48 protein-coding genes and 1 rRNA gene (1 of these 49 only partly in view) are annotated in these 49,582 nt (G+C 70.6%); 27 read left to right on the plus strand and 22 right to left on the minus strand.

Going from position 1 to position 49,582, the window contains the following annotated elements:
- Positions 1 to 30: the end of a hypothetical protein gene (locus M3677_RS07535; protein ID WP_066653595.1), read on the plus strand. 303 nt of this gene lie to the left of the window's left edge; 30 of the gene's 333 nt are visible here — the last part of the coding sequence; its start codon lies beyond the left edge, outside the window; it ends in the stop codon at positions 28 to 30.
- 76 nt (positions 31 to 106) lie between these two features.
- On the opposite strand, the gene M3677_RS07540 is transcribed toward M3677_RS07535, so the two are convergent.
- A complete protein-coding gene (locus M3677_RS07540; RefSeq protein ID WP_209683183.1) occupies positions 107 to 598 on the minus strand; it encodes a DUF427 domain-containing protein in 492 nt (163 codons plus the stop codon).
- 46 nt (positions 599 to 644) lie between these two features.
- Between M3677_RS07540 and M3677_RS07545 the strand changes: the two genes are divergently transcribed.
- A complete protein-coding gene (locus M3677_RS07545) occupies positions 645 to 2,054 on the plus strand; it encodes an amino acid permease (protein ID WP_251154896.1) in 1,410 nt (469 codons plus the stop codon).
- A gap of 64 nt (positions 2,055 to 2,118) precedes the next feature.
- Here the strand turns inward: M3677_RS07545 and M3677_RS07550 are convergent, their stop codons facing one another.
- On the minus strand, positions 2,119 to 2,475 hold the full coding sequence (locus M3677_RS07550; RefSeq protein WP_251160159.1) for a hypothetical protein: 357 nt from the start codon (positions 2,473 to 2,475) through the stop codon (positions 2,119 to 2,121).
- A gap of 117 nt (positions 2,476 to 2,592) precedes the next feature.
- Between M3677_RS07550 and M3677_RS07555 the strand changes: the two genes are divergently transcribed.
- Positions 2,593 to 3,717 (plus strand): hypothetical protein, encoded by a 1,125-nt coding sequence (locus M3677_RS07555; protein WP_251160160.1) that lies wholly within the window; start codon positions 2,593 to 2,595, stop codon positions 3,715 to 3,717.
- A 223-nt stretch (positions 3,718 to 3,940) separates the two neighbouring features.
- Here M3677_RS07555 and M3677_RS07560 read toward each other — a convergent pair whose 3' ends face one another.
- Together M3677_RS07560 and M3677_RS07565 are read right to left on the minus strand one after the other, a co-directional pair.
- Positions 3,941 to 4,390 (minus strand): BLUF domain-containing protein, encoded by a 450-nt coding sequence (locus M3677_RS07560; protein WP_251160161.1) that lies wholly within the window; start codon positions 4,388 to 4,390, stop codon positions 3,941 to 3,943.
- A gap of 64 nt (positions 4,391 to 4,454) precedes the next feature.
- The gene (locus M3677_RS07565) at positions 4,455 to 5,015 is read right to left on the minus strand and encodes a hypothetical protein (protein ID WP_251160162.1); all 561 of its coding nucleotides are present in this window, start codon (positions 5,013 to 5,015) and stop codon (positions 4,455 to 4,457) included.
- Between the two features lie 95 nt (positions 5,016 to 5,110).
- Here M3677_RS07565 and M3677_RS07570 point away from each other — a divergent pair, with 95 nt between their 5' ends.
- The 3 genes from M3677_RS07570 to M3677_RS07580 are packed head-to-tail and all read left to right on the plus strand — an operon-like array spanning position 5,111 to position 9,199.
- Entirely contained in the window at positions 5,111 to 8,431 is a 3,321-nt protein-coding gene (locus tag M3677_RS07570; protein WP_251160163.1) for a DEAD/DEAH box helicase, read from the plus strand.
- A gap of 55 nt (positions 8,432 to 8,486) precedes the next feature.
- A complete protein-coding gene (locus M3677_RS07575) occupies positions 8,487 to 8,783 on the plus strand; it encodes a hypothetical protein (RefSeq protein ID WP_251160164.1) in 297 nt (98 codons plus the stop codon).
- Positions 8,783 to 9,199 carry a PIN domain-containing protein gene (locus M3677_RS07580; protein ID WP_251160201.1) on the plus strand — a complete coding sequence of 139 codons (417 nt, stop codon included), beginning with the start codon at positions 8,783 to 8,785 and terminating at the stop codon, positions 9,197 to 9,199. The genes M3677_RS07575 and M3677_RS07580 overlap by 1 nt, the downstream gene beginning before the upstream one ends.
- A gap of 19 nt (positions 9,200 to 9,218) precedes the next feature.
- On the opposite strand, the gene M3677_RS07585 is transcribed toward M3677_RS07580, so the two are convergent.
- Positions 9,219 to 9,998, minus strand: a complete 780-nt coding sequence (locus M3677_RS07585; protein WP_251160165.1) for an aldo/keto reductase — start codon at positions 9,996 to 9,998, stop codon at positions 9,219 to 9,221.
- Positions 9,999 to 10,092: 94 nt separating this feature from the next.
- On the opposite strand from M3677_RS07585, the gene M3677_RS07590 reads away from it, so the two are divergent.
- The 4 genes from M3677_RS07590 (at position 10,093) to M3677_RS07605 (ending at position 13,760) form a co-directional block, all read left to right on the plus strand.
- Complete coding sequence (locus tag M3677_RS07590; protein ID WP_251160166.1) at positions 10,093 to 10,989, plus strand: HNH endonuclease family protein; 897 nt, start codon at positions 10,093 to 10,095, stop codon at positions 10,987 to 10,989.
- Between the two features lie 126 nt (positions 10,990 to 11,115).
- The gene (locus M3677_RS07595) at positions 11,116 to 11,907 is read left to right on the plus strand and encodes an SDR family oxidoreductase (RefSeq protein ID WP_251160167.1); all 792 of its coding nucleotides are present in this window, start codon (positions 11,116 to 11,118) and stop codon (positions 11,905 to 11,907) included.
- Positions 11,908 to 12,088: 181 nt separating this feature from the next.
- Positions 12,089 to 12,529 (plus strand): SseB family protein, encoded by a 441-nt coding sequence (locus M3677_RS07600; RefSeq protein ID WP_251160168.1) that lies wholly within the window; start codon positions 12,089 to 12,091, stop codon positions 12,527 to 12,529.
- A 460-nt stretch (positions 12,530 to 12,989) separates the two neighbouring features.
- Complete coding sequence (locus tag M3677_RS07605; protein ID WP_251160169.1) at positions 12,990 to 13,760, plus strand: hypothetical protein; 771 nt, start codon at positions 12,990 to 12,992, stop codon at positions 13,758 to 13,760.
- A 20-nt stretch (positions 13,761 to 13,780) separates the two neighbouring features.
- On the opposite strand, the gene M3677_RS07610 is transcribed toward M3677_RS07605, so the two are convergent.
- Positions 13,781 to 17,266, minus strand: coding sequence for a TM0106 family RecB-like putative nuclease (locus M3677_RS07610; RefSeq protein ID WP_251160170.1), 3,486 nt, complete (start codon positions 17,264 to 17,266; stop codon positions 13,781 to 13,783).
- A 452-nt stretch (positions 17,267 to 17,718) separates the two neighbouring features.
- Here M3677_RS07610 and M3677_RS18380 point away from each other — a divergent pair, with 452 nt between their 5' ends.
- The gene (locus M3677_RS18380; protein WP_251160171.1) at positions 17,719 to 18,891 is read left to right on the plus strand and encodes an HNH endonuclease; all 1,173 of its coding nucleotides are present in this window, start codon (positions 17,719 to 17,721) and stop codon (positions 18,889 to 18,891) included.
- Positions 18,892 to 19,573: 682 nt separating this feature from the next.
- Here M3677_RS18380 and M3677_RS07620 read toward each other — a convergent pair.
- From M3677_RS07620 to M3677_RS07630, 3 genes are all read right to left on the minus strand, one after another.
- Complete coding sequence (locus M3677_RS07620; protein WP_251160172.1) at positions 19,574 to 20,608, minus strand: HIRAN domain-containing protein; 1,035 nt, start codon at positions 20,606 to 20,608, stop codon at positions 19,574 to 19,576.
- Positions 20,609 to 20,686: 78 nt separating this feature from the next.
- On the minus strand, positions 20,687 to 22,408 hold the full coding sequence (locus M3677_RS07625) for a DNA/RNA helicase domain-containing protein (RefSeq protein ID WP_251160173.1): 1,722 nt from the start codon (positions 22,406 to 22,408) through the stop codon (positions 20,687 to 20,689).
- Positions 22,395 to 22,715: a nucleotide pyrophosphohydrolase gene (locus M3677_RS07630; RefSeq protein ID WP_251160174.1), complete on the minus strand. Its 321-nt coding sequence runs from the start codon at positions 22,713 to 22,715 to the stop codon at positions 22,395 to 22,397. The genes M3677_RS07625 and M3677_RS07630 overlap by 14 nt, the downstream gene beginning before the upstream one ends.
- Before the next feature lie 180 nt (positions 22,716 to 22,895).
- On the opposite strand from M3677_RS07630, the gene M3677_RS07635 reads away from it, so the two are divergent.
- The 4 genes from M3677_RS07635 to M3677_RS07650 all read left to right on the plus strand — a co-directional run bounded on the left by M3677_RS07635 (position 22,896) and on the right by M3677_RS07650 (position 29,642).
- Positions 22,896 to 24,986, plus strand: a complete 2,091-nt coding sequence (locus tag M3677_RS07635; RefSeq protein ID WP_251160175.1) for a nuclease-related domain-containing DEAD/DEAH box helicase — start codon at positions 22,896 to 22,898, stop codon at positions 24,984 to 24,986.
- A 75-nt stretch (positions 24,987 to 25,061) separates the two neighbouring features.
- Entirely contained in the window at positions 25,062 to 27,740 is a 2,679-nt protein-coding gene (locus tag M3677_RS07640; RefSeq protein ID WP_251160176.1) for a DEAD/DEAH box helicase, read from the plus strand.
- A gap of 91 nt (positions 27,741 to 27,831) precedes the next feature.
- Positions 27,832 to 29,028, plus strand: a complete 1,197-nt coding sequence (locus M3677_RS07645; RefSeq protein ID WP_251160177.1) for a hypothetical protein — start codon at positions 27,832 to 27,834, stop codon at positions 29,026 to 29,028.
- Positions 29,025 to 29,642, plus strand: coding sequence for a GIY-YIG nuclease family protein (locus M3677_RS07650; protein ID WP_251160178.1), 618 nt, complete (start codon positions 29,025 to 29,027; stop codon positions 29,640 to 29,642). The genes M3677_RS07645 and M3677_RS07650 overlap by 4 nt, the downstream gene beginning before the upstream one ends.
- A gap of 80 nt (positions 29,643 to 29,722) precedes the next feature.
- Here the strand turns inward: M3677_RS07650 and M3677_RS07655 are convergent, their stop codons facing one another.
- The 5 genes from M3677_RS07655 to M3677_RS07675 all read right to left on the minus strand — a co-directional run bounded on the left by M3677_RS07655 (position 29,723) and on the right by M3677_RS07675 (position 33,276).
- Positions 29,723 to 30,250, minus strand: coding sequence for a hypothetical protein (locus M3677_RS07655; protein ID WP_144411271.1), 528 nt, complete (start codon positions 30,248 to 30,250; stop codon positions 29,723 to 29,725).
- A gap of 78 nt (positions 30,251 to 30,328) precedes the next feature.
- Entirely contained in the window at positions 30,329 to 30,838 is a 510-nt protein-coding gene (locus M3677_RS07660) for a hypothetical protein (RefSeq protein ID WP_144411270.1), read from the minus strand.
- Positions 30,839 to 30,894: 56 nt separating this feature from the next.
- The gene (locus M3677_RS07665; RefSeq protein ID WP_144411269.1) at positions 30,895 to 31,638 is read right to left on the minus strand and encodes a hypothetical protein; all 744 of its coding nucleotides are present in this window, start codon (positions 31,636 to 31,638) and stop codon (positions 30,895 to 30,897) included.
- A 26-nt stretch (positions 31,639 to 31,664) separates the two neighbouring features.
- Positions 31,665 to 32,156 (minus strand): hypothetical protein, encoded by a 492-nt coding sequence (locus tag M3677_RS07670; protein ID WP_066653513.1) that lies wholly within the window; start codon positions 32,154 to 32,156, stop codon positions 31,665 to 31,667.
- A 133-nt stretch (positions 32,157 to 32,289) separates the two neighbouring features.
- Positions 32,290 to 33,276 carry an AraC family transcriptional regulator gene (locus M3677_RS07675; RefSeq protein ID WP_251160179.1) on the minus strand — a complete coding sequence of 329 codons (987 nt, stop codon included), beginning with the start codon at positions 33,274 to 33,276 and terminating at the stop codon, positions 32,290 to 32,292.
- Positions 33,277 to 33,398: 122 nt separating this feature from the next.
- Here M3677_RS07675 and M3677_RS07680 point away from each other — a divergent pair, with 122 nt between their 5' ends.
- Entirely contained in the window at positions 33,399 to 34,172 is a 774-nt protein-coding gene (locus M3677_RS07680; RefSeq protein ID WP_251160180.1) for an SDR family NAD(P)-dependent oxidoreductase, read from the plus strand.
- Between the two features lie 82 nt (positions 34,173 to 34,254).
- On the opposite strand, the gene M3677_RS07685 is transcribed toward M3677_RS07680, so the two are convergent.
- Positions 34,255 to 34,878, minus strand: coding sequence for a hypothetical protein (locus M3677_RS07685; RefSeq protein ID WP_251160181.1), 624 nt, complete (start codon positions 34,876 to 34,878; stop codon positions 34,255 to 34,257).
- Between the two features lie 30 nt (positions 34,879 to 34,908).
- Between M3677_RS07685 and M3677_RS07690 the strand changes: the two genes are divergently transcribed.
- Positions 34,909 to 35,217 (plus strand): LPXTG cell wall anchor domain-containing protein, encoded by a 309-nt coding sequence (locus tag M3677_RS07690; protein WP_251160182.1) that lies wholly within the window; start codon positions 34,909 to 34,911, stop codon positions 35,215 to 35,217.
- Between the two features lie 148 nt (positions 35,218 to 35,365).
- The gene (locus M3677_RS07695; protein ID WP_144411268.1) at positions 35,366 to 35,752 is read left to right on the plus strand and encodes a hypothetical protein; all 387 of its coding nucleotides are present in this window, start codon (positions 35,366 to 35,368) and stop codon (positions 35,750 to 35,752) included.
- Between the two features lie 40 nt (positions 35,753 to 35,792).
- On the opposite strand, the gene M3677_RS07700 is transcribed toward M3677_RS07695, so the two are convergent.
- Positions 35,793 to 36,008 carry a DUF1653 domain-containing protein gene (locus M3677_RS07700; protein WP_235426534.1) on the minus strand — a complete coding sequence of 72 codons (216 nt, stop codon included), beginning with the start codon at positions 36,006 to 36,008 and terminating at the stop codon, positions 35,793 to 35,795.
- Between the two features lie 220 nt (positions 36,009 to 36,228).
- On the opposite strand from M3677_RS07700, the gene M3677_RS07705 reads away from it, so the two are divergent.
- The 3 genes from M3677_RS07705 to vsr all read left to right on the plus strand — a co-directional run bounded on the left by M3677_RS07705 (position 36,229) and on the right by vsr (position 38,106).
- A complete protein-coding gene (locus M3677_RS07705) occupies positions 36,229 to 36,981 on the plus strand; it encodes a hypothetical protein (protein ID WP_251160183.1) in 753 nt (250 codons plus the stop codon).
- A gap of 50 nt (positions 36,982 to 37,031) precedes the next feature.
- Positions 37,032 to 37,553 (plus strand): hypothetical protein, encoded by a 522-nt coding sequence (locus tag M3677_RS07710; protein WP_251160184.1) that lies wholly within the window; start codon positions 37,032 to 37,034, stop codon positions 37,551 to 37,553.
- Positions 37,554 to 37,656: 103 nt separating this feature from the next.
- Complete coding sequence (vsr, locus tag M3677_RS07715; RefSeq protein WP_251160185.1) at positions 37,657 to 38,106, plus strand: DNA mismatch endonuclease Vsr; 450 nt, start codon at positions 37,657 to 37,659, stop codon at positions 38,104 to 38,106.
- Between the two features lie 87 nt (positions 38,107 to 38,193).
- Here vsr and M3677_RS07720 read toward each other — a convergent pair whose 3' ends face one another.
- The gene (locus M3677_RS07720) at positions 38,194 to 39,126 is read right to left on the minus strand and encodes an NADP-dependent oxidoreductase (RefSeq protein ID WP_251160186.1); all 933 of its coding nucleotides are present in this window, start codon (positions 39,124 to 39,126) and stop codon (positions 38,194 to 38,196) included.
- 74 nt (positions 39,127 to 39,200) lie between these two features.
- Positions 39,201 to 39,902, minus strand: a complete 702-nt coding sequence (locus M3677_RS07725) for a hypothetical protein (RefSeq protein ID WP_251160187.1) — start codon at positions 39,900 to 39,902, stop codon at positions 39,201 to 39,203.
- 224 nt (positions 39,903 to 40,126) lie between these two features.
- Between M3677_RS07725 and M3677_RS07730 the strand changes: the two genes are divergently transcribed.
- Positions 40,127 to 40,591, plus strand: a complete 465-nt coding sequence (locus M3677_RS07730) for a hypothetical protein (RefSeq protein WP_251160188.1) — start codon at positions 40,127 to 40,129, stop codon at positions 40,589 to 40,591.
- 23 nt (positions 40,592 to 40,614) lie between these two features.
- Here the strand turns inward: M3677_RS07730 and M3677_RS07735 are convergent, their stop codons facing one another.
- Complete coding sequence (locus tag M3677_RS07735; protein WP_251160189.1) at positions 40,615 to 40,920, minus strand: hypothetical protein; 306 nt, start codon at positions 40,918 to 40,920, stop codon at positions 40,615 to 40,617.
- Positions 40,913 to 41,773 carry a hypothetical protein gene (locus M3677_RS07740; protein ID WP_251160190.1) on the minus strand — a complete coding sequence of 287 codons (861 nt, stop codon included), beginning with the start codon at positions 41,771 to 41,773 and terminating at the stop codon, positions 40,913 to 40,915. Before M3677_RS07740 ends, M3677_RS07735 begins: the two co-directional genes overlap by 8 nt.
- Before the next feature lie 199 nt (positions 41,774 to 41,972).
- Here M3677_RS07740 and M3677_RS07745 point away from each other — a divergent pair, with 199 nt between their 5' ends.
- The 5 genes from M3677_RS07745 to M3677_RS07765 all read left to right on the plus strand — a co-directional run bounded on the left by M3677_RS07745 (position 41,973) and on the right by M3677_RS07765 (position 48,106).
- On the plus strand, positions 41,973 to 44,408 hold the full coding sequence (locus M3677_RS07745) for an excinuclease ABC subunit UvrA (protein ID WP_251160191.1): 2,436 nt from the start codon (positions 41,973 to 41,975) through the stop codon (positions 44,406 to 44,408).
- Between the two features lie 158 nt (positions 44,409 to 44,566).
- Positions 44,567 to 45,412 (plus strand): ABC transporter ATP-binding protein, encoded by an 846-nt coding sequence (locus M3677_RS07750; RefSeq protein ID WP_251160192.1) that lies wholly within the window; start codon positions 44,567 to 44,569, stop codon positions 45,410 to 45,412.
- A complete protein-coding gene (locus M3677_RS07755) occupies positions 45,409 to 46,224 on the plus strand; it encodes an ABC transporter permease (protein ID WP_251160193.1) in 816 nt (271 codons plus the stop codon). Before M3677_RS07750 ends, M3677_RS07755 begins: the two co-directional genes overlap by 4 nt.
- Before the next feature lie 53 nt (positions 46,225 to 46,277).
- Positions 46,278 to 47,483 (plus strand): sensor histidine kinase, encoded by a 1,206-nt coding sequence (locus M3677_RS07760; RefSeq protein WP_251160194.1) that lies wholly within the window; start codon positions 46,278 to 46,280, stop codon positions 47,481 to 47,483.
- A complete protein-coding gene (locus M3677_RS07765; RefSeq protein WP_251160195.1) occupies positions 47,480 to 48,106 on the plus strand; it encodes a response regulator transcription factor in 627 nt (208 codons plus the stop codon). The genes M3677_RS07760 and M3677_RS07765 overlap by 4 nt, the downstream gene beginning before the upstream one ends.
- A 20-nt stretch (positions 48,107 to 48,126) precedes the next feature.
- Here the strand turns inward: M3677_RS07765 and M3677_RS07770 are convergent, their stop codons facing one another.
- Both M3677_RS07770 and rrf read right to left on the minus strand, forming a co-directional pair.
- Entirely contained in the window at positions 48,127 to 49,314 is a 1,188-nt protein-coding gene (locus tag M3677_RS07770) for a hypothetical protein (protein ID WP_251160196.1), read from the minus strand.
- A 146-nt stretch (positions 49,315 to 49,460) separates the two neighbouring features.
- Positions 49,461 to 49,577: ribosomal RNA gene (gene rrf, locus M3677_RS07775) — 5S ribosomal RNA — on the minus strand.
- Positions 49,578 to 49,582: the final 5 nt, after the last annotated feature.

Raw genomic sequence — 49,582 nt, forward strand, 5'->3', positions numbered from 1 at the left:
CCGTTCTGGTCGCCCTACGCGCGCCGCTGACCGCGGTCATCCACCACCGGTCGACGGCCTGGAGGCGCGGCGGACCTCCGCCCCGTCGCCGCCACCGGGCGGGCGGTCACCAGCCGAGCGTGCCCGGCCCGCCCTTGAAGGGTCCGACCACCCGCGAGGTGATCCACCCGCCGTAGAAGTCGCCCTCCTGCGCCTGCACGACCTCGCCGCCGACCTCGCAGGAGTCCATCGCCGACGGGTAGATCGCCACCCGGTCGCGGAGGTCCTCGTACCCGGGCTCCGGCGTCGGGTAGTTCCACGCCGCCCGGGGCGCGACGACGCCGTCCCCGCCGACCACGTCGAAGTAGCGCGCACGCCCCTTGAACTCGCACATGCTCGACCCCTGCGCCGGACGCAGCTCGAGCCCCGCCATCGGGACGTAGTACACCGGCGGGTGCGAGGTCTCGAGCACCCGGACGGCGTCGGTCGTGTCGACCACGATCGTCCCGCCGAGCCGCACGACGACGCGGTCGGGGACCGCCTCGACGGCGGGAGGACGCGGGTAGTCCCAGACGGACTCCTGGCCGGGACCGGGTTCGACACGAGCAGCACGTTGCATGCAACCGGGTCTACCACCGCCGCCGCAGAAGGAGCAGAGTGGGCGCGTGACGACGACGACACAGGGGATCTTCCGGCGGAAGCCCATCGACACGATCGACGACGACCCCGAGGGCGAGGGCGGCCTGAAACGGCACCTCGGCCTCTGGCAGCTCACGGCCATCGGCATCGGCGGCATCATCGGCGCGGGCATCTTCACCCTCGCCGGCACCGTCGCGAACGGCGTCGCCGGCCCCGCCGTCCTCATCAGCTTCCTGATCGCCGGTGTCGCCAGTGCCGCCGCCGCGCTGTCGTACGCCGAGTTCGCGGGGATGATCCCGAAGGCCGGCAGCGCCTACACGTACGGCTACGCCGTGCTCGGCGAGGTCGTCGGGTGGTTCATCGGCTGGGACCTGCTGCTCGAGTACACCGCCATCGTCGCCGTCGTCGCGATCGGCATCTCCGGCTACGTCGGGTTCCTCGTCGGCCAGTTCGGCATCGACCTGCCCGCGTGGATGCTCGGTGCGCCCGGCACCGGCGACGGCCACGTGGTCGACGTCTTCGCGATCCTGCTCTGCCTGCTCACCGCCTTCGTCCTCACCCGGGGCATCCGCAGTGCCGCGCGGTTCGAGCTCGTGGCCGTGGCGATCAAGGTCGCCCTGGTCGTGCTCATCGTCGTGCTCGGGGTGTTCCACATCAACAGCGCGAACTACTCGCCGTACTTCCCGTTCGGCTTCGGCGGCGTGATGACCGGCGCCGCCACGGTGTTCTTCGCGGTGTTCGGCTACGACGCGATGTCCACCGCCGCCGAGGAGTCCACCGACGCGCGGAAGCACATGCCGAAGGCGATCCTGCTGTCGCTCGGCATCGCGATGGTGCTCTACGTCCTGGCGACGCTCGTGCTCACCGGCATGCAGAAGTACACCGACATCGACCCCGCCTCGGGGTTCTCGTCGGCGTTCGCGTCGGTCGGGCTCGGCGGGGTCGCGAACGTCATCGCGATCGGGGCGATCGTCGGCATCGTGACCGTGCTGGTCACCTTCATGCTCGGGGCCTCGCGCGTCTGGTTCTCGATGAGCCGGGACGGGCTCATGCCGAAGTGGTTCGCGAAGACCGACCCGAAGCGGCACGTGCCCACGCGGGTGACGTGGATCCTCGGCATCGCGTCGGCGGTGCTCGCGGGGCTGCTGCCGATCGGCGTCGTCGCGGAGCTGACGAACATCGGGATCCTGCTCGCGTTCGTCGTCGTCTGCTCGGCAGTGATCGTGCTGCGCTACCGGCAGCCCGACCTCGACCGGCAGTTCCGTCTCCCGTTCATGCCCGTCGTGCCGATCATCGGGGTCGTCGCCTCGCTGTGGCTCGTGACGTTCCTGCAGTGGGAGACGTGGGTGCGCTTCGCGATCTGGTTCGCGATCGGGCTCGGGGTGTACTTCGGGTACTCGCGGAAGCACAGCAAGCTGGCCACAGAGCAGCGCTGAGGCTCCTCACCCCGAGGGCGACGGTGCGCGTCCTCCCGTCAGGAGAGCACGCGTACCGCCCGTCCTAGTCGAGCCAGCGGACGTCCCCCGGCTCCCGCACGAGTCCGTCCGCCCAGTCGACGTCCTTCCGCTCTCCGTCCCCCGACGGGGCCGTGATGTCGGACACCCACGCCTCCGTCGCCAGCCACTGCGCCGTCGCACCGCCGAAGAGGGCCGAGTACTCCCGCAGGAGGTAGCGCCGACCGAGTACCGGTCCGCCGGGCCGGTCCCGGTAGAGGATGACCGCCGCGTCCGGCGGCTGCACGCCACCGGCGACCCACTCCGTGCCGTTACGCAGGAGTCCGCTGTCGTGAAAGCGGGCACGGACAGCCGCCACGAACTCGTTCGCGAACGGCTCGTCGATCGTCTCGGATGTGCTCACGACGGTCATCCTGGGCGCTCCTCGGCCGTGTTGTCACCTCGGCAGGACGTCGCTTCTGCGAAGCACCCGTCCTGAGCATCCGTGTCGTCCTTGCTCCTCGACGTATATGGTCGACCCGTGGTGGGGGAAGCGGCACGGGCCGTCGTCGGGGCGCGCCCGGTCACGGTCCGCGGCGGCGTCATCGCGCCGGTCGCGTGGACAGCACTGTGCGCGGGCGTCCTCGCGCTCGGGGTCTGGCTGGCCTCGACCCGCCTGGTGTTCGGAAGTGCCTGGTTCACCCAGCTGTGGACGAGCGGCCTGGTGCTCGTCGCCGGCGTCCTCGGCCTGTACCTGAGCGTCGGGAGCATCCGGAACCGCATCCGTGTGTTCCCCGATCGGCTCGAGGTGGTACCGCACATGCGGCGGACCGTGACGATCTCGCCCGGCGAACTCGTCGGGTTCAGCGCCTCGGGACCGGGCAACACCACGATCCGCGGCAGGACCGCGCGTGGTCGAGGCTTCTCCACGGACCGGTTCCGCCACAACCACGACGTCCTCGTCCACTGGCTCGAACAGAACGCCACCGAACCGTGGACGGCGTTCACGAGCTTCTTCGACAAGCTCACCGTCGACCGGGAGCCCAGACGGGTGCGCAACGTGCTCTTCACGCTGTTCTCCGTGGCCTTCTTCCTCACGACGCTGTCGGCGTTCCCGGGGCTGCCCGTCATGATCGCCTACGACGACGCGCACCAGGAGCAGGTGACCTGCACGATCACGTCGGCGCGAGCCGTCACCGTGTCCAACCGCTCGTTGAAGGGTGTGGGGTCCTCGCACCCGGCCGTGTCGCTCGAGACGACGGACTGCGGGCACCTCACCCTCTCCCGGGGCATCTTCGCCGACAACCGGGACGCCGTCGCACGACGGTACGACCGGGCCCCCGGCCCCTACCGGCTCACCGTGGGCGGTGGCGGCTTCTGGCTCCGGCAGCACGCTTCCGTGCCCGTCCCGGAGCCGACGGTCTACAGGGTCGACGAACCCCGTGACGGGCGCGCCCACCGGCTGAGGAACGAGCAAGAACGAGCAGGAGGAGCAGGACGAGCAGGAACGAACGAGGGCGCCGGACGCGCTACTCCGCCACCACCCACACGTGCTGCGCCTGCCACCCCTCCGGCACCGTGTTCCGGTACGCCGCCAGCGCCGCCACGTAGTTCGGCCCCGACGCCTCGTGCTCCCGCGTCGCGGTCGACCGCGCGGTCGCCTTGATCGTGGTCTCCCCCGTCGCCTTGCTCTCGACCGCGTTCGTCTGCAGCAGCGCGAACCCGTCCAGGTCGAGTGCGGCGACGGCTGCCTCCTTGGCCGCCACGACGGAGTCCGCGTAGCCCTCGGCCTCGCGCGTCTCGGTCGAGCGGATCATGCCTCGCAGTGTCGTCACCGAACCAGTATGACCCGATCGATCCGGGTCTCCGAGCGCGACGGCGGCAGGGCGTCAGGCGTCGCGCCGGTGCTTGCCCTTCGCCGCCGTCGGGTCCGCCATCGGGTGGTTGCGGAACCACCGCAGCAGCTCGCGGGGGCGGCTCTGGTCGGCGCTGTCGTCTCCGTGGTCGAGGAAGGTGCTGAAGCCCTCGGGCACCTCGACGCCGTCGGTCTCGCGGTCGTACGCCATCGACCACTCCGGGAACCGTCGCGTGTGGATGGACTCCTCGACGAGCAGCCGGACGTCGTCGTGCCGCTCGTCCGCGACGATGCGCGCGTACGTCGCCATCACCGCGTCGTACGGCCCCTCGAGCAGCTGCATGAAGCGCCCGCCGCGGTGCACGAGCATGCCGGTCAGCCCGTCGGCGGTGTTCCGTGTCCGGGCGTGGTCGAGCACCGCCTCGAGGTCGCCCTCGTCGAAGGGCTCGGTGGCGGAACTCATGTACACCAGTGACTGCAGCACGCATCGATCCTGCACCTGAGCCGCTGTCAGCGACGCCCCCAGAACGGGACGCGGACAAGTCACGTCAGTCGAGCGGCGTCCAGTCGAGGACCTGGCCGTCCTGGGTGCAGTACGTCGTGTCCGAGTCCTCGGTGGTGGTCTTCGACCACGACGGCGACCAGTACGAAGCGTCGATGTCCCGCTGCTTCGGGAAGACACCGACCACGGTGCCGGCCGACGTGTCCGGGTCACCGGGCACCGGATCGACGTCGAGGGTGTCCGGGTCGAACCATCCGTAGGTGGTCGCCCCGGTGATGCTGTCGAACTCGATGTACATCGTGATGTGGTCGTCCTGCGACGCGGTGCCGAGCTGTACCTGGTACTCCTGCCGCGCCCCGTCGTCGTCCGTCGGCACGCCGGACCACTCGACGCGGTAGGCGTCCGCGGTCTCCTCGATCGACACGGAGCCGGTGCCGGAGGCCAGGTCACAGGACGCCGTGCCGGGCGTCGCCGCGGTCGCGGTCGGGCTCGGAGCCGGCGCCTCGGCCGTCCGTGTCCCCGCACCGAGCACACTGCATCCCGACAGGGCGACCACCGTCGCCACCGCCCCTGCCACCACGACTGCGCCGCGCGCTGCGTTCCCCATGCGATCCCCCTCGTGTCGCGCGCCCTCCGGCGCCCGCCCACGCTAGCAGCGGAGGGCCAGCAGCGGAGGTCGGTGGCGCCTGGCACGATGGACCCGTGCCCGCCGCCCCGATGATCGACGCCGTCGACGTCATCCGGTTCGTCGGGCCACAGACCTTCGGCCGCGCGCGCGACGTGGTCCGCGCCGGCCTGGTCGAGGACGCCACCTGGCACGACGACGACGGCACGGTCACCGCGACCGTCTCCGGCTCCGCCGACGACCCGTACGAGCTCCGCGTCGAGACCACCGTCGCCCGCGGCGAGTTCGTCCGCCCCGTCCGCAGCACGTGTTCCTGCCCCCTCGGCGGCGACTGCAAGCACGTCGCCGCCGCGCTCCTCACCATCAACGCGCGTGCCCTCGCCGCCGAACCCCGAGCAGCGGCTCCCCTCGCCCCACCACCCGCCCCGGACTGGAGGCTCGACCTCGCCCGCCTCGCCGGTGACGACGACCGGGCGGTCGCCCCGCAGGGCACCCCCACGGGTCTGCAGTTCGAGTTGCGCGACGCGGTCCCCGCCGCACTCGCCTCCCGTGCGCGCGCCGCCGGCCGGGCGCTGCCGTCCCGTGCCCGCAGCGTCCGGCTCGGCGTCCGTCCGGTGACCCGCAGCGCCGCCGGCAACTGGGTCCGCGGGCAGCTCACCTGGGGCACGCTCCCCTACTCGATGAACCGGCTCGGCATCGCGCCCGAGCAGCACGCCTGGTTCCTGCAGTTCTCCGCGCTGCACCGCGCCGGGCAGCTCGCGGGGCTCCCCGGCGAGAGCGACTGGGTGCACCTCGACGACTTCGGCAGCCCCCTGCTCTGGCCGCTGCTCCGGCAGGCAGCCGGACTCGGGATCGCCTTCGTGACGGGCAAGCGCGAGGGCGGCGCGGTCCTCGGCGGCGACGCGCGCGTACTCCTCGACGCAGCCCGGCACGACGGCGCGCTCGTCATCGGTGCGAGTGCGGTCGTCGACGGGCGCCCGGTACCCGACGGCTCGGCGCGCACGATCGGCGACCACGGTGTCTACGCCTTCCGCGAGAGCCCCGAGTTCCACGTCACCCTCGCGCCGACCCCGGCTCCGGTCCCCGAGGACCAGCGCCGCATGCTCGTCGAGGGCGCGCGCATCACCGTGCCGTCCGATGCCGTCGACGAGTTCCTGGCCGACTGGTCGCCGCGGCTCCGCGGCGCGCTCGGTCTCGTCAGCTCCGACGGCTCGGTCGAACTCCCCGAGCGGACACCGCCCGAGCTCGTCCTGACGGCGACGTTCGAACCCGCCCGGGCACCCCGGACCGACGACCGCCTGCACCTGCAGTGGCGGTGGCACGTCGACGGACGGAAGGACCCGGTCACGCTGCACGGGCCGCTCCCCGACCTCAGCGGGCTGCACGCCGCCGACGAGTCCGAGACGACCGGCCCCGGCGGCGGTCTCGCCTGGTTCGAGGACGGCACGGTCGACGGTGCGGACGTCGCCGTGTTCGCGACCGAACTCCTGCCGGCCCTGCCCGCACTCGGTGTCCGGACGGTCGTGCAGGGCGAGCCCGGCGACCACGAGCGGCTGACCGGGCGACCGCACATCCGCGTCACGACGATGCCGTCCGAGAAGCACGACTGGTTCGACCTCGGCATCTTCGTCACCGTGAACGGGCGGCAGATCCCGTTCACCCCGCTGCTCCGGGCGCTGGCGAAGCGTGACCGCCGCCTGAAGCTCATCGACGGGTCGTACCTGTCGCTGGCCGACCCGACGTTCGACCGGCTCAAGGAACTCATCGAGGAAGCGCGCGAGCTCGACGAGTGGGAACCCGACCAGGCCCTGACGGTGACCCCGCTGCAGGCCGGACTGTGGTCGGAGTTCGACCAGCTGGCCGACGAGACCGAGCACGACGAGCGCTGGCAGCGGATCGCAGCGGGTCTGCTCGACGCCGCACCGCAGGACGAGGTCCCCGTGCCGGACACCGTGCACGCCGAGCTCCGCCCCTACCAGCACGCCGGCTACGCCTGGCTCCGGTTCCTGCGGGAGCACGGCATCGGCGGGGTGCTCGCCGACGACATGGGCCTCGGCAAGACCCTGCAGGTGCTGTCCATGATCGCCGCCGCCCGCAGGTCCGAGCCGGACGCTCCGCCGTTCCTCGTCGTCGCGCCGACCTCGGTCGTCGGCAACTGGGCCGACGAGGCAGCCCGCTTCACCCCCTCCCTGCGGGTGACCGCCGTCACCGCGACCTCGCTCAAGGACCACGCCCGGGTCGCCCGAGCGGCGGCGGAGTCCGACGTCGTCGTGACCTCGTACGCACTGCTCCGGCTCGACGCCGCCGAGTACACCGGGGTGTCCTGGTCGGCGCTCGTGCTCGACGAGGCGCAGTTCGTGAAGAACCCGCAGTCGCAGACGCACCGGGTCGCCGCCGAGCTGCCCGCGCCCGTGAAGTTCGCGGTCACGGGGACCCCGCTCGAGAACGGGTTGACCGACCTCTGGGCGCTGTTCCACGTCGTCGCGCCCGGGCTGCTGTCGTCGTGGTCGCGGTTCGGCGACGACTACGTCAAGCCGCTCGGCTCCCCCGACCTGCGCGGGGACGCCCGCAAGGAGCTCACCGACCGGCTCCGGCGTCGGATCCGACCGCTCATGCTCCGCCGGACGAAGGAGAGCGTCGCCGCCGACCTGCCGCCGAAGCAGGAGCAGGTCGTCCGGGTGACGCTCGACCCCGCGCACCGCGCGCTGTACGAGCGGACCCTCAACCGGGAGCGCCTGAAGGTCCTCGACCTCATCGACGACCTGGCGCGCAACCGGATGATCGTCTTCCGGTCGCTGACCCTCCTCCGGATGCTCGCCCTGTCGCCGGCACTCGTGCAGCAGACGGACCACGACGCCGACGACGACGTCGCTGCCGGTGCGGATCCCATCCCCTCGGCGAAGCTCGACCTGCTGCTCGACGAGCTCGAGCAGCTCGCCGCCGAGGGCCGCCGCGCCCTGGTCTTCAGCCAGTTCACCACGTTCCTGCGCATGGTCGCCGAGGCACTCGACGCCCGAGGCATCGGGTACGAGTACCTCGACGGCTCGACCCGGAAGCGCCCGCAGGTCATCGACCGCTTCCGGACCGGCGCGGCACCGGCGTTCCTCATCTCCCTCAAGGCCGGCGGCTTCGGGCTGACGCTGACCGAGGCGGACACCGTCTTCGTGCTCGATCCCTGGTGGAACCCGGCCGCCGAGTCCCAGGCGGTCGACCGGACGCACCGCATCGGGCAGACCCGCTCCGTGAACGTGCAGCGCTTCATCGCCGAGGACACCATCGAGGAGAAGGTCCTCGCCCTCGCCGCCAAGAAGGCCGAACTCTTCGCGACCATGATCGACGACGACGCCCTGTTCGCCGACGACCTGACCGCCGAGGACATCCGCTCGCTCCTCACCTGAGCCGCGACATACGAACTCCTTCGCGTCCGGACGCCCACGTCGGTACCGTCGCCGCATGTTCGTCGAGACCAGCCGCTCCGCCCAGCCCCGTCCCGCTCCGCAGGTCCCGGTCGCGAGCCTGCTGACACCGACTCCAGCTGGACCGGACGTCGAGCCGCACGCCGATCTCGAGTCCCACGCCGATCCCGCGCCGCCGCGAACAGGAGTGGTCCGGCGCAACGGCACCACGGCGACGTCCACCTTCCGCCTGCGCAACGGCACCGAGGTCACGCTCGGCGGCTCCTTCGGCGGCAGCCGAGGCGTCTGGTCGAGCGTGTTCGAGGGGCATCGGCGGAGGCGGCCGGCACGGTGATGGTCCTCGACGCGAACGTCGTGATCGCGCTGCTCGACGAGGGCGACGGCCTGCACGAGCGGGCGTACGACCTGGTCGAGGACCACGCGTGGGACGAGTTCTGCACCTCGGCCCTGACCCTCGCCGAGATGCTCGTGCGACCGGCGTCCCGTGGGCACGCCGACCGTGAGCGCGGCACCATCGAACGACTCGGCGTGTCGGTCGTCCCGGTCACGGGCCGTACCGCACGCCGGGCGGCGGACATGCGCGCCGGCCGCCGGCTCGGCATGCCGGACGCGGTCGTCCTCGTCACGGCGAAGGCCGTGCGCGGCCAGCTCGCCAGCTTCGACCGGAAGCTCCGCCGCATCGCGCGGGCCGAGGGCCTCGACCTCGCCGAGCCGTACGACGACGGCGGGCCCTGGCCGTTCCCGACCTGAGCCCGCCGTCGCGACCGGGTCAGCCGGCGAGACCGTCGATCCGCGACACCTCGTCGGCGGTCAACTCGAGGTGCGCCCCGAGCGCGTTCGACCGGATGCGCTCCGGGTTGGACGACTTCGGGATCACGACGAACCTGTGCGCCACGTGCCACGCGACGATGACCTGCGCGCTGTCGGCGTCGTGCGCCTCCGCGATCCCGACGAGCGTCGGGTCCTGCAGGTTGCTCGCCTTGAACGGGCTGTAGCCCTCGAGCACCACGCCACGTTCGTGCAGCCCCGCGGCGACCTCGGCGTCGTACTCGGCGGGGCTCCACCGGATCTGGTTCACGGCCGGGGTCGTCCCGGTCGCGTCGGTCAGCTCGTCGATCTGCGCGAGCGAGTAGTTGCTCACGCCCACCGCCCGGGTCAGCCCGTCGGCCTGCGCCTGGACGACCTGCTCCCACACGTCGGGTCGGGCCTCGCCGTTCGGCGGCCAGTGCACGAGCCACAGGTCGAGGTGGTCGAGCCCGAGCTGCTCGAGGCTCTCCTCGATGGTCTGGCGCACCCGGTCGGCGTTGTCCGGCGGGAGCTTCGTGGTGACGAAGACGTCGTCGCGGGCGAGGCCGGCGTCGGCGAGCGCCTTCCCCACGCCGCGCTGGTTCGAGTAGCCCGTGGCGGTGTCGATGTGGCGGTAACCGGCCTCGAGCGCAGCGCCCACGGCGGCGGGAGCGTCGGCGTCGGGGATCTGCCAGGTGCCGAAGCCGAGGAGCGGCATCGATCCACCGGTGACGGGCACGGAGGGGTTCGCGTGATCGGTCATGCCCCGTGTCTACGCCCTGGTTCGTCGGTGCCGCACGGGATGATCGTGGACGGTCCACCCGGGCCCGCTCCACCGCACCACCGAAGGCCTCCCCATGACGTCCCGTCAACGCCGTCCGCGTTCCGCCCGTTCCACCTCCTCGCGCCGCAGGGCTCGGGCATCGCTGACGTCGCTCGGCCTCGTCGCGGTCGTCGCCCTCGCCGGATGGCTGCTGCACACCACCGGAGTGACCGACGCGGACGCCGACGCCGCCGCGGACGGGACGTCCTCGTCGACGGCCGCACCGACGATCACCACCGCACCGACGGCCGACGCGGGCGGTGGGCCCGAGGCGGGCGGCGCCTCCCGGCCGACCGTCGACGCGACCGAGCCGACCAGCCCGACCGAGGCGACCGAGGCGCCCAGCCCGACCGACGCGACCAGCCCGACCGATGCGACCGCAGCCGCGACCGCCCGCAGCGAGCTCGCTGCCCTGCTGGTGAAGGGCAAGGCCGCCGCGACCGGCTACGACCGCGAGGCCCGCTTCGGCACCGCCTGGCTCGACGTCGACCACAACGGCTGCGACACCCGGAACGACGTGCTCGCCCGCGACCTGACGGACATCGAGCGGCAGGGGCCCTGCAAGGTCCTGCGTGGCACGCTGGTCTCCCCGTACACCGGCGAGCGGGTGGACTTCGTCCGCGGGAACCGGACCTCGACCCTCGTGCAGATCGACCACGTCGTCGCGCTCGAGAACGCGTGGCGCACCGGCGCACAGCAGCTGACGCAGGAGCAGCGCGAAGCCCTGGCGAACGATCCCGCGAACCTGTTCGCCGTCGACGGCCACTCGAACGCGCAGAAGCGTTCGGGCGACGCGGCGACGTGGCTGCCCGCGGACACGGCGTTCCGCTGCACCTACGTCGAGCACCAGATCGCGGTGAAGACGACGTACCGGCTCTGGGTGGCGCCCGCGGAGCGCGACGCGATGGAGCGGGTGCTCGCGCGCTGCTGAGCGACTGACCGACCGAGCAAAACGACAGGTGTAGCCTAGAGCTGTCGATGCAGATGCATCGAACGGACTCGTCGACCCACCGCTGGACCCGAGCCCTTCACCGTCGAAGACCGCAGGAGGCCATCCATGACATCCACCACCCGCTTCACCGACCGCGTCGTCCTCATCACCGGCGGCGGCTCCGGCCTCGGCCGCGCGACCGCCGTCCGCCTGGCCGCTGAGGGCGCGCAACTGTCGCTCGTCGACGTCTCCAGCGAGGGACTCGAGGCCACGAAGGCCGCCGTCCTCGAGGCGACCCCCGACGCCCAGGTGCTCACCACCGTCGCCGACGTCGCCGACGAGGCCCAGGTCGACGCCTACGTCGCCGCCACCACCGAGCGCTTCGGCCGCATCGACGGCTTCTTCAACAACGCCGGCATCGAGGGCAAGCAGAACCCCACCGAGTCCTTCACCGCCGCCGAGTTCGACAAGGTCGTGTCGATCAACCTCCGTGGCGTGTTCCTCGGGCTCGAGAAGGTGCTGCGCGTCATGCGCGAGCAGGGCTCGGGCATGGTCGTGAACACCGCGAGCGTCGGTGGCATCCGCGGCATCGGCAACCAGTCCGGCTACGCGGCCGCCAAGCACGGTGTCGTCGGCCTCACCCGCAACTCCGCCGTGGAGTACGGCCAGTACGGCATCCGCATCAACGCCATCGCCCCCGGTGCGATCTGGACGCCGATGGTCGAGAACTCGATGAAGCAGATCGACGCGGAGAACCCGCGGAAGGCCGCCGAGGAGTTCATCCAGGTCAACCCCACGAAGCGCTACGGTGAGGCCCCCGAGATCGCCGCCGTCGTCGCCTTCCTGCTGTCCGACGACGCCTCGTACGTCAACGCGACGGTCGTCCCGATCGACGGCGGGCAGTCGGCCAAGTACTGAGCGTGGTCCGTCCGGCGCCCGGCCCACCTCGTGGGTCGGGCGCCGTCGTCGGTCTGGAGGCACGCCCCACCGCCGCAACGCCGATCGCGTCCGGTGGGGAGCTGGCTGTGACGGTGCCGCATTCGGTTCCGCCCGCACCACGTGGGAGCATTGCCGGGCACACCACGGCGGAGGGAACCCCATGAGCAGCAACGACACGAGCGGGTCGGCGTTCGGCCCCGGTGCCGGCAGGACCGAGTCGCCCGCCGGAGCCCTGCGGCGCCGCATGGCATCCTCCGCGCAGGGGTTCCTCGGCAGTGCCGCGTGGGTGCCGTGGAAGCCCGCGGGTGACCCCGAGGGCGGGAGCATCGCCCACGTGATGATCCGCGACCTGCCGTTCGTCCCGGTGTTCACCGACCCCGCCGAACTCACCGAGGGCGTTCCCGGCACCGAGGCCCGTCCGGTCCGCATGGCCGAGCTCGTGACCGCGGTGCCCGAGGAGTTCGGCATCGTCGTCGACCCGACCAGCGCCGAGGACGCCAACTTCCTGCACGCCGACGTGCTCGCGGGGATCCGGGCGCAGATGCGCGGCGAGATCCCCCGCGACGACGACACCGAGGCCGAGGACTCCACCCAGGGCTAGGCCACTGCCGACCAGGTCGGCCCGCCGGGGACTGGCCTGGCGGACTTGCTGGCTGCGATCTGCGGCTGACGATCCTGGTTCACGATCCCCGGCGAACGCGAACCGAGATCGTCACGCCACGTCCGCTGCCGGCGACGCGGTCCGGCGGTCCGCTTCCGGACGGGACCGTCGTGGACTCGGGAGCCCTCGACACGCCCCGTGTCGAACCCGGCACCCACCCAGTTCTGGGGATCGCTCAACTCGAGACCGACAGCCAGACTCGGACCGTCGTTGAACGAAGAACGAGGGGACGACGATGCCACTGGGCGGTCCGGGACCACGTGACTGGTCTCCTCCGGGGTACTTCGCCGACGCACCGTCCGGGCCGCCGCCGCGACGGCCGAGGTCCGCGTTCCTGACCGCCGAGCCGCCCCGAGGCGCACGGCGAGCCACCCGACCGTGGGCCTGGGCGGCCCTGGCGATGTTCCTCGGACTCGGCAGCCTCGTCATGGCACTCGCCGAGCCGCAGGAGGCCGGGGTCCAGAGCGGGTTCATCGCATCGACCATCGGTGTCACAGCCATCGTCATCGGACGCCGTCTCGTGACCGACCGGAGCCGCTTCGGCAGCGTCGCGCGCGCGTTCGGCCGCGGCGCGATCATGCTCGGCACCGTCGGTACGGCGCTCATGGCCTACGCGGTGCTCGCGTTCGGGCTCTCCACCGTCGGGGTGCAGTGGCCCGTGCTCTCGCTGCCGGCATCGCACGAGGGGCAGGTGTTCGACCCCGGCTTCCCGATGGCGGTGTCCTCGCCCGATGCGGTGCCTGCCGGTCCCACTCCCGAGGACCAGGTACCGGTAGAAGCTGCACCGGAGCCAGCAGCGGCGGGCGACAGCACGGAGCAGGGAGCGGCTCCGGCCCCGGCCGAGGCTGCTGCCCCGCAGGCGCCCGCGGTTCCCGAGCCGACGAGCTTCGACACCGAGCGGTCCGCGGTCGCCATGGGCGCCGGGACCCTCGCGTACGTCCTGGAGGGACGGTTCGGCGCCGGGAACTACCCGACCGAGCTCACGACGGCGAGCGATCCGGCGCGGATCGCCCTGGTGGACGGAACGGGACTGGCGCCGATCCCGGCGGGCGCGCGGGTCCTGTACTCGGTCGCGCCGGATCGGAGCGCATGGTCGGTCACGATCATCGGGGCGCGGTTCGGCGCGACCGCCAGCTACAGCTCGGCGGTCGGCACGGTCCAGGCCGGCTGACCGTTGTCGCCCTGCTGGTGTCAGCGGGGCGGATCGACCAGCTCGATGAAGCGGGACAGCAGCGACAATCCGCTGATCGACGGGGGCAACCCCGTCGTGAGCGCGGGCGAGTAGACGAGGTAGGCCGCCCACTGCGCCCGGGACAGCGCCACGTTGAGCCGGTTCGGCATGAGCAGGAAGTCGAGTCCGCGCGGGATGTCCGCCGCACTCGAGGCCGCGAGCGACGTGATCGACACCACGGCCTCGCGCCCCTGGAACATGTCGACCGTGCCGACCTGGGTGCCGCGGAGTCCGACGCGGTCGAGGACCTCGCGGATCAGGGCGCCCTGCGCGTTGTACGGCGCGACGACGATCACGTCCTCGTCCGTCAACGACCGAGTCACCTCGCCGTCGACCCACAGGCGGCCGATCAGGTTCTGGGCGAGCTCGACGACCCGTGCAGCCTCTTCCTCCGACGACGTCGTGTTCCCGCTGTGCACGACCGGCACCGGGTGGACGCCCGGCTCGAGGTCGGCGAGGTCCCGCCCGCTGACGATCGACGTCAGCTGCCCGTCGTACGACAGCCCCGAGACCGATGCTGTCAGCGCGGGCTCCATGCGGCGGGTGTGTGCGAGGAAGTAGCCGAACTCCGGCGGGAGCACGTGTTCCCCGTCCGCCAGCCACCCGAGCGCTGACTGGTCGACCGGCTCGGGGTGCGACCCCTGCGACACCTGCGGGAGCTGCTGCGGGTCGCCGAGCAGGAGCAGGCGCTGCGCGGCGATCGACGACGCGATGGTCGGGGCGAGCGAGAACTGCCCGGCCTCGTCGACCACGAGCAGGTCGAGGGAGCGTCGCGGGATCGTGCCCTCGTTCGCGAAGGTCCACGCGGTCCCGCCGACGACTCCCCCGGTGCCGGTCTCGGCGCACGACGACAGGAACGCCGAGACGGCGGCGTTGTTCTTCACCGGCGTCCAGGCGGCGGCCTCGAGCTCGTCCTCGGTCGCACCGGACTTCGGCACCTTCACGACACGGTTTGCGGGCACGCCGGCGCGGACCACCGACGACAGGAAGTTCTCCGAGGTCGCGTGGGACTGGCCGACGACCCCGACGCGCCAGCCGTGCTCGCGGACGAGCCGCGCGACGACGTTCGATCCGACGTACGTCTTGCCCGTGCCGGGAGGGCCCTGGATCGCCAGGTACGACCGGTCGAGCCCGAGCAGCGTCGTGACGACGGCTGAGACGGTGTCGTCCCCGGCGACCGGGGCGAGCGCACCGCGCGGCGGCACCCGGCGGAGCAGGTCGAGCGCCGCGTCGGGCAGCATCGACGGCAGGGCGTCGAGGACCTCCTGGCCCCACTCGGCGATCGCCTCGGGCTGCGGCTTCGCCCGCGGTGGGGCGGCCGGTGCGAGGGCGACCGGGAAATCGTGGTGCGGTTCCCCGCCGCCAACGGGCAGGCTCTCCTTCACCAGGACCTCGAAGGCGTCGCCGTTGTCCGCCGCTTCCAGCACGACCGCGCGGGCCGACGCGCCCTTCGAACCCGGAGCCGGAGCGGTGACCGACGGCGGGAGTGGGTCGTCGTAGACGAGGTGGGGCGTGCCTCCCGGCCGGATCCGCGACCCGGGCGCGAGCGTCCCGGACAGGCGGATCTCGCGCGACTGCGAGCGGGCACGCGGCAGCGTGTCCCAGTCCCGCTCGACGGAGGCGCGCTCGATGACCAGGACGTCTCGCGTGTCCGCCCAGTCGTCGACCGGATTACGGAGGCGGTCGAAGTGGTCCTGCCAGAAGGTCTTGGCCTCGCGGCGGTGGTAGTCGATCGCGGCGGCCGCGAGCGCCAGGGCGGTCTGGTCGGCGTCGCGGTCGAGGGGGTCGACGTCCGCGATCTGCGCGGCGAGCGCCGTGTACACGGGGTTCGGCTCGCGCTCGACGGGGATCGGCGGGAGGAGTTCGGCCTCGTCGGTCACGGGCTCCGACTGCGGCGGCCGGAGCGACAGCAGCCAGTCGCGGAGCCGCAGGGTCGAGCGGCAGTCGTAGGCGTTGTAGTCGGCGACCTCGTCGAGCATGCGCTGGCCGGTCGCGGGGTCGCCGTTCCGGAGTTCCTCGATCGCCTCGACGTACGCGGTGATGCTGTCGGCGGCGTTCGTGACGTCGCTGAGGCGGAGGTCCTCGCCCATGTACAGCGGCTCGAGCTTCTTGATCGAGTAGCTGCGGCTGCCGACCGCCAGGGCCTTGCGGACGATCGGGTACAGGTCGACGAGGACGCCGGCGCGGAGCAGGTCGTCGACGTCGTCCTCCCCCACGCCGTGCCGGGCGGCGAGGGACAGCAGGTGCGTCCGCTCGTACGCGGCGTAGTGGTAGACGTGCATGCCCGGGTGCTGGGCCCGGCGCTCCTTGATGAACGCGAGGAAGTCGACCAGTGCCTGGCGCTCGTCGCGGATGGTGTGCGCCCAGAAGGCGGTGAAGCCGGCGCGGTCGTCGGCCAGGCCGAACAGGTAGTCGAGGCCCCAGTGGACGCCGTCCTCGGTGTGGAGGGGGTCGCCCTCGAAGTCGAAGAAGACGTCACCGGGGTCGGGCGCGGGGATCGCGTCGAGGGCGCGGGGGTCGTGGAGTTCGAAGCGCGGCTTGGTCTTGTTGACTTGGCCTGCTTGCTGCTCGGCTTCGGTCTCGGTCTGGAGGCGCGCCTGACGCACCAGCCGATCTTGCGTCGACCGCGACATGCCGGGCACCGCCGCGGTGCGGTCCGCCAGGTCGTCGATCGTCCGCACCCCCTGCCGGATCAGCTTCGTCCGTTGGTCGAGGCGCATGCCGGCGACGAGGACCAGGTCGCGGTGCTGCTGTACCTGGGTCTGGCAGATGGTGCAGCGGCCGCAGCTGGAGTAGCGGGGGTCGCCCCACTGCAGTTGCTCGTGCTCCTGCATCCGCTCGGCGATGACCCGTTCGAGCTCGGCGCGCTGCGTGCGGTACACCGGGGCGATGTCGGCGAGGTCGTGCGTGGTCGTGGTGCGGTCGCCGAGGACGAGGTGGACCTGTTCGCCGGTGGGGATGCCGTGCGCCTGCATCTGCTCGGCGTAGGCGGCGAGCTGGAGGAGGGCGCTGATCTTGGCATGGCGGGCGAGCTTGGTGTCGTAGACCTCGTAGGCGCCCTGGTCGTTGCGGAGGATGAAGTCGGCGAAGCCGATGAAGCCCGGGCGGTCGGGGGTGGGCGGCTCGTGGAAGGTCGGTTGGTAGAGGACGTCAGCGCCATTGTTAAACGCGCTTCTCGCTTGTTCCGCGGCTCGGGCGTAGTCCTGTGGTGCGGGACGGTCGAACTCGATGACCTCGCGGGTCTGCTTGAGGATCTCGAGGTAGTCGAGCTCGTGCTGGTCCCCCAGGCGTGCGGTGCGCTCGAGCATGTCGTCATGCTCGTCAGGCAGTGGGCCGCCGCGGCCGAGCTTGGCGTCGAGGCGGCGGAGGAAGGCCCACTCGCAGGTCGCCCACGTGCTGAGGTCGCTCGGGCTGAGCAGGACCTGCCCGTCGGTGCTGATCTGCATGCGCTCCCCCGTGTCGTCTGGTGCTCTCCGAGCCTAGGGGCGGGACCCGACAGGCCGGCCTCCGACCAGAGGGACATCAATGTCTCTCACCGGGATCACTAAGAAAGAAGACCGCTTCGCTGCGTCAAGCCGCCAGGACGACAGGTCAGCGGATTGCGCTGCCCGGCCGCCGGCAGCTACCTCAGCGTCTCCCAGGGTCGCACGACGAGCACCTCACTCGGAGCCCCACCGGCCTGCGGCTCCTGCACTTCACGGACAGCGAGGACCTCGGTCTATCCAGACTGTCTTGCCGGACGACGTCCATCCTCTTCGCCGACGATGGTCCCGGCAGCAGGACGCTGGCGGCCTACCAGCCATTTGCAGTCGCCTTCTTACATGCGACACCCAGGCACGCGCACGAGGCCCGCTTCCAACCTGCTGCCGCGCTTAGACATAGCAGGCAAGATGTAAAAGTGACGCTCACTTCCCACTCGACACTCCGGGATCGGCTCCTCACCTACCTTGCTGGAGTAGGAGGCTCCTCGACGAGGGCCCAAGCACTCGACGCACTCGACGTGCTTTACGCCGGCCAGTGGACAACAGAGGACATCTCACCCCAGAACACCAGGCAGTTCGAAACAAAGTGGCGAAATCGCGTCAGCTTTGAACGACAACGGCTGGTGGAACGCGGAGTGTTGCAGGCTCGTTCGGACGGCGTCTGGGCGCTAGCCGACGGCTTCGATCCCTCCCGCATAGACCTGCCACGACTGGCAGCTCGGAACGCTGAGATACGACGTCGCGAGGACATGTGGGTCGCCGCGAAGGCTGCTGGAGCCCCGGACGACATCCTCCCGAGGGCACTGGAACCGTTACACCTGCGAGCGGGTGGGCGCGGAATCTATGTCGACGTGGCCACAACGAAAAGTGCGATCGCCCCCGCTGGCGTTGCAGTCTCCTTTCTCGATCTCGGACAGGCCTACGCTAACGAGCGCAATGTACACGGAGTCATCTACCGGCTGCCGCGGACCACGCGTGAAGGTAGAGATCAGGCGGAAATTACGGCCACCGTTCGTGCTTACGAGCTGGCGATGCCGGTGTTCGTAATCCTGCCGGGTGCCCGACCGGCGTCCCGATCGGTCCGCCGCGCAGTCGTCGAGAGCGTCGACATTGCGCGGGGTTCGGTACTCATCACGTTCCTGGACGATGATCCGCTTCCGCCAGAGCCTGGGAATGATGAGAACGACGAGTTCGAGCTCGTCATCGATGACGTCGAGACTCGTTGGCAACGACGCAAAGCAAGACCGAACCAAGCGCGATTTGCATTTGCAGTACTGCAGAGGTACGGAGCTCGTTGCGCTGTGTGCGACCTCGACGCGGAGCCCGTCATCGAAGCCGCACACATCCGCGCTAAAGCCTTACAGGGCTCCGATGACGCCCGCAATGGGATCCCGCTCTGCAGCAATCACCACCGAATGTACGACGCGGGATGGTACGCCTTCGAACCCCTGACAACCGAGGTGGTGTTCAGGGCTCAGCAAAACAAGGGCCAGTCGCGGGTGATCCGGAGCAACCTCAGCCATCTCCCGCTTCAGCCCAGCAGGAAGGCTCTGGAGGATGCATGGGAACGTTGGTCTGCCACGTCCTAGCGGGGCGTCACCGATCAACGGCCACAGAAGCCGATGAGACACCCCTCCCTCAACACCTCGCATTGGCGGGCGATGTCTACCCGACCCTTAGCAGCGAAGTCGAGCACCTCGCGGGGCGCTCTCCAATCAGAATGGTCGTGCTGGATGGCCTGCACTCTGACATCTGCCGCCAAGAAAGCTATCCCCTTGACTAACCCCAGATGGGGCTCACCGGACATTGCGCGTAGACGCCGTTGAGCGCCGCCGCCCGGGCGGCGGCGGCGGCGTGGTCCGCGTACCGGGGCTCGGCAGCCGGCTGACGTATGAACTTGCTTGAGCGAATCACCCCTCGAGCGCCGATCCGCTTCCGCGCTCCGCTGCGTCGCACTGCTCTGTTTTTTCGACGCCTTCGGGTCCCCGAACCGGCCGGTGTGACGCCAACGCGATGCGCCACTCGATGCTCGCTCCGCCGCGCCAGCGTAACCGGGCGAGCCGCAGCGTCGCGAGCGGTGAAAGGCCGGCAGCGAGGAAGAGCGAGCACATCGGACTGAACGGCGAGGGACACCGGCCACGGTTGCGAGCTTGTCCGAGACGCAGCGGCACCTCCGAGGGGAATTGACGTTCCGGTCAGCCCAGGGCGCGGCCTGCACAGTCCGCGGAAGCGGTCGTGACCACAGCGTGGCGGACAATGACCAGAGCGAGATCAGCTGAGAAACTGATGGACCGCGGTCACCAGGCCACCACCGAGGCTGAGGAGCCCCACGCCTACCACGGCACATCCCGATTTCGCTGCCGCAGCTACTTGCTTCTTCCCGGCCGACGGCGCGGTTCCCGGCGCTTTCCTCGGGGTCGCCTCGGTCCGTTGCGGAGACGCCGAGCGAGGGAGTCCAGTGTAGGACGGTGGAACATCGTAGCTGGCCGCGGGTGCAACGAGTTGTGCCATTGTCCGGGCGTCACCATCCAAGTATGAATTCTCAACTTCGCTGGCCTTCGAAGCCTGCAGCACGACCTCCGCGGCAAGAGCTGAGCCTTTGAGGTGTGCCCATGCTGCGACGGTGAGGCCCTTCGCGGCGTGGTGGTCAACGAGCGCGAAGTAGTGCCGAGACGACTGAGTACTCAGCTCCCCAACCCGCTGCCCGTTCACACGTACTTCGATGAACTCGCGCTGCCCACCACGCGCCTTCTCCTCGCTTCCTCGATGCAGCGTTACCAGCAACAAAGACCGGTCCGCTTGACCGGCAAATGGAGCGAGAACGTCAAAGTGCTTTTCCTCACCCGTAACCTGCAACCCCGACCCCCAGGGCAGGATCGAGTACGGCTCGGATGGGCCGTCATTCAGCGGCACGATGAGGTGCGGTTCTGGAAGCGCTACTCGAACATTCGAGTGGAAGCGGGTTCCCTTGCCCTCCCAGTCATCGCGCAATACGCCCCAAACTCTTGCGGGAACGACCGCAGTCACTCCCGACGCGGCAAGTCGGTGCAGGATCGGAGCGAATGCTCGGGCGTCCGCGCGAGTCAGGTACCCCACTACCGCGCCCTGGACCCGTACGCTGATCGCGCGCGAATCATAGGGGTTGTCGGGCTCTGGAACAAGGAGCGCCTCGGTCTGTAACTCCTTGTCCTGGTCCTTGGCCAGGCGCCCAAGTAGGGCACGGATGGACGCTTCGTACTGCGACTCCCCTGCCACCTCGAGATTTGGCCACGTGGCGTTGGGGACGGCGTAGAGGGAACTGTTCACGACCTCACCATAGTGAGTCATGCCTCCCTTCAGCCGCCCCCAGCATTGGTGGCTTGTTCTGTGGACGGCGAGCTCGACTCACCCGTCCCGCATGGCCTCTCGCAGCCGCTCGCGCAAAGCTGGGTCTACGACGTAAACGTACGTCCCGAGCACTCCTCGCGTCATGAGGACCGCGTAGACGTTGGACACGAACCGAAGGATGTCGTCGTCCGAGTACGCGATACCGAGGCGCGGATTATTCTCCATGCCCTTCTTGTCGAAGTAGTTCGTCCGATCGAACACGATCCGCTGGGTCTCCGGATCGAAGCGCAGGTCCGGGCCGATGATGACTCCCGCGTAGTTCAGGTCGTAGCCCTGCACAGTGTGGATCGAACCGACTTGCTCCAACGCGCCCGCTGACGTGATCCAGTCCTTCTGCGTCTGGTTCCACCTCAGGCGTTGCCCGTCGATTTCGATGTCGTAGGCGTCCGCGTCGTTCTTGCTCTTCCATTCCCATGCGTACCCGGCCACGAGGCGTGCGAGCCCCACCTCGGCGTCGCGTGCACGGATTGCCTCGTGCATCTCCCCCAGGTCGTCGAAGAAGCGCAGCTCGTAGTCGCCGAAGTCCGCTCGCTCCCGCTGCTCACCACGGAGCAACCCGCGAACGAACGACACGTAATCCGAGCCACCTCGCACTCGCATCTGTGTGAAGAGCCGGTAGTGGCGATCCGCTTCGCGAGCCCCTGCGATGAGTGCCCTCTGCGTGCTCTGCGGGAGGTCGGCCGGTCGGACACTCTGGTCGGAGTCGATCAGGAAGATCTGGTGCCGACTCTGTCTACGGATCCAGTCGGCCTGGGTCAGGTGGTCCGCGTCCTCACCGAAGAGCTTCCGGTTGATCTCGCCGAAGTTCTTGTTCTGCATGCCGGAAGCTTGGTTGGCTCGATGATTCAACCGATGAGACTCGTCCACGACGAGCAGGTCCCATCGCTCATCGCTCTGCCCCACCTCGAACGGTGTCAGAACCATCCCCTTGTCGAGCCCCGGGGTCTTCGCAAAGATGCGTTTGAGCGATGCGCGCAGTGCCTGCTGCGGCACGACGAGCCCGAGCCGCGCGCTGCTCAAGCGGTTGCGATTCTCCTCGGTGAAGAAGTCGGAGAACAGCGCGTCGCTCTCGAGATCGTCGAATCCCTTTCCTGCAGCGATGTCACGGAGGAGCTTGAGGAGGTAGACCGCGACGATGGTCTTGCCCGTGCCGGGGTCACCCTGAACTGCGATCGGCGCAGCTGCATCGAGCTCCCAATCGTCGAACAGGCCCTCGAGGATGTCCTCCATCACGACCGCTTGATCACGATTGAGGGCCTTGAACGGTGACAGCTTGAAGAGTTCCCGGTTCTCGATCTCTGGCAAGCTCCGCGTGAACACATCCTGACGCCGCAGGGCATCGAAGATTTCCCGGAACGTCTCGCGGTAACGAGGCCGGTCGTAGTACTCGGCGTCGACGATCCCCTTGTTGCTGTTCAAGACCGTGTACTTGCCGTCTGCGGCGAGCAGAGCGATGAGTTGCGACTCAAGATCGAGGCAGACGGACTTGTTGAAGGTGTCATCGAGCACGAGGCGAACCGCCTTCAGCGCTCCGCGCTCAGGGGAGTCCAGGTGCTGACGCATGCGGGCGGCCGTGTTCAACGTCTCCCCGACGTAGACCCGTTTCCCGTCATCGAGGATGTACACGACCGGCCAGTTGATGAAGCGATGGTCGACGTCTCGCCAAGACCGAAGATGCTCGGCGGTGAAGGGCAGCTTCTCGATGTCAAAGCCGGTCATACTTGGTGCTCCGCCCTCGAGATCGCTCAACCGGGTACTTGGTCCGCGTCACGGCGAGCTTCTCCCGGATGAGAGCGTCGGGCGAGACACCGACCCGGTCGGCCAAGAGAAAACAGTACGTGAGGACGTCCGCAAGCTCGCCGCGCACCCGCGACTCGTCACCCTCCGCATCCCATTGGAAGCACTCGAGCAGCTCCGCCGCTTCGATCGAGATGCTCTTCGCGAGGTTCTCCGAGGTGTGGAACTGCGCCCATTCGCGTTCTCGGACGAACGCGCGGAGTTCTTCCTGGAGTTCGTCTTCGGCCATGCCGAGACGGTAGCAGCGCGGACGTCGCGGACAGCATCTCCGTTGAGCACCAGAGCGCAACTCACTTGCACCCCAAACGGGTACTGACCCCGCGCGCCCCACATCCACGAGGATGGTTCAGCACCGCACGCCCAGGGGACGACGCGCGCTGCGACGCACAGGATCCCCGGGGAACGCACCATGACGATGGCCGGAGAATCGGCAGGCGCTGAAGCCCGCCGCCAGCGAAGCCTCGCAGCCGAGCACCGCCGCCGCGCTGACGACGCCGAGCAACGCGCCTCCCGCTACGAGATCGCCGAACGCACCGAGAGCGAGACCGCTCGGATACTCGCCCCACTCGCCGGCATCGGCTACCACCTCCTCGCCGACCGCCGCTGGCCCGGCAGCCGCACCGCCCAGGTCGACATGGTCGTCGTCGGCCGCTCCGGCGTCTTCATCGTCGACACCAAGGCATGGCGCGACGTCGCCGTCCACAACGACCGCATCACCCGCGGCCAGGAGGACGTCACCGACGACATCGCCCGCCTCGCCGACCTCGCGTACAGCACCGAGGCCGCCCTCGTGGACATCGGTCTCGCGCCTGGCGAGGTCCACGCGGTCGCCGCCCTCGCCGGCCAGAAGAAGATGCACGCCAGGGTTGCCTCCGTCGACATCGTCGGCGTACACGACCTGATCGGACACATCACGAAGCGCGGCGCACGGCTCTCCGCGAAGCGCGTCGACGAGGTCCTCGCCGCGCTCCTCGAGCACTTCCCCGTCATCGGCGAGGCACCGGCGGCGGCGCAGCAGCTCGTCGTCCCCGCACCGGTACTCCCCCGTGAGCAGGTTCCGACGCTCGACGACGAAACAGTCGACCACCTCCTCGACGGCGTTCTCGAAGCACCCATCGAGGACTGGATGGCATTCCTCGACCCCGCTCAGGCCAAGCTCGTCCGCCGCAACTTCAACGGCCCCGCTCGCATCCGCGGTGCCGCCGGCACCGGCAAGACCGTGGTCGGCCTGCACCGCGCCGCCTACCTCGCGCGCGCCACCGGTGGTCGCGTCCTCTTCACCACCTACATCCGCACTCTTCCCGCGGTCCTCGAGTCACTGCTCGAGCGGCTCGCACCCGACATGGTCGGCCGCGTCGACTTCGTCAACGTCCACGCCTTCGCCAACCGTCTCCTGAAGGAGCGCGGGGTCACCTTCGCGATCGACACCCTGGAGGCACAGCGCGCGTTCTCCGATGCGTGGAACGTGATCAGCGCGTCCAGTCCGCTGAAGGCGGCGCGCTTCACGCGCCGCTACTGGGAGGACGAGGTCGCCTACGTCATCAAGGGTCGCGGTCTGACGCGCTTCGACGAGTACGCCGACCTCGCCCGCGTGGGCCGGAAGCACGCGCTGCCCGTCGAGGTCCGCCAGGCGGTCTGGGACCTGTACGAGGCGTACTCGTCGAACCTCCGCCGTCGGGGCGTCTGCGACTTCGAGGACACGGTGCTCCTCGCGCGCGATGCGCTCCGTGAACTGCCCCTCGACCGCTACGACGCGGTCATCGTCGACGAGGCCCAGGACCTGTCGTGCGCGATGGTCTCGCTCCTGCACGCCCTCGTCGGCGACCGCCCCGACGGCCTGACCCTGATCGGTGACGGGCAGCAGACGATCTACCCCGGCGGCTACACCCTCGGCGAGGTCGGCATCAGCCTCACGGGCCGCGGGGTCGTGCTCGACGTCAACCACCGCAACACCGCCGAGATCCTCGACTTCGCGAAGCAGATGGTGACGGACGACCAGTTCATGGACATCGAGGGCATCGACGGGGCCGGTGACGCGGTGTCTGCGGTGTCGCGCTCCGGCGAGCAGCCCGGAGTCCACCACTTCGCCGATCGTGACGCGCACGACGCAGCGTTGCTCGCGCGGGTCGAGCAGGTCCTCCGGCTCGTCGGGACGGGCCACGGCGACGTCGGGATCCTGACGGCGACGAACCCGCAGGCCGACAAGGTCCGGGCGGTGCTCGACGCGGCTGGTGTGCCTTCGGTTTCACTCAAGTACTACGCCGGCAAGAGCTCGAAGCAGATCCGGGTCGGCACGATCAAGCGCGCGAAGGGCCTCGAGTTCAAGCAGGTGCTCCTGCCCCACGTCCCGGCGAAGCTCCTCGCGGATGCGCCGGAAACCGAGTCGGTCGCAGATCGCGAACGGCGCGAGCTCGATCGGCGGGAGCTGTACGTGGGGATGACCCGGGCCCGTGACGGGCTGTGGGTCGGATCGCTCGGGAAGACCCGCGCGAGCCGCTGACCGACGGCCGGGCTCCCGCTACCGTCGGAGCACGCCGCATCCCCTCGTTCCACCAACGACACCTCGGAGCACGCCATGGCCGACAAGGCAGCACGCAACCGCATCGACGCCCTGAGCCAGGCAGCCATCGGCGTCACGGAACACCGGACCGCCGTGCAGGCAGCCGCCGATGCTGCCGTCGTCGCGCTCCGCCAACGGCGAGCGTCCGTCCACGTCGACGACGTTCGAGCCGATCTCGTCCCGCTCGTTCCGTCGGATGCCGACCTCGCAGCTGACCTGGTCCGCCGGCAGATGTTGCCGCGGGTCGACGCCGAGGCGAGCTCGGTCGTGCGCGTGCTGTCTGATGACGTCCCGAAGGCTCTCGAAGACGCGCGCCGTGGAACCGGCTTCACCGCCCTGTTCTCGGGCCGTGAGCGCCGCGAAGCGGCCGCTCGAGGCGATGCGTTCCTCGACCAGACGCTCGAGTGGTTGGACCGTACCGGAGCCGTGCAGCGCCTCCAGTCCGTCGACGACCGGCACGTCCCCAGGCCGGCCGTGCCGCTGGAGGCGCTGACCGACCCACGCGGGCCGCTGGCGACGGTCGCACCCGACCTGAGCGGTGGCGCCCCACTCGCACTCGACGGCATGGAGGAGCTTCCCGCGATCGTGACCCGACTCGCTGACGCGATCACGCGCGAACGCATCACCCACGCCGACGTCGTCGAAGCGGGCCGAGCGGACCGCGAAGCGGCAGCACAGTACGAGCTCGACCGCATGGACATCGATCGGCTCCGCGATGCGACCGGCGACCGCCTGCGTCTCGGAGCACTGCGCGACGCCGGGGTGAGCACCGTCGGTGCCGTGCTGCGGAACCCGGTGTTCCCCGGACAGTTCGCCGGGGTCGGCGAGGCGACGGCATCGCGAATCAACGGTGCCGCCCGCGCGCTGGAAGCGGCAGCGAGAGAGGACGCGGTCGTCCGCATCGACCCCGCACGGCATGACGACCAGTCGCTCGCGCTCGTCCGTGCCCTGCTCGAGTGGGAGGTCGCGAAGGCCGTCGTCGGCCCGCGCGAACAGAACCTCGTCGACGGACTGCGACCTCTGGCCACGATGATCGAGCGCGGCGCATCGATCGCACTCGTCATCCCGGACCAGCGCGCGGCGGACCCGACCGCAGTCCGTCAGACGATCCTCGCGGCGGCCGAGGATGCCTGGCATCGTGCGCAGCGCGTGGATGAGCGTGCTCGGGCGACACCGGGCGACCCGTGGCAGGACTTCCTGCAGCGGCCCGCCGCGTTCTTCGCCCTGCTCGACGAAGCCGGACTGACGAAGCCAGCGGGCGCTGCTGCCCGCGGCGACCTGGGCGACGAGTTGATCGCACAGGTGGAGGGCTTCTCGCTCGACACCTCGCGGCTGTCCGCGTCACTCCGCGGGTACCAGCGGTTCGCGGCGGCCTTCGCGCTCGTGCAGCAGCGGGTCGTCATCGGCGACGAGATGGGCCTCGGCAAGACCATCGAGGCACTTGCGACGATCGCACACGTCGCCGGCACGACACCCGGTCGGACTCCGCACTTCCTCGTGGTCTGCCCGGCGGCCGTCGTCGCGAACTGGGTCCGTGAGGCCGAGCGGCACACTGACGTCCGCGCCTTCCGGCTGCACGGTCCGGCTCGACTGCTCGGTTTGCGGCTCTGGACGGACGAGGGCGGCATCGGCGTCACGACGTACGAGACGCTCGAGTGGCTCCGCACCCGTGTGCCCGAGGAGCTGCGGTTCGCCTCCGTCATCGTCGATGAGGCGCACTACGTCAAGAACCCCGAGGCGAAGCGCACGATGAACACACGTGCGCTGCTCCGGCGAACGGATCGAGCGATCCTGATGTCGGGCACACCGCTCGAGAACCGCGTCGACGAGTTCCGGGTGCTCATCGACCACATCCGACCGGACCTCGTGGTGGACCAGTCCGACGACAGCCCGATGCTGTTCCGGAAGCAGATCGCGCCGGTGTACCTGCGCCGTCGTCAGGAGGACGTGCTCACCGAGCTCCCGGAGCTGGTCGAGGTCGAAGAGTGGACCGACCTGACGGACACCGAGGCAGCGCAGTACGCCGACGCAGTTGCCGCAGACGACTTCCACGCGATGCGTCAGCTCGCGATGCTCGGCGGCACACAGTCGAGCAAGGTCGAGTCGCTCGTGGAGATCGTCGACGAGGCGCGGGCCAACGGCCGGAAGGTGCTCGTCTTCTCGTACTACCGCTCCGTCCTCGCCGCGGCTGTCCAGGCCGTTGCTGACGGCGGCGCGGTGTTCGGTCCCCTCACCGGGAGCACGCCCGCCGCGGCACGCCAGGACCTCGTCGACGAGTTCGCCGCCGCCGAACCAGGAGCGGTGCTCGTCGCGCAGATCGAGGCTGGCGGCGTCGGTCTCAACATCCAGGCCGCATCGGTCGTCGTGATCTGCGAGCCCCAGCTCAAGCCGACCACTGAATGGCAGGCAATCGCCCGGTCGCGGCGGATGGGGCAGCTGCAGTCGGTGCAGGTCCATCGGTTGCTGTCCGAGGACGGCGTCGACGCCGCACTGGTGCGGATGCTTGCACGGAAGGCGCAGACGTTCGAGGACTTCGCGGCGGTCAGCGAAACGGCCTCGGCGTCGGCGCAGGCGGTGGACGTGTCGGACTCGAAGCTGATCGCGCAGGTGTTGCGAGAGGAGCGGGAGCGACTCAACGTCTCGGAGCTGGTTCCCGAGCGAGCTGACGAGGGCGCCGGCGCCGGCGCCGTATGACTCAAGGCTGGCTCCGTAACGTCTCTCGTTCGTGCAACCATGTGCTTCATCACCGCGTACCCGAGCGCGGCTCAAGACGAAGGACCCCGCGATGACCGACATCGAGGCCCCTGACGAGACCCTCGAAGCAGAGGTCCCAGCCGAGGAGGCGACCCGGGAGATCGCCAAGGCCGTCACCGGCCGACGCGCGCTCGCCCGTCAGTACGTGAAGTGGCTCCGGCGACGGAACCCGTCGGCGACGCCGACTGAGATCGTGCAGATGCTCGAGCGTCACTACGTCACCTCGATCACCACCGCTGGTGCGGCGATCACGGTCGGCTCGATCGCCGCTGACATCGCGATCGCGTCGATCCCGATTGCCGGCCCTGCCGTCGCCGGAGCGAAGAGCGCCGGCGCACAGGCTGCGAAGACGGGCACGAAGGTGGCCCTGAAGACTGCCGCGAAGAACGCGGCACGCACGGGTGCCAAGGGCGCCGCGGCGCGACTGCTCCCCGCCGGTGACCAGCAGCTGCAGTTCGAGATCACCGCCGTCTTCGGTCTCGCTGTCGCTGACCTGCACGGCATGGACCTCGACAAGGACCAGGCTCAGGCGCTCGTCCTCGGCCTGACCAACGAGCGGGTCAGCCAGCAGCAGATCGCAGCCATGGCGACCGATGTCGCCGAGGTGACATCCGAAGGCACCGTCTCGACCGGCCAGAAGATCGCCGCTGGTCGCGACGACTGGTCGCATTGGGCGACCACGTTGTCGGATGCGCTCCCGGGCGGCGCCGCGCAGAGCCTGATGCGCACGATCCAGACCGGTGAACTCGATCCGGTCCGAGAGGGGCTCACGGGCAAGCAGCGTGCCTCGATCAAGTACGGCGTCGGCGCAGTCACTGGTGGGGTCGCGCGCTTCGTCTTCGGACGCGACGTGGTCAAGTCTGCGAAGACTGCGTTCCCCGAGCCGCCGGCGGAGTTCCCGGATCACCTCGCCCTGACCGTGAAGACCGACGGTGACGACGAAGAGTCTGACAACCGCGCCCTCGCCGCTCTCGAGGACGCCGCTCGGTCGACCGGCACGTGGGTCAGCGGGGCTGCGGGCGCCGTCGGCTCCGGCGTGTCGAGCGCGGCGAGTGGTGCGACGCGGGCGTTCCGCCGAGTCGACCGGGACGGCGATGGCGAACCGGACGAGGCGCAGGCGCTCACTGCGGTGAAGAACGTCGGCGGCAAGGTCGCGGGGGCCGCGGACGCCGTCGGAGGCCGAGTCGCGGGGCTGTTCAAGTCCAAGAAGAAGAGCGACGGAGAATGAGCGCGCTCCCCTCGGCCGCTCGGCCCGAGGACGTGCTCGCTCGAGCCGTCGGGGACGCGGTCCAGGTCCTGGATAAGCAACTTCGCCGGGCAGGCGCAGCGGACGTACCGAACGCGCCGGGGCTCTACGCAATCTGGGCGGACGGGGCCGTGACCGAGCAGCTCGGCATCGGCTCGCAAGGCCGCGCAGCGCCGATCTACATCGGCAAGGCAGAACGGAGCCTGCGCGACCGTGACCTCCGCGCCCACTTCGGCGTCGACGGCGCGAAGGTGCGGTCCGGCTCGTCGACGCTCCGCCGCTCGTTGTCGGCGCTCCTCGCCGATGAACTCGAGCTGCGGCCCGTCCCGAGGGGCAAGACTGCGAGTGACGCGTCGAAGGGCTTCTCGCTGCATCCGGAGGACGAGGGACGCCTGTCCACGTGGATGCAGGACCGGCTCGAACTCGCGACCTGGGCGCTCCCTGTGGGGCTGGGCATACGCCTCGGGAACGTCGAATCGCGGGTCATCCGACACTGGGATCCTCCGCTCAACATCGTGCACGCACCGACTTCTCGGACGGCGCTGCGTGCGGCGCGGGCGGCATTGCGCTCCAGAGCACACGACACGATCCCCTGAAGGCGGTCGGGGTGTTCGGCGCCAGTCGAGGCTGATCTCCGCGGCTGGTCGGGACCGAACGATCCGGACTATCGCCGCGTTCAACCCAATGGTCGATCGTCGGCGGGACCGTCGATGCGCTCGTAGGCGGCCGCGACCTGGGCGGTCACGTCGACCCCAGCCCCCTGCACCTGCCGTACGAGGATCGCGTACGAGTTCGTGTGCTCCACACGCCGTCCGAGTGCTTCCGTCTCCGCCCGGCCGACCTGGCGTGCCCACGCGAGGTCGTAGGTCGACGCGTCGAACACCAGGAACAGCGCCGCGTCGAAGTCCCACGACCGGAACGCGGAGAACGTCTGCGACCGCTTGTCGTCCGGCCGCACAAGTCGTGCCTTCACCTGTAGCCGCAACCCGTCGGCGGTCTTGAGGTCGAAGCTCTTCTCCGAGTTCGGAGCGAGCTCGCCGCCGTAGGCGCGAAGAGCCAGACTCTCCGCGAGGTCACCGAGCGGTGAGTTCCGTGTCCGGATCAACCCGCGCCGCAACAGTTCGTCGATGACCGCCACCGAGGAGGCGAGGAGCTGCCGCACCGTCAGTGCGGCCGGGTCGAATGGTGGTCGGTGCGCAGACATGCTGCGAGCCTACGAACTGACCAGGCTCGGACGGGAGGCACGCTGCGCCCTGGTACCGCGCCTCCCGTCCGTCGCTGATCACCGCACCGCGGCCGTAGCCCACAGATGCCGCGCTCTTCCCGCAACCCGGGCTCCGACCGGCCGGCACAGCACGACGGCGATCAGAGCGATGCAGACGAACTCGATGACGACGTGCAGCAGGAGCGGGATGGGGTACCAGTTCCCCGTGAGCCAGAGCACGCCGCCGACGACGAGCCCGATGCCGAGCACTCGCCACGATGCACGTCTGATCGTTCGCGCTGCGATGACACCGACCACGATCACCAGGAGCGGTACGGCAAGCGCCAGCGCCGTGACCGCCCAGGCGACGATTCCCTCGGAGGCGCCCACGAGGCCCCGGCCGGCCACACGGACGACGAGGTGCAGGAGCAGCACAACCGTGCTCAGTTGCACCTCACGACTGCCGCGACGCAGCGTGAGCAGGCCGATGCTCAACAGCACGGCACTCACGAGTGCGACGACGAGTGGGACCGATCCGACGAAGAGGCCACCGACCGTCAGCCTGCACAGGTCCTCGGCGGCGAGCACCGCGACCCCGATGCTGCCCGCGGCAAGCGCGAGCCGTGACCCGGTTTCCCTGGTCATCAGCGCTCCTCAACACTCGTCGGGGAGTGCGAGAGCCTCCGAGCCGCGTCGGCGCAGAGGTGTTTCACCTGCGGTCCGAACCGGGAGAGCATCGAGGGCCATCGGTCCTCGTCGCGCTCTGCTCGTACCTTGGCGATCTCGTCCTCGGGAACGACCGACCGGATCTCGCCAGCAACCGAGGGAAACAGCTGCTCGTAGTACTGCGCATCAGCCTTCTCGGTCTTCTCGCGTCGGATCCGCCGCGACATCTCGTCGACGGCGAAGCGCGCGCAGGTGGTGAGGTACTCCTCACGCTGCGTGGGTTCAGCGCCGTGACGATCAAGGAATGCGATCTCGGGGTCGTCCGCAGGGGCCGAGATCTTGGAGACCACTTCCTCGGGCCCGACGATGATCCAGTGATCTCCTCGTCTGCCGGCCCGCCCGGAGCCGAGAGTGTCGGACCACTCGTCGACCAGTTGGTCAACGGCCTCGCTGTGCGAGTAGACGCGGATCGAGGTCGTCGATGTGCCTGCGACGCAGTCGTAGCCACGCATCGTGTCCCAGGAGACCAGGTCGTCCCGGTACACGTCCCGGTCGTTGCACGGCACCTGGTCGACCAGGGCCCGAACAACGTCGTCGAGCCATGAGACCGGTTCGACTCTCCCCACCGGCGTCGCACTCGCAGTGGGAGTCGGCGATCCCGTCGCTGGCGACGCACAGGCCGCTGTGGACAGGACCGCGAGCGCGGGAAGGATCAGAACCACGCTGATCCGACCGGTTCCACTCCTCCTCATCCCCACTGCACACCGGCGACACCCGACGCAGTCATCCCCTTGATCTGCTTCGTCGCGGAGACGTTGCCCCAGTGGACGCTGACGCCGCGACGGCCGGTCCCACACCCGGCTTGGGTCCAGGTGGTCTGAGCCCGCGAGTTGAAGCCCTTCGCCCACACGCACACTCCGACCTGCCCTCGGTCGCGGTACCAGCTGTAGGTCAGCGTGGTGTTCTTGCTGGCGCCGATGATGCCGCATCCCGGCACGGACAGCTGCATCGTCGGGATCGCGGCGAAGGCACGATCGTGGCACGGGTTTCCGCGGCTGATCGGGTTGCCGTCCTCGTCCACCCGCACCGCGTCAGCGGGGTTGAACGCCGGGTCGACGATCGTGCTCTGGCCGGTGGCCTCGGTCGGCGTCGCTGCCGAGGCGGGCTGCGACACCACCAGTGGTGCGGCCAGCAGGACCGGGAGGGACAGCGCGGTGACGGAGCGACGGAGGATGTGCATCGTGTTCTTTCCTTCTCTCGAGGTCAGGATGACCGGACCCGAGAAAAGTAGCAGTGGTACACAGAATGCGAACGAGTAATATACCAACTGTCTGCGATCGCAACGCAGCCCCGATCGGATCGAGTGAAAGCGGTCAGACCGCCCCCGCCACCGCCAACTGCCCCCGCACCATCACCGCATCCGCCGCCGGCGGCCTCCCGTACGCCTCCCGGTAGTCCCGCGAGAAGTGCGACGCACTCCGGAACCCCACCGCCGCCGCAGCCCGCGCCGCCGTGTCCCCGTGCACCACCATCCGCCGCCGCGCCTCCCCCAATCGCGTCCGCTTGAGGTACTGCGCCGGCGTCATCCCCGTCGCCTCCTTGAACCGGGCGAACAACGTCGACTCGCTCACCCGCAGTTCCCGTGCGAGCCGTTCCATCGACCACCCCTCGGCCATCCGTCCGGTGAGCAGCGCCGTGGCTCCGGCGACCACCGAGGGCCCGGTCCCGTCGAGCGCCGCCGTGATCCGCGGCGCCTGCTCGGTCTGCAGCAACCGCAGCACGATCCCCCGAGAGACCAGCGGGAAGAGCACGGGGACGTCCTCCGGGGCGTCGAGCAGCCCGATCAGCCGGGCGAACGCGTCCGCGAGCGGCTCCGTCCAACTCCCCAGCCGAGGCAACGACGACACCGCACCGGACGGCGACGAACCCGGAGCAACCGCAGCCGCAACCGCCGCGGCAGCCGGCACCGACATCGACGCGACGACCTCCCCGACCACCACCGGGTCCAGTCGCCAGACCACCGCGACGAACCCGTCCTCCCCCGCTGCGTCCACGACCCCGGCGACGACCGGCAGGTCCACCGGCGTGATGATGAACCGCTCGCGGCCCCACACCTGGTCGTCGTCCCCGACGATCGAGCGCTTCCGCCCCCGCAGCACGACCGACAACCACGGCTCGTAGCGTCGGTCGAACAGCCCGGTCGGCTCGTGCACCTTCGACACGGTCAACCCGAGGGTCTCCGCGTGGTGCGCCGTTCCCGCTCGGGCGACGGCGTCCTGCCGGTCCTTCCCGGGGACCGCCGCATGCGCGGACGCGGTCGCCGCCGCACGGTCGAGGTGCTGCGCGATCCGGTCGTCCACATCGTCACGCTACCCACGGGACGGAGACCGCGACAGCGCTCCGAGGTCCTGCTGCGGGATCCGGCAACGTCCTCGTGGATCCGGGCAAGCCGCGGCAACCGAAGACGCCGGACCATCGAGGCATGACCACCACACCGAACGACCAGACCCCATCCCGGACCGCCCTCGTCACCGGCGCCTCGAGCGGCATCGGCGAGGCCATCGCCCGCGAACTCGCCGCCGCCGGCCTGACCGTCGCCGTCCACGGCCGAGACGAGCAGCGCACCCGCGCCGTCGCCGAGGACATCGAGCACCAGGGCGGGCGCGCCGTCGCCCTCACCGCCGACCTGTCGCAGGGCCCCGACGTCGTGCGCGCACTCGCCGCCGAGGCCCGGGACCAGCTCGGCGGCCACATCGACGTCCTCGTGAACAACGCCGGCGTCTACCCGGGAGGGCCCACCGAGTCCCTCGACGACGACACCGTCGACGCCCTGCTCGCCACGAACATCCGCGCACCCCACGTCCTCGTCGCGGCCCTCGCCCCAGGCATGGCGGAGCGCGGCGGCGGCCACATCGTCAACATCGGCTCGTGGATGGCCCGTGTCGGCGTCCCCTTCATGGCCCTCTACCCCGCCACGAAGGCCGCCGTCGAACAGCTCACCCGCGCCTGGGCCGCCGAGTACGGCCACCGCGGCATCCGCGTCGTCACCGTCGCCCCGGGAGCGACGGCGACCCCGGGCAACGCCGACTCGGCCGACGTCCTCGCCGCGATGACGCAGGGCACCCCTGCAGGCGTCCCGGTGCAGCCGGTCGACATCGCCCGCGCCGAGCGCTGGGTGGTCTCAGACCAGGCCGCGTTCGTCACCGGCGGCACCATCGACGTCGACGGCGGGATCGCGTCGACGCGGATGAGCTGACCGCAGCCGAGCGGCTGACGGAACCACGTGACGGACGGGAGGCGCGGTGCCAGCTGGCACCGCGCCTCCCGTCCGTCACCGCTCAGGTCGCCGCGCGATCGCCACCGTCGGTCTGAAGGGGTACGAGCCACGGCTCGATCCGGACGAGCTGCTCCCAACCCGCCCCGAACACGGCGTCGATCTCCTCGACCGGCAGCGGGAACAGCGTGCCGACGAACGCCTCCCACCCGTGCGCGTCGAGCTCGCCCGCTCGCACCTCGTAGGGCTGCCACCCCTCGGGCACGAGCTCGAGGAGATCCGTCGCGTCGTCTCGCCGATCGGCCACGACCGCCTTGCCCGACACGGAGGTCTGGGCCGCCTGCAGGAAACGCACGACCCGCCCGATCGACCCACTGTCGGGAACAGGATGCACGAGCTCGATCTCAGCGGAGGCCCTGCCGCGGCGGACCAGCGGCGGACCTGCCGTCGCGTCGTCAATGATCGCGAACCACGTCTGCGGCGGAGCATCGGCATCTCGTCGCGCGACGCCCCCGGTCGGTTCAGCGACGAGGACGCCCTCTCGAGGGACGACGAACACCTCTCCCACGTACCGACTCATCAGACCCATTGTTGCCGGTGGGTGCACGGCCACCAAGGGCCGCACGAGGTATTGATGTTTCAACCCCGAGTCAGTACAACTGAGACAGATGCCGCGGCCGACGACCACGGCTCGACGACCGACCACCAGGAGACCCACATGCAGCCCCTGCGCCTCACCTTCGTCGTCGTCGGATCAATGGTGGGCAGTGTCGTGACACTCGCCACTGCGATGATCGTGACGACGGCCCTCGCTGCGATCGGCGGCGCGACCACCACAGTCCCCGGTCTCATCGACGCCACGCCCGGCGACGGACCTACGCTCGCGACGGCGTCGACGGGCGATGCCACCACGGTCTGGTTCATCGCCGTCACGCTCGCGTTCGTCACGGCCGACCTGCTCGTGATCCGGCGGCGTCGAAGCAGGACAAGTCGCGAGGCTGCAACAAAGGCACGAAGTCACTCCTGAGCACGGCGGAGGCCACAACTCGATGAACGCTCTCCAGAGACACGGAGCGACGGCACTCGTCGTCGCCGCTGCGCTTCTCACGGGCGGCTGCGCGGGCCAGCCAGGAACTCCACAGACCACACCGACAATCACTCGATCGGAATCGCGCATGACCCCGGACGAAGTTCGCAGCGAGAGCCTGACGATCGTCGAGAAGCTCCGCGCACTGGATGAAGCGGCCCTACCGGAGCTGCGGCAGCCGACCGCGACCGAGTGCGGACCACGCTCCGACGAAGGAGTGCAGTTCAGCTGGTCGGTCGAAGGCAAGTCACCCTCCGACCCGCAGGCCTACATCGACCGCGCCGAGGCCGTGCTCAAGGAGAACGGCTACTCCACGCACCGGACCACGACCTCGCTGAACGACGGCCGACCCCTGCACTACCTCGGCGCCGACGGCGACGGACGCCCGAAGATCGGGTTGGGCTCCAGCGCCCTGAACACCGTCCTCCAGCTCTCGTCGGACTGCGCCGACGGCAATGCCAGCGACTTCGGGTGAGCCCTGCACCGGCGCACTCGTCCTGACGGGCGACCCACGCTCAGCCGTGGCGGACGAACCTCGGCCCCTCGTACCCGTCCCGCGACACGTGCGCCGTGAATTCGGCAAGCGACCGCACCCAGTGCCCCTGCTCCCCGTACAGCGCCTGGTACACGACGACCGGCTCCTCGGTCTCGACGTCCCTCGCCACGAGGACCACCTCGTACTCCCCGCCCTTGAAGTGCCGGTACCGCCCAGGCATCACGTCGCTGCTCACCCGCACGATCGTAGGGCTCCTCGCGGGCGCCGCCAGCCGTCGAGGGGTGACCACCCGTCGGACGGGAGGCACACAGCAGTCCGCCACCGCGCCTCCCGTCCGCCACCCGGTCACGTCCGATCCGACAGACCAGCACCGCCGGTCCTGCTTGACTGGACACACCAGGGGGAACAACGGCGGGCGCTGCGCGCCGCAGCTCAACCGCACGAGGGGGAACGACATGACCACGCTCAGCACCCGCGAGCGAGACCGGCGCGGCGGACGCATCGTGCTCGCCGTCCTCGCGCTCATCGCCGCGGCCGTCTCGGTCTGGTTGCACTTCCACACCGGCACGATCCGGCCGTCTGCGTTCTGGGTGCCGACGCTCGTCGGGCTGGCGTACGGAAGTGTCGTGTGGCCGATCGGTCAGCGTCGCGGCTCCGGGTGGTGGCCCAACCTGGTGTGGGTCGGATTCCTCGGCGTCTTCTTCGTCCTGCTCGCGAGCAAGACGTTCTCCGCGCCGGCATGGTTCCTCGCCGTCCTCGTCGGGGCGCTGCTCACCGAGGCCGTCCACCCAGCGAAGCGTGCCGCACCGTCCGCGGTCGCGAAGCTCCCCCTCGACCAGGTCCGCCCCTGGTCCGGCTCCGGCGTCACCGCGGCGGTGACCGAGCGCCCCTTCGGGCAGCCGCGCGCGAGGCCAGCCGTCCTCGTGACCACACAGGACGGGAGCACCGTCTTCCTCGTGATGGACCTCGCAGCGTTCTTCGACGGCGAGACCGGCATCGCGGAGTCCGCGAACGGGGAACAGCTGACGTTCCTCTCGCGCAAGGGTGTGGCGCCGAGGTCGTCCGTGCTCGACGATGCGACGCCGGGGCTGGCAGACGGGACGCTGTTCCTCTTCACCGGCCGACAGGACGCCCGGCCGTCCGCCGTGTTCAGCAACGAGGACGCGCTCGCCTTCGAGCAGTGGGTCCGGACGATCCCGGAGGACTGAGGGGGCGAGCGGAGGACCCGTTCGGTACGGTGGCCCTCGGAGGGGGAACGATGAGCGACAGCATCAACACGTGGGGTGGCACGGAGGCGAAGGCGGACGGCGAGCCGCTGTTCGTCGTCCAGCGGCCGAGGTTCCCCCAGCAGATCCTCATCGTGCTCGGCGGAGCCGCAGTCGTCTTCGGGCTGCTCGGAACCGTGATCGAGCAGTTGGTCGTCTCGGGCGCGGACAGCACCGCGTTCGTGCTGATCGGCCTGGTGGGTGCCTTGTTCCTCCTGATCGGTCTCGCACTGGCAGCCGGACGCGTGACCGTGTTCGACCGGCACTACCTCGTGAAGTCCGGCTTCGGGAAGGCCCGTCGTCGCGAGGTCGACGACATCCACGTGCTCCGGTACGGGACGCAGTCGGCCGGCGGTGGGCCGACCTTCATCAGCCTGACCGCGTGGAACGACCGCAAGAAGAAGCAGTTCACGGTCTTCACGAACTTCCGCGGGTACGACGAGTTCACGGCGTGGTTGGCGGAGCGGCGACCCGAGCAGTGGACGGAGTGCGAGCGGCTCGGGCTACCGGAGTGAGCAGCGGCTTCGGTCGTTCCTGCACAGCCGGCAAGCGGCGCACCTCCCCCACATCGTCGTCGTCCGCGACCGCGATCACGCCTCGGCACGACAGGCTCGAGTGGTGGAGCAGTGGGAAGCCGACGACGCACGCCGTCGCCACATGGCCCGCTTCGGCCGGCGTGACACGGCACCCGAGCTCGCACTGCGCCGGGAGCTGCACCGCCGCGGCCGTCGGTTCTTCGTCGACCGGCAGGTGAGCCGCCGGTGCCGTGTCCGCCCGGACCTCGTGTTCCCACGCGCCCGGATCGCGGTCTTCGTCGACGGCTGCTTCTGGCACCACTGCGAGGAGCACGTGCAACTCCCGAAGGCCAACGCCGAGCTGTGGCGACGGAAGCTGCTGGCGAACCGGCAGCGCGACGCCCGGAACCAGGCCATCCTGACGGCTGAGGGCTGGCGGGTCCTCCGCTCGTGGGAGCACGACGATCCCGCAGCAGTCGCAGATCGCGTCGAGGACGAGCTCGACCGCTGGGCCGCCGTCGTCGGCCGACCGCAAGGGCGGAGACGACCGTGAGCGAAGGACGAATCGACGGACGGGAGGCGCGGGGCCCCCTGGCACCCCGCCGCCCGTACGGAAACCGGTCGCGACCGCGACCCGCACTCACCAGGTGAGCACGAACCGCCCCCGCGTCCCGCCGGCCTCCAGCCGCTCGTGCGCCTCCGCAGCGCGCGACGCGGGCAGCACCTCGGCGACCCGCGGCACGAGCACCCCGTCCTCCACCGCCTGCCGCAGCTCCTCGAGCAGGTCGAACGACGTGTACTCGGAGAACACCATGATCCGCTCGAACCGGATCCCGCGAACACCGTTGCCCTCCCAGCCCCGCACGTCCGCGAAGAACCCGCCGTCGCGCACCGCGTCGACGACCTCGTCCCGCTGCACCGCGGCATCGGCGAGCGCGTCGACGCCGTCCGGCACGATGCCGCGCACGGCTGCGGCGAAACCGTCCCCGCGGCGCACCATGTGGTCCGGCCCGAGGGACCGCACGAGGTCCTCGTCCTTCGGCGCTGCGTCGGCGATGACCGTGATGCCCCGCTGCTTCGCGAGCTGCACGACGTAGTTGCCGAGCAGCCCCGCGGATCCGGTCACGGCGAGTGTGTCGCCCTGCGAGAGCTCCGCGCGGGCGAGGATCTGCAACGCGGTCAGGCCGTTCATCGGGACGGTCGCGGCTTCCTCGATCGACAGCCCCGCCGGGATCCGTGTGAAGGACCCGACCGGCGCGACGAGGTGCTCCACGTAGGCGCCGCCGTGCTCGGAGAGCGGCAGGGCCATCGCCATCACCTGGTCCCCGACCTGCCAGCCCTCGACGTCGTCGCCGACCTCGTCGATGACGCCGGCGGCGTCCATGCCCGGCACGTACGGCGGCGAGGCCTCGGACGAGTCACGCTGCCCTGCGCGCACGCCGGTGTCCGTGGGGTTCACGGCGAACGCCTGCACCCTGATGCGGACGGTGCCGGAGCCGGCGTGGGGCTCCGGGACCTCGTGGACGGCGAGGGCTTCGGGCCCTCCGAACGTTTCGACTCCGACGACCTTCATGTCCCCCGGTCTACCCGCCCCCGGGTCCGTGGACTCAGCGGACGTTGCAGGAGCGAACAACCGCTCGGGTACCGTCAGCCGCCCGTGTCGACCAGGCAGGGCGATCCGAGTTCGACGCGGTCAGCGCTGTACAGGTCGACGGAGACCCCCTGGTCACGGTCGAGCATCACGACGCCCCCGCCCACGAACCGGGTGCCGACCGCGAAGTCCTCGGCCTGCAGGAACCGGACCGCCGGTGCGATGGCAGCCTTCGTCTGCTCGGGCGTCCCAGCCGAGTCGTCGGCGCCGGGACCACGCCAGGAGTAGTGGACCAGGACGCCGTCGTCGGAGTTGTCGAGCCGACACGGCCGGACGTCGACGCTGACCTGGTCGTCGGTCGGTGCCTCCTGTCCGAGCGCGTCGACGACCCGTCCTCCCAGCGCGACGAGTCCGGCCCCCGCCTGCTCGGGCGTCCGGCTGGTCTCGAGTGCGGTCGGCGGTGCTGCCCGTCGCGCTGCGTCAGCCTGCGCCTCGCCCACGGACAGCAGCGCGAAGGGCACCATCGTCAGCATCGCGACCGCGCCGAGCGCCCCGCAGACGGCGATGCCGGCAGCGGCCCCGGTCCGCCCTCGCTTCGCGGCGATCACCAGGGAGACGATCGCGGTCGCCGGGACGAGCACCGCGATGAGTCCACCGGTGACGAACGCCGCGGCGAGGCCCTGCACGGTGGCCCGCTGCTCGACCGTCGGCGCCGCCGTCGTCGCGATCGCGTACACGATGACGAGGCTCCCGACCACGAACGCCAGGATGCTCCCCGCGATCCACGCACCGCTCGGCGCCCGTCGCGACGGGGTGGTCCGAGCGCCCGGTCCCGGCTGGCTCCTCGGTGCCGGCCGGCTGTCCCGCGTCGTTCATCCGTCCCCCTCGCTCGTCGAGCGCCCCGCCTCCACGCTACCGAGGGATCGGCGCTCCGGCCGCGCTCCCAGACTGCACCGCCAAGCTCGAGCACAGGGGGGTCCACATGCACGAACACCGCCGCCACTGGCCGTGGCCCGTCGTCCTGCTCGCCGGCGCGCTGATCGGCGCCGCCGAACCGTTCGGCATCATCGGTGAGGCCTGGATCGCCGACCCGACCGTCGACGAGCCGATCGTGACCCCGACCGACTGGTGGCCGCCGGACTCGTCGTTCCTCGGCCTGCTCGCCGTGCTCGGTGTCCCCCTCGGAGCAGTCCTCGGCGTCCTGGTCGCGGCGACGCTGTTCGCGCTCGCCCGGGTCGTCGACGATGCGCTCGGTGTCCTGCCCGCGGCCGTGGTCTGCGGTGTGCTCGCGGCGGGTGTGGCCGGGTTCCTGGGCCTGCCCCTCGCCGCCGTGGTGCAGCCACCACCGGTGACGATGCCCCTCGTCCTCACCGCCGCAGGTCTCGCCGGCTTCCTCCTGACCGCGGGGGCGCTGGGGACCCTCCGCCGACCCGTCGCGAACGACTGACACCCCGAGCCGATCGCCACCGCTCAGTTCCACGTCCGCATCGCCACGACCACCGCGACCGGCAACGACACCGCGAGCACGATCCCCACGACGATCGCCAGTGCCCGCGCCACCCGGATCCCCTGCTGCCCGACCCAGATCAGCAGCAGGATCGCCGCCAGGTAGAGCGGCGGCACGAACAGCAGCGGCACGAAGCCGAGCCCGGTCCACTCGACGAGAGCGCCCGCGAGCAGCTCGTACACGGTGCACCCGGCGGCCACCACGAGTGCGACCCACACGCTGACCGGTGCCCGACGTCCCGGCGCCGCGGCCGTCACGCGCTCACGCATCGTCGTCGTACCCGTCGCCGGGCCCTCCGGCCAGGCAGGTCGTCTCGATCATCACGTCACCCGAGGTCCGGGTCACGCCCGCGTTCCCCTCCGCGAGCCAGTCGTCACCGACCGCCCTGATGTCCCACCCGAGCGGATCGGCGTCACGGAGCCCGGCGTCGAGGAAGACCTCGCGGACCGGAGCCAGACGCGCTTCGGCCTGGTCCTGGGGCAGGAGGTCGGCCTTGCGATCCGCCTCGGTCTGCGGCTCGTCGTCCGCGTCGGCATCGGCGGGGAAGGACCACCGCCACGTGTACTCCGTGCCCCGCTCGAGGTTCGACAGCGAGCAGCCGCGTGGGAACTGCACGACGTCACCGGTCTCCGGGTCACCGCCCATCGCCCGCACTGCGCGCTCCCCCACGGCCGCGAGGTCCCGCTCGGCCTGCGCCGGCGTCCGACTCGTCTCGGTCGCGGTCGGCGGCTGCGCCCGCTGCTCCTCCTCCGCCGCCCAGCTCTGCGCGACCCGCGTCGTCGGGTACCCGAGCGTCACGGCCGCGAGGACCACGAACACCGCACACCCGATCGGCCCGACCAGCGTCACCGACCGGTCGCGCCGACGCTGCACCAGCAGCAGGACCAGTCCGGTCAGCGGCACACCGGCGCACACGACCGTGACGACGATGCTCCCCCCGGTCTGCCCCGAGAGCGTGTGGGTGGAGTTCCCCGCGCCGTTGTACCCGGCGAGCGCGACGAGCAGCCACGCGATCCACCCCGCGGGCAGCAGCAGCCCGCTCGCCACGATCCACCAGATGCCGTTCCGCCGCCTCGGCGGCGACCACGCGACGTCGTCGACCATCGATCCCCCGTTCCCCACGACCACACCGTACCGACCGGCCGGGAGGCACGTGACCAGCCCGCCCCGCGTCTCCCGTCCGCACGCACCGGCCGGGAGGCCCGCTACCGGCCCGCCCCGTGCCTCCCGTCCGTCTCCCGGTCGCCTGCCGAACAGCACCCGCCGGGTGCGGACGAGCGGTCCGGAACGGCGCCCGGCCGATCCGCCTACGCTCGAACGAATGCCCGCCCCGCACCACCCTGCCGACCAGCCGTCGTCGTCCGACGGGTTCATCCGCGTCCGCGGCGCCCGTGAACACAACCTGCAGGACGTCGACGTCGACATCCCCCGCGACCGGATCGTCGCCTTCACCGGTGTCTCCGGCTCGGGCAAGTCGAGCCTGGCGTTCGGCACGGTCTTCGCCGAGGCACAGCGTCGCTTCCTCGAGTCCGTCGCGCCGTACGCCCGACGACTCATCGCGCAGGGCTCGACACCGCACGTCGACGAGATCACGGGTCTGCCCCCGGCGGTCGCCCTGCAGCAGCGCCGCGGCGCCCCGAGCACCCGCTCGACCGTCGGCACCCTGACGACGCTGAGCAACTCGGTCCGCATGCTCTACTCGCGCGCCGGCACCTACCCCGAGGGCGCCGAGCAGCTGTACTCCGACTCGTTCTCGCCGAACACCGTCGCCGGGGCGTGCCCGCGCTGTCACGGCCTCGGTACCGCGCACGAGGTGACGGAGGCCTCGGCGGTGCACGACCCGTCGCTGTCCATCCGCGAGGGCGCGATCACCGCCTGGCCCGGTGCGTGGCAGGGCAAGAACCTCCGCGACGTGACGGCGGTGCTCGGCTACGACATCGAGCGTCCGTGGCGGGAGCTCCCGCAGGAGGACCGCGACTGGCTGCTCTTCACCGAGGAGCAGCCCGTCGTCGAGGTCCACCCGAAGCGCGACCGGGTGGCGAAGCCGTACAAGGGACGGTTCTGGAGCGCCCGGCAGTACACGCTGCACACCCTCGCCGACTCCCAGAGCGAGACGCAGCGGAACAAGGCCCTGCGCTTCGTCGAGTCCGGACCGTGCCAGCTCTGCCACGGCTCCGGGCTGACCCGGGCAGCCCTCGCGGTGACGTTCGGCGGCCTGTCGATCGCCGCGTTCAACGCACTGCCGCTCGCACAGGTGGCCGAGGTCCTGCGCCCCGCAGCCGAGCTGAAGGACCCGTCGCCCGCGCAGAGCCGTGTGACGTCCGGGGAGCGGTCCGAGGTCGCGAAGTCGATCGCCACGGACCTGCTCGGTCGGGTCGAGGTGCTCGTCGGACTCGGCCTCGGGTACCTCGGGCTCGACCGGGCGACGCCGACGCTCTCCCCCGGTGAGACGCAGCGCCTGCGGATCGCGACGCAGCTCCGGTCGGGGCTGTTCGGCGTGGTCTACGTGCTGGACGAACCGAGCGCGGGGCTGCACCCGGCGGACGCGGAGTCCCTCGTGCAGGTCCTCGACGACCTCCGCGCCAGCGGCAACAGCGTCTTCGTGGTGGAGCACGACATGGACATCGTCCGGCGTGCAGACTGGATCGTGGACGTCGGCCCCGGGGCCGGTCCGGGCGGCGGGCGGGTGCTGTACAGCGGCCCGCCGGCGGGCCTGGCCGACGTCCCCGAGAGCGTCACCCGGCGCTACCTGCAGCCCCGGACCTCGCCCGTCGAGCACGAGCTGCGCGAACCCGTGGGCACGCTCGAGCTCCGTGACCTCACCCTGCACAACCTGCGCGGCCAGGACGGGAAGGGGCTCGACGTCGACCTGCCCCTCGGGGTGTTGACCGCGGTGACCGGGGTCTCCGGCTCGGGCAAGTCCTCGCTCGTCGGTGGCGTGCTGCCGTCGGTCGCCACGCAGCACCCGCTCGTGTCACGGGTCGTCGAGGTCGACCAGAAGCCGATCGGCCGCACACCCCGCTCGAACCTCGCGACCTACACGGGCATGTTCGATGCCGTCCGGCAGGCCTTCGCCGCGACCGAGGACGCCCGGGAACGTGGCTGGACCGCCGGGAGGTTCTCGTTCAACGTCGAGGGCGGCCGCTGCGAGGTCTGCCAGGGCGAGGGCTCGGTCTCCGTCGAGCTCCTGTTCCTTCCGGGCAGCTGGGCGCCGTGCCCGGAGTGCCACGGTGCCCGGTACAACGCCGAGACGCTCGAGGTCCGCCGGGCCGGCTCGACCGTCGCGGACGTCCTCGGCATGACCGTCGACGAGGCATCGGACGCCCTCGCCGACCTGCCCGCCGCCGCCCGCGCGCTGGATGCCCTGCGCAGCGTCGGCCTCGGCTACCTCCGACTCGGGCAGCCCGCGCCGGAGCTGTCCGGCGGCGAGGCCCAGCGCATCAAGCTCGCCACCGAACTCCAACGCGCACGGACCGGTCACACGCTCTACCTGCTCGACGAGCCGACCACGGGCCTGCACCCGGCGGACGTCGAACTCCTCACCGCGCAGCTCCAGCGGCTCACCGACGCAGGGAACACCGTCGTCGTGGTCGAGCACGTGATGACGGTCGTCGCGCAGGCGGACCACGTCGTCGACATGGGTCCGGCCGGTGGTGACGAGGGCGGCCAGGTCGTGGCATCCGGGACACCGCGCGAGGTCGCGGCGTCCGCCACGAGCCGCACGGCGCCGTACCTGCGGGCAGCGCTCGGGAGCTGACGAACGGGGGCGCCCCGCCGGGAGACGATCCACGGAACGGCAGATGACGATCCTGGTTCACGGAACCCGGCGCTGAACGCGGCATCCTCCGATCGGAGGATGCACCTCCGCCCGCCCCTCCGATCCGCCGGAGCCCACGCACCCGTCAGGCTGGACGCATGTCCACCACACCGGCCGTCACGGTCGAGCACCTCACGAAGCAGTACCCCGGCGGCAAGACCGCCGTCGACGACGTCTCCTTCACGATCGCCCCCGGCGAGACCTTCGCCCTGCTCGGCCCGAACGGTGCCGGCAAGTCCACCACGGTCGAGATCCTCGAGGGCTTCCGATCCCGCACCGGCGGCGAGGTCCGGGTCCTCGGGCACGACCCCGCGCACGCCAGTCGCAGCCACAACGCCCGCGTCGGCATCGTCCTGCAGACCAGCGGCGAGTCCCCGAACGTCACCGTCGCCGAGGAGCTGCAGCACTTCCGTCACATGTACCCGCGCAGCCGCCCTGTGGACGAACTCCTCGCCGCCACCGGACTCGAGGCCCAGCGCAACACCCGCATCAGCCGCCTCTCCGGAGGGCAGCGCCGCCGCGTCGACGTCGCCCTCGGGATCATCGGCCGACCCGAGGTCCTGTTCCTCGACGAGCCGACCACCGGCTTCGACCCCGAGGCCCGCCGGCAGTTCTGGCAGCTGATCCGGAGCGTCAGCGCCGAGGGCACCACCGTCCTGCTCACCACGCACTACCTCGACGAGGCCGCGCACCTCGCGGACCGCGCGGCCGTGCTCGCCGGCGGACGACTGCTCGACGTCGCACCCATCGACGCGATCGGTGGACAGGACGCACGCACACCGATCGTCCGGTGGCAGGACGACACCGGCGCGCGGCACGAGCGCCGGACGACCGACCCGACCGCACTGGTCCGGAGCGCCACGACCCCGATGCACGCGCTCGAGGTCGTCCGCCCCTCGCTCGAGGACGTCTACCTCACCATGATCTCGGAGCACGCAGCATGAACCCCGCAGTCAGCATCCGCCTCGGCGCCCACCGCATCGCGTACGAGCTCCGGTCGTACTTCCGCGCACCGGACTCGGTCTTCTTCACCTTCCTCTTCCCGATCGTCATGCTCGCGTTGTTCTCGGTGGCCTTCAGCAGCGCCGACGACATCCAGGCGGGGCCGGGCGTCAGCGTCGACTACGCCACCTACTACCTGCCCGGACTCGTCGCCACCGGCTTCCTGCTCTCCGGCACGCAGGCACTCGGCGTCGACATCGCCGGCGAGCGCAGCGACGGCACGCTCAAGCGCCTGGGCGGCACCCCGCTGCCGGTCGTGAGCTACTTCGTCGGCAAGATCGGCATGGTCCTCGTGACCTCGATCGTGCAGACCGCGCTGCTCCTCGTCGTCGCGGGCGTCGTCTTCGGCGTCGACCTGCCGACCGACGGCGGTGCGTGGGCGCGGTTCGCCGGCATCATGCTCCTGGGTGTCGCGACGGCGAGCGTCCTCGGCATCGCGATCTCGGCGCTCCCCCGCGAGGGCCGCCGCGCCACCGCCACCGTCGTCCCGATCGTCCTGGTCCTGCAGTTCATCTCCGGTGTGTACCTCCCCTTCACCCAGCTGCCCGACTGGCTGCAGACCGTCGCGAGCGTCGTCCCGCTCCGCTGGATGGCATCGGGGATGCGCTCGGTCTTCCTGCCGGACGCGTTCGCGTCCGCCGAGCCGGGAGGCGCGTGGCACCTCGGGCTCGGAGCCCTCGTCCTGGCAGCATGGCTGGTCGTCGGCACCGTCGCCTGCCTCCTGACGTTCCGGTGGAACCGGCGGGACTCCTGATCGTGCCTGTGGAGAACGCCCGCACCGGCCGCACTCGATGGGATGCTGTCGGCATGGACCGGCTCACCAGGCACCGCAACTGGGGACTGCACGTCGCGGTGGCAGTCGCCGTCGCGCTCGTGTCGGTGATCGCAGCCACCGACTGGTCGCCCTGGCCGTCACGCTGGCCGGCCTTCGTCGCCCTCGGGTTGCTCACCCTGGCGTACGTGACGTACGGCTGGCGTGGGTACGACGAGCCCCGCGCCGCAGCAGCCTTCGTGCCGTTGCTCGTGGTCGTCGCCCTCGCGCTGCCCGCGGTCGTGCCGAGCACCGCGTTCATCCAATCCGTCCTGTTCCCCGTGGCGTGGTGCCAGGTCGAGCGCATCCGCACCGCCGTCTGGGTCTCGGTCGCCATCGGCATCGCGTCGGGCGTCGGCCTGCAGATCGCATCCGGCCTGGACGCCCTCGCCGGCACGATCATCATCGAAGCGATCAGCGTCCTCGGCGCTTGCGCGCTCGGGCTCTGGATCTCCCGGATCGCCCGGCTGTCCGACGAGCGCCGCATGCTCATCGAGCAGCTCGAGGCGACGCAGCAGTCCCTCGCCGAGGCGAACCGCGCTGCCGGGGTCACGAGCGAACGGGAACGCCTGGCCCGCGAGATCCACGACACCGTGGCGCAGGACCTCGCCGGTATCGTCATGCTCACCGAGCGGGCACGCGCCGACCTCGCCGCCGACCGGTCCGACCGGCTCGACGAGCGCCTCGCCGTGCTCGAGGAGTCCGCCCGGACCGCGCTCGAGGAGTCGCGGACCCTGGTCGCGGCCGGCGCCGCGGGAGTCGCCAACGACGGCCTGGGGGCTGCGCTGCACCGGCTCGGCGAACGCTTCACCCGCGAGACGGGGATCCCCGTCATGGTCGACGCCCCGGACTGCCCGCTCGACCGCGACGCGCAGGTGGTCCTGCTCCGCGTCGGACAGGAGGCACTGGCGAACGTCCGCGCACACGCTCGGGCCACCTCGGCGCGCGTCGCACTGCACGTGGACGGCCGGTGCGTCGTCCTGCGTGTCGCGGACGACGGCGTCGGCTTCGACGCCGACGCTCCGACCGCCGGGCACGGCCTGCGCGGGCTGCGTGACCGACTCGCCCTGGCGGGCGGGACCTGCGTCGTGACGTCGACACCGGGGACCGGCACCGCGATCGAAGCGTCGGTCCCGGCCGGAGCCGAACCGAGCCTCCCGGCCGCACCGGAGCAGTCCTCCGTCTCCGGAGCGACGCGGTGATCCGGGTCGTGGTGGCGGACGACCACCCGATCGTCCGCGCGGGCATCGTCGCCCTGCTGCAGGACGCCGACGACGTCGAGGTCGTCGGGCAGGCCAGCGATGGTGACGGAGCCGTCGCGACCGTCCTGGCGGAGCGTCCCGACGTCGTGCTGATGGACCTCCGGATGCCCGGATGCACCGGGGACGCGGCAACGGCACGCATCCTCGCGCGTGAGCCGGGCATCCGTGTGCTCATCCTGACCACGTACGAGTCCGACGATCAGATCCTGGCGGCGATCGAGGCCGGCGCCTCGGGCTACCTGCTCAAGGCGGCGCCCGAGTCCGAGATCCTCGCGGGCCTCCGCGCAACCGCCCGGGGCGAGACCGCACTCGCGCCCTCCGCAGCTGCAGCGCTCGTGCGCCGGACCACCGCCAGGGCCCCGGTCGGGCCGGCGCTGAGCCCGCGCGAGCTCGAGGTGCTCCAGCTCGTGGCGCAGGGGAACTCGAACCCCGCCATCGGGCGCACGCTCTTCGTCAGCGAGACCACGGTGAAGACCCACCTCGGGCACGTGTTCGAGAAGCTCGGCGTGAACGACCGCACCCGAGCGGTCACCCGCGCGATGGAGCTCGGACTGCTGCCCTGAGGCGCGGCAGACGCCTGCGCTCAGGCCGGTTCCCGCCGTTCGACCGTCAGGAACCGGACGACGTCCCGCGCGAACGACGCCGGCGAGGACGGCCGCATGGTGACCGTGTCGCCGTCGATCTCCCGGTCGAAGACACCGAGGCCCGGCACCACGATCGACAGCACTGCGAACTGCCGGCGCTCGCCCCACCCGCGGACGGTGTGCCAGTCGCGGACGGGCCAGGCAGCCTGCATCCACCCGACCTCGCTCGGGCACGGACCGCCACGATCGTCCAGGGCGGCGAGCGGGACCGTCGCCGGCTCCTCGTCCTCGATCACCCAGCTCGGATCGACGCCGAACCACGCGAGGAGCTCCCGACTGAGCTGCCTGTGCGGGATCACGCCCATCGCGCTGTGCCCGTCGCCGTCCTCGACGACGAGTGCCGAACCCTTGCTGAGCCATGCGCGCCATCGACTCGTCACGACGTCGCGCGTCCGGGACTCGATGACGAGCAGGTCCTCCGGGCCGTGCGCCGGACGCAGCAGCGCGGCACCTGCGGACGTCAGCGCGCCGAAGCGTCCGGTGAGACCGGCAGCGCGAGCAGCCGTGCCCACCTCCGACCGTCGGACCCGTCCGGGGACGACCCCGCGGTCCTCCACCTGCACGAGGTGCTCGAACAATCCGTCCGGCCCACGGACCGTGAGCAGCGCCGCCGCACGATCACGCCCCTCCGACGCAGCGCTGCCGCTCGTGGAGCCCGCGCCGACGACGCGGTCTGCCGGCGGGATCGCTGCTGATCGCTCAACCGAGGCGGTCGACCATCGCGACCGCAGCACGTCGTCGACGACCTGCACCGCCAGCGGCCACTCGTCGATCGGCCCGAGGGACGTGATGCGCACTGCTGTCGACCCGACACCGCCGTAGCGGACGTCGAGGATCGTTCCCGTGCTCCGCAGGACGGTCAACCGCTCCGGAGCGCCTTCGATGAGCAGCGCCTCGTGGTCCTCCGCTGCCACGGCTGCGACCCCCACAGCAGGGTCGGCACCACGCGCATGGACGTGGCGCAGGGTGATGGTGGACCCGGCACGTGCGAGCTCGACCGCACCCGGCCCTGCGATCGCCGTCCAGTCGTTCGGAACCTCGAACACGAGGTTGCCGACGATCGCCAGACGGTCCCACCGCACGTCCGGCCACGGCAGTGTCGGCTCCCCGCGGATCATCATGATCACCAGTCCCCCACACGATCATCCTGGCCGACACGACTCGAGAAGCCGGCAAACACGCGACAGCATCAGCCTCGATGCGGGTCGGCCCGGTAACGCAGGAAACCCCTGACCGATCACGGTCAGGGGTTTCCTGGTGTTGCTGAAGTTGAGTCCGGCGGCGTCCTACTCTCCCACAAGGTCCCCCTTGCAGTACCATCGGCGCTGAGAGGCTTAGCTTCCGGGTTCGGAATGTGACCGGGCGTTTCCCTCTCGCTATGACCACCGGAACACT

The organism is Curtobacterium sp. P97, from assembly GCF_023712445.1.
GTDB lineage: Bacteria > Actinomycetota > Actinomycetes > Actinomycetales > Microbacteriaceae > Curtobacterium.

What these genes read in the sequence shown, in the direction of transcription:
- M3677_RS07540 (WP_209683183.1), bottom strand. Translation starts at nt 598, where the DNA reads ATGCAACGTGCTGCTCGTGTCGAACCCGGTCCCGGCCAGGAGTCCGTC.
- M3677_RS07565 (WP_251160162.1), bottom strand. Translation starts at nt 5,015, where the DNA reads ATGGGGAACGCAGCGCGCGGCGCAGTCGTGGTGGCAGGGGCGGTGGCG.
- M3677_RS07575 (WP_251160164.1), top strand. Translation starts at nt 8,487, where the DNA reads ATGTTCGTCGAGACCAGCCGCTCCGCCCAGCCCCGTCCCGCTCCGCAG.
- M3677_RS07580 (WP_251160201.1), top strand. Translation starts at nt 8,783, where the DNA reads ATGGTCCTCGACGCGAACGTCGTGATCGCGCTGCTCGACGAGGGCGAC.
- M3677_RS07585 (WP_251160165.1), bottom strand. Translation starts at nt 9,998, where the DNA reads ATGACCGATCACGCGAACCCCTCCGTGCCCGTCACCGGTGGATCGATG.
- M3677_RS07590 (WP_251160166.1), top strand. Translation starts at nt 10,093, where the DNA reads ATGACGTCCCGTCAACGCCGTCCGCGTTCCGCCCGTTCCACCTCCTCG.
- M3677_RS07595 (WP_251160167.1), top strand. Translation starts at nt 11,116, where the DNA reads ATGACATCCACCACCCGCTTCACCGACCGCGTCGTCCTCATCACCGGC.
- M3677_RS07600 (WP_251160168.1), top strand. Translation starts at nt 12,089, where the DNA reads ATGAGCAGCAACGACACGAGCGGGTCGGCGTTCGGCCCCGGTGCCGGC.
- M3677_RS07605 (WP_251160169.1), top strand. Translation starts at nt 12,990, where the DNA reads ATGTTCCTCGGACTCGGCAGCCTCGTCATGGCACTCGCCGAGCCGCAG.
- M3677_RS07610 (WP_251160170.1), bottom strand. Translation starts at nt 17,266, where the DNA reads ATGCAGATCAGCACCGACGGGCAGGTCCTGCTCAGCCCGAGCGACCTC.
- M3677_RS07625 (WP_251160173.1), bottom strand. Translation starts at nt 22,408, where the DNA reads ATGACCGGCTTTGACATCGAGAAGCTGCCCTTCACCGCCGAGCATCTT.
- M3677_RS07630 (WP_251160174.1), bottom strand. Translation starts at nt 22,715, where the DNA reads ATGGCCGAAGACGAACTCCAGGAAGAACTCCGCGCGTTCGTCCGAGAA.
- M3677_RS07635 (WP_251160175.1), top strand. Translation starts at nt 22,896, where the DNA reads ATGACGATGGCCGGAGAATCGGCAGGCGCTGAAGCCCGCCGCCAGCGA.
- M3677_RS07640 (WP_251160176.1), top strand. Translation starts at nt 25,062, where the DNA reads ATGGCCGACAAGGCAGCACGCAACCGCATCGACGCCCTGAGCCAGGCA.
- M3677_RS07645 (WP_251160177.1), top strand. Translation starts at nt 27,832, where the DNA reads ATGACCGACATCGAGGCCCCTGACGAGACCCTCGAAGCAGAGGTCCCA.
- M3677_RS07650 (WP_251160178.1), top strand. Translation starts at nt 29,025, where the DNA reads ATGAGCGCGCTCCCCTCGGCCGCTCGGCCCGAGGACGTGCTCGCTCGA.
- M3677_RS07655 (WP_144411271.1), bottom strand. Translation starts at nt 30,250, where the DNA reads ATGTCTGCGCACCGACCACCATTCGACCCGGCCGCACTGACGGTGCGG.
- M3677_RS07670 (WP_066653513.1), bottom strand. Translation starts at nt 32,156, where the DNA reads ATGCACATCCTCCGTCGCTCCGTCACCGCGCTGTCCCTCCCGGTCCTG.
- M3677_RS07680 (WP_251160180.1), top strand. Translation starts at nt 33,399, where the DNA reads ATGACCACCACACCGAACGACCAGACCCCATCCCGGACCGCCCTCGTC.
- M3677_RS07690 (WP_251160182.1), top strand. Translation starts at nt 34,909, where the DNA reads ATGCAGCCCCTGCGCCTCACCTTCGTCGTCGTCGGATCAATGGTGGGC.
- M3677_RS07695 (WP_144411268.1), top strand. Translation starts at nt 35,366, where the DNA reads ATGACCCCGGACGAAGTTCGCAGCGAGAGCCTGACGATCGTCGAGAAG.
- M3677_RS07705 (WP_251160183.1), top strand. Translation starts at nt 36,229, where the DNA reads ATGACCACGCTCAGCACCCGCGAGCGAGACCGGCGCGGCGGACGCATC.
- M3677_RS07710 (WP_251160184.1), top strand. Translation starts at nt 37,032, where the DNA reads ATGAGCGACAGCATCAACACGTGGGGTGGCACGGAGGCGAAGGCGGAC.
- M3677_RS07720 (WP_251160186.1), bottom strand. Translation starts at nt 39,126, where the DNA reads ATGAAGGTCGTCGGAGTCGAAACGTTCGGAGGGCCCGAAGCCCTCGCC.
- M3677_RS07730 (WP_251160188.1), top strand. Translation starts at nt 40,127, where the DNA reads ATGCACGAACACCGCCGCCACTGGCCGTGGCCCGTCGTCCTGCTCGCC.
- M3677_RS07735 (WP_251160189.1), bottom strand. Translation starts at nt 40,920, where the DNA reads ATGCGTGAGCGCGTGACGGCCGCGGCGCCGGGACGTCGGGCACCGGTC.
- M3677_RS07745 (WP_251160191.1), top strand. Translation starts at nt 41,973, where the DNA reads ATGCCCGCCCCGCACCACCCTGCCGACCAGCCGTCGTCGTCCGACGGG.
- M3677_RS07750 (WP_251160192.1), top strand. Translation starts at nt 44,567, where the DNA reads ATGTCCACCACACCGGCCGTCACGGTCGAGCACCTCACGAAGCAGTAC.
- M3677_RS07755 (WP_251160193.1), top strand. Translation starts at nt 45,409, where the DNA reads ATGAACCCCGCAGTCAGCATCCGCCTCGGCGCCCACCGCATCGCGTAC.
- M3677_RS07760 (WP_251160194.1), top strand. Translation starts at nt 46,278, where the DNA reads ATGGACCGGCTCACCAGGCACCGCAACTGGGGACTGCACGTCGCGGTG.